The organism is Modestobacter roseus, from assembly GCF_007994135.1.
Taxonomy (GTDB): domain Bacteria; phylum Actinomycetota; class Actinomycetes; order Mycobacteriales; family Geodermatophilaceae; genus Modestobacter; species Modestobacter roseus.
On the sequence record NZ_VLKF01000001.1, the window covers coordinates 1,148,829 to 1,206,499 of the forward strand.

The window sequence follows — 57,671 nt, forward strand, 5'->3', positions numbered from 1 at the left end:
CCTCGAGCGCCCCGGTCGGCAGCGGCGTGCGGTCCCGCCGGCCGACCGCGGCGAGGAACACCAGCTGCCGCCAGCTGCAGGACTCGGCCAGCTGCAGCGCCCGGGTGGCGAGCGCCGGGTCGACGTCGGGGGAGACGGCGGTCTCGGCCAGCAGGTAGCCCAGGTGCCGCACCTGCCGCTCCTCGGGTGTGCGGCGGGCGGCCTGCACCACCGACTCCGCCAGCCGTTCGGCGGCCGACCGGGTCGCGACGGTGGCCGCGAAGAAGCCGTCCCGCCGCACGTGCCGGCCCTGCTGCCCGCGGGTGACCGAGAGCTCGGCGGCGAAGGCGAGGGCGGCGCCGGCGCGGGCCCGCTCCCAGAGCAGCGGCAGGTCGGCCGCGCCGGTGGCCGCGTCGCGCAGGCAGGCGGCCAGCCGGTCGTCCAGGCGGACGGCGCCCGGTCCGTCGCCGAACAGCAGCTCGGCCACCGTGCGGCTCATCGACCCGGCCACCAGCTCGCCGGTCTCGACCAGCGACCGTGCCGGCGGCGTCTCGCCGTCCAGGGAGTCCCTCACGCGGTGATCATGGCGGCTGGGTGCCGCCGGCGCACCTGCCGACGGCGGCCGCCTCCCCACCGCGGGGCAGCCGGGGACCTCCTGGGGGAACGGCCGCCCCGCGGCGGGTCACACGCCGGCCTGCTGCATCAGCGTGCCGCGGCGCAGGTAGACGAACCAGGTCACCGCCACGCAGGCCACGTAGAAGGCGCAGAAGGCGCCCAGCGCCGTCCCGACCCCGCCGGTCGCGCTGTAGGACTCGGAGATGATCCGCGGGATGAAGACCGCGCCCAGCGCGCCGACGGCGGAGATGATGCCGACCGCGGCGGCAGTGTCCCGCCGGGCCCGGTACATCGTCTGCGCCGGGGTCTCGCCGGTGCTGGCGGCGGCCGCCTCGGCGCGGTAGATGATCGGGATCATCCGGTAGGTGGAGCCGTTGGTCATGCCGACGATCCCGAACAGCACCAGGAAGCTGAGCAGGAACCCGGCGAAGCTGCCGGCGTTCACGAAGGCGATCGCCACCCCGATGGCCAGGGCCTGGCCGACGAAGGTCACCACGGTCACCCGCGCCCCGCCCACCCGGTCGGCGAGCAGCCCGCCCAGCGGCCGGGTGAGCGAGCCGACCAGCGGCCCGAGGAACGCGTACTGGTAGGTGTTCGCGGCGAACTCGTTGGCCAGCACCAGCGGGAAGGCGCCGGAGAAGCCGATGAACGAGCCGAAGGCGCCGATGTACAGGAAGGACATGATCCAGGTCTGCTTGCGCCGGGTGATCGCGGCCTGGGCGCCGATGTTGGCCTTGGCGCCGGAGAGGTTGTGCATGCCGAACCAGGCGCCGGCCATCGCCAGCAGGATGAACGGCACCCAGATCAGCGCCACGTTCTGCACGTAGCGGTCCGCGCCGTCCTCGGTGGTGCCGGTGACCCCGCCGACGACGGCGAGCGCCCCGGCCCCGGCGGCCAGCGGGCCCACCAGCTGGATGATCGCGACGCCGATGTTCCCGCCGGCGGCGTTCAGCCCGAGCGCGAAGCCCTTCTCCTTGTCCGGGTAGAAGAAGGAGATGTTGGCCATCGACGAGGCGAAGTTGCCGCCGCCGAACCCGCAGGTGATCGCGGTCAGCACCCAGAACCAGTAGGGCTGGTCGGTGGTCGCGGCGACGACGAGCAGCGTCACCGGCAGCAGCAGCAGCGCGGCGCTGACCACCGTCCAGTTCCGGCCGCCGAACAGCGCTGGCATGAACGTGTAGGGCACCCGCATGATCGCCCCGACCAGCCCGGCCGTGGCGACCAGCCAGAACAGCTGGTTGCTGGTGAACCCGTAGCCGATCGAGGCGAGCACGGCCGTGGAGACGCTGAACAGCTGCCAGACGCTGAACCCGATGTTCTCCGCGAACACCGACCAGACGAGGTTGCGCCGGGCGACCGGCTTGCCCTGCGGAGAGGCCCAGAAGGCGGGGTCCTCCGGGTCGTAGTGGTCGATCCAGCGGCCACCGACCCGGGCGACCGGCCCGTTGCCGGCCGGCGGGGCCGGGGTGGGTGCGACGGCGACGCCGGCGCGGTCGAGCTGGGTGTCTGTCATGGCGTCATCCCCTGGTGGAACCGGTGGGCAGCTGGCGGCCCGCGGCGGCGCTGCGGCGAGTGCGGCTGACGCTAGGAACCGGCCGTTTCCGTCCGGACGCGGTCAGGTCACCGGGGCGGAACATGTGCCGCACGCCGCCGCCTCGGTGGTCGTGAGCACCCGCCGGGGAACGCCCGGTCCTGTCACACCACCGCCCTACGGTGCGCGCATGACGGGACGAGCGGTGCTGCCGGTGTTGCTGCGCGGGTACGACGACGCCTGGGAACGGCTGGCCGCCCGGGTCGGCGGGCTGACCGACGAGGAGTACCTCTGGGAGCCGGTCCGGTCTGCCTGGAGCGTCCGTCCCGGCGACACGGGGGAGTGGCTGGCCGACGGGGCGGTCCCCGATCCGGACCCCGCGCCGGTCACGACCATCGCCTGGCGCACCTGGCACCTCGCCGCGGACTGCCTGGCCGACTACCTGAGCCGTTCCCCGGCCGGCCGGCCGCTACCCGACCGCGGCCGGGGCTGGCACGGCGCGGCCGCACCGGCGCTGGTCGAGCTGGCCGCGGCGGCGACGGCCTTCCGGACGGCGATGACCGACCTGGGGGAGGACGGGATCTGGCAGCCGTTGGGCCCGGCCTGGGGGCCGTTCGGGGAAGCGTCCTGGGCCGACCTGCTGGTGCACGCCACCGACGAGCTGGCCCACCACGGAGCCGAGATCGCGCTGCTGCGCGACCTCTTCCGCTGGCGCTGAACCCTCGGGACACACGGCGGAGGGCGGCCCACCCGGGTCGGGTGGACCGCCCTCACCAGGCGGAGCAGGGGTCAGCGGGTTCCGTCGGGGACGATCACTGCATCCCGACGGGCGTGGTGTCGGCCGGCACGGCCGCGTCCGGGGGGAGGTCGCTGGTCAGCAGCGGCTTGCGGCTGGCGCCGGTGCGGGCGTGCGTGGCGTAGAGGGTGAGCCCGACGAAGGCCAGCCCGCCCACCAGGTTGCCGACGACGGTCGGGATCTCGTTCCAGACCAGGTAGTCGCCGATCGAGAAGTCCCCGCCCAGCAGCAGCCCCGAGGGGAACAGGAACATGTTGACGATCGAGTGCTCGAAGCCCATGTAGAAGAACAGCAGGATGGGCATCCACATCGCGATCACTTTGCCGGAGACCGAGGTCGACATCATCGCGGCGACGACGCCGGTGGAGACCATCCAGTTGCACAGCACGCCGCGCAGGAACAGCGTCAGCATCCCGGCGGCGCCGTACTCGGCGTAGCCGACGGTCCGGCCCTCACCGATCGTGCCGATGGCCTGGCCGACCTCGTTCGGGGGCATCGCGAAGCCGTAGGTGAAGATCACCGCCATGATCACCGCGACGGTGAACGCGCCGGCGAAGTTGCCGGTGAAGACCAGGCCCCAGTTGCGCAGCATGCCGCGGACGGTCACCCCGGGCCGCTTGTCGAACAGGGCCAGCGGCACCAGCGTGAAGACGCCGGTGAGCAGGTCGAACCCGAGCAGGTAGAGCAGGCAGAAGCCGACCGGGAACAGCAGGGCGCCGACGATCGGCTGGCCGGTCTGCACGGTGACGGTGACCGCGAAGGCGGCGGCCAGGGCGAGGATCGCCCCGGCCATGAAGGCGCGGATCAGGGTGTCGCGGGTGGCCATGAAGACCTTGGCCTCGCCGGCGTCGATCATCTTGGTGACGAAGTCCTTGGGCGCCACGTAGGACATGCGGGTGCTCCTCGTTGGACGGGTGCGGGGAGGACGGGTGCAGCGGGCGCGCTCAGCGCGCCGGGGTCACCAGCGGTAGTCCAGGAACTTGCCGTCGAGGGTGATGACCACCCGGTCACCGTCGGGGTGGGGACGGCGCGCGACGTCGACGTTGAAGTTGATCGCGCTCATGATCCCGTCGCCGAACTCCTCGTGGATCAGCTCCTTGAGCGCCGGGCCGTAGACCGACAGCGCCTCGGTGAGCCGGTAGATCGTCGGGTCGGCCATCCGGGCGGGATCGGTGCCGCGGGAGGGCTGCAGCTGCAGGCTCTCCGCCACGGTCTCGTCCAGGCCGAGCAGCTTGGCGGCGAGCTCGGCCTGGTGCTTGCTCATCGGGTGCTGCCCCAGCAGTGCAGCGGTGGTCCACACGACCGGTGCGCCGATCTCCTCGGCGAGCTGGGCCCAGGTGAGCCCCCGGCGGATCCGCGCGGCGACGACCAGGTCGGCGGCGTCGGACTTGGACAGGATCGGGGTCATCAGGGTGATCGCGCTCCTCGCAGGACGGGCGGTCGGCAGCCGCCTCGGTCGGGATGCGAGGAACGCTAGGAACGGGGCGTTTCCGCACCGGCGCGGTCCGGTGACCGCTGCGGAACAGTCACCGCACACCGCCTGGGTGCCCGCTGTGAGGTGCCGTGCGGCCCTCCTGCAGGGGCCCGGCGCGAGCTCGCGAGCGTCGGGGGGCAGGAGGGCCCTTCGTCAGACCGCCAGGCGGTACCCGCGCTTCACCACTGTCTCGACCACCGGCGCTGCCAGCGCCGCGCGCAGCCGGGTCACCGCCATCTCCACCGCGTGCGCGTCGCCCCCACCGGACAGCTCGGCGAGCAGGTCGGGGCGGGAGACGACGACCCCGGGCCGGCGGGCCAGCGCCCGCAGCACCGCCATCGGCCCCGGGGGCAGCTCGACCAGCCGGCCGTCGAGGACGGCGGCGTGCCCCCGCACCTGGAGGGTGTGGGCCCCGGAGGTGAGCACCGGGTGCCGGGCCGGCAGCTGGGCGACGACCTCCCGGGCCAGCGCCCCGAGCCGGGCCCGGGTGGGCTGCACCGAGCGGATGCCGGCGGCCTCGAGCGGCCCGGCGGTCACCGGGCCGACGGCGACCGGCAGGACCGCGTCGGCGAACGCGGCGAGCACCCCGGCGCGGACGCCCTCGTCGGCGGAGACCTGCAGCAGGCTGGCCGCGGCCGGCGCGCTGGTGAAGGTGACGGCGTCGACCCCGCGAGCGGCGATCGCGGTGACCAGCCGGCGCAGCGGGGCGGTGTCCTCCGGCAGCACCCACCGGTAGACCGGCACCCGCACCACCTCGGCGCCGGCCCGTTCCAGGCCGGCCACGAGCTCGGGCAGCGGGTCGCCGTGCAGCTGGACGGCGATCCGGCGTCCCGGCAGCGGGCCCTCGGCGCCGGACAGCAGGTGCGAGAGCACCTCGGCGGAGCTCTCGGACTCGGGGGACCAGGCGTCGACCAGCCCGGCGCCGCGGATGGCGCCGCGGGCCTTCGGGCCGCGGGCCAGCACCCGGGCGCCCAGCAGGTGCTCGCGCAGCGGCAGGTCCCAGGCGTCGGCGGCCTCCAGCCACCCGCGGAAGCCCACCCCCGTGGTCGCCACGACGAGGTCGACCGGCCGGGCCAGCACGTCCTGGGTGGCCGAGACCAGGTCCGCGTCGTCGGACAGCGGCACGATCCGGATCGCCGGGGCGTAGACCACCCGGGCGCCTCGGCGGTCCAGCAGCGCGCCGAGCTCCTCGCTGCGCCGGGCCGCGGTCACCGCCACCGTGTAACCGGCCAGCGGGAGCAGCTCCTCCACCACGGCGTCGTCCATCGGGTGGTCGAGCGGGCTCTCGGTCACACCCCCATGGTGCGGGGTCGGTGTTCCATCCGTGTGACGCGGCACCCCACCGGTGTCGCACGGGCGCGGCGCGAGGACCTCCCGGCGGTGCAGGATGGAGCCGTGTCCGACACCCCCGAGCCCGACACCTCCGAGCCCGACACCCCCGGGCCCGACACCGCCGAGCCCGACACCTCCGGGCCCGACACCTCCGAGACCGTCGCCGCGTCCCCGCCGGTCACCGCCGTCCCCCGCCGGCTGCGGGTGGTGACCGCCCTCGCCGCGTCCGGCCTGCTCGCGGTCATGATCGTGGTCGCCGTCCTGCTCAAGGAGTCCTCGACCGGGGTCGTCGCCTTCCGCACCTCCGACCAGTTCGCCATGGTCGGGCTCGGAGTCGCACTCGCTGCCGGGGTGCTGGTGCTGGGCCGTTCCCGGGTGCAGGCCGACGCCGACGGGATCCGGGTGCGCAACATGCTCGTCGAGCACCAGCTGCCCTGGGAGGCGGTGCGGGCCGTCCGGTTCGACGAGCACTCGCCCTGGGCCAGCCTGCTGCTCAGCAACGGTGACGAGCTGGCGGTCACCGCCGTCCAGGCCACCGACGGGGTGCGGGCCGTCGCCGCCGTCCGGGGGCTGCGGGCGCTGCTCGCCGCCCACCAGGAGCGCACCGCGACACCGGCTCCCGACCTGCTGTACCCCTGGGAATGACGGCCGGGGTGGCGACGCTGTACTGTGGGCGTGCCTCCCCCCGCTACATCGAGGCGCGTGAACCACAGGTGGCCGAGATCCCGCATCCCGGCCACTGACCGAAGAGGAGCCCGCTCCCACCTGGCGCCGTCACAGGCACCCAGGTCCCCGGATCACGCAGGCCGGCCCTGTCGACCTGCGTGAACCGCACGAGCACCCCCGCCCCGGGGTGCTCCGTGTGGCGACCGGCGAGTGGGCCCCGTGAGCAGCAGCTCACGGGGCCTTTGTCGTCCGGCGCCGGGTGGGCCAGCGAACTCCTCACCGCAGCAGCAGAGGAGAGGCCATCACCGAGCCCCGCATCAACGACCGTATCCGCGTCCCCGAGGTCCGCCTGGTCGGTCCCGAGGGCGAGCAGGTCGGCGTCGTGTCGATCGGCGAGGCGCTGCGCCTCGCGCAGGACAGCGAGCTCGACCTCGTCGAGGTCGCGCCCATGGCGCGTCCGCCCGTCGTCAAGCTCATGGACTACGGCAAGTTCAAGTACGAGACCGCGCAGAAGGCCCGCGAGGCCCGGCGCAACCAGGCGCTCACCGTCATCAAGGAGATGCGGCTGCGCCTGAAGATCGACCCGCACGACTACGAGACCAAGAAGGGCCACGTCGAGCGCTTCCTCAAGGGCGGCGACAAGGTCAAGATCACCGTGATGTTCCGCGGTCGCGAGCAGTCCCGCCCGGAGATGGGCTACAAGCTGCTGCAGCGGCTGGCCGGCGACGTCGCCGACCTCGGGGTGGTGGAGTCCAACCCCAAGCAGGACGGCCGGAACATGGTCATGGTGATCGCACCGCACCGGAACCAGGCGGCGACGGACGCGGCGCGGCGGTCCGCCAAGCAGGAGAAGCAGGCGGCCAACGACGCGACCGCGGAGCAGGCGCCCCCGGCCTGATTCAGGCCCGGCACGACACCGACGCACCCGCGCCGGGCAGCAGCCGCTGCCCGGCGCCGGGCAGACACGAACAGGACGCAGAGATGCCGAAGAACAAGACGCACAAGGGCACGGCCAAGCGCATCCGCGTGACGGGCAGCGGGAAGCTGGTGGGTGAGCACACGAACAACCAGCACAAGTTCGAGGCGAAGTCCTCCTCCCGCAAGCGTCGCATCAGCGGCACCGGGGTGCTGTCCAAGGCCGACACCCCCCGGATGAAGAAGCTCCTCGGTCTCTGACCGCCCCTTTCCTGACGAGCAGAACGGAGCTCTCACGTGGCACGCGTGAAGCGGGCGGTCAACGCCCAGAAGAAGCGTCGCACGACCCTCGAGGCGGCCAGCGGCTACCGCGGCCAGCGGTCGCGGCTGTACCGCAAGGCCAAGGAGCAGATCCTCCACTCGGCCACCTACAACTACCGCGACCGCAAGGTCCGCAAGGGTGACTTCCGCAAGCTGTGGATCACCCGGATCAACGCGGCGGCGCGCCAGAACGACATGACCTACAACCGGTTCATGCAGGGCCTCAAGCTCGCCGGCATCGAGCTGGACCGCCGCGTCCTGGCCGAGCTCGCCGTCGCCGAGCCCGCGGCCTTCACGGCACTGGTGGAGTCCGCCCGGGCCGCGCTCGCCGCGAACCCCGAGGCGACCGGCGCCGCCACCGCTGCCTGATCCGCAGCAGCACGAGCACCATCCGACGCCGCCGTGCGCGGGTCCCCGGACCCGCACACGGCGGCGTCGTCGTCCGTCCGCCCTCGAGAGGACCCGCCCCGTGCCCGAACTGCTGACCGAGCGGTCCGCGCGGGTCGCGGCTGCCCGCAAGCTCACCCGCCGCAGCGGCCGGGACGACGCCGGCGCCTTCCTGGCCGAGGGGCGGCAGGCGGTCAGCGAGGCGCTGGCCGAGGCCGGTACGGACCCGGACGCCGTCCGCGTGGTGTTCGTTACCGAGGCTGCCGCGGCCGCGCACCGCGACCTGCTGGCCGCCACCCGGGTGCCGGTGCGGCTGGTCACCGACAAGGCCGCGGCGTCGCTGTCGGAGACGGTCACCCCGCAGGGGCTCGTCGCCGTCTGCCGGCTGCGCGACGTGCCCGCCGGAACGCTGGTGACCGACCCGCCGCGCCTGTCCGTGGCGCTCGCCGAGCTGAACGACCCGGGCAACGCCGGCACCGTGCTGCGCACCGCCGACGCCTGCGGCGCGGGCACCGTCGTCTTCGGTGCCGGCTCCACCGACCCCTACCACGGCAAGGTCGTGCGCAGCAGCGCCGGCAGCCTCTTCCACGTCGACGTCGTGCGGAGCGCCCCGCTGGGAGAGCTCGTCGCCGACCTGCAGGCCGCCGGGGTCACCGTGCTGGCCGCCGACGGCGGGGGAGAGGTGCCCCTGGACGCCGCCGCCGGCGAGGGCCTGCTCGCCGCCCCGGTGCTGTGGCTGTTCGGCAACGAGGCCCGCGGGCTCGACCCGGCGCTGGCGGCGCTGGCCGACGCCCGGGTGCGGGTGCCGATGCGCGGTCGGGCGGAGAGCCTCAACCTCTCCGTCGCCGCGGCCATCTGCCTGTACACCACCCAGCTCGCCCAGGGCTGAGCCGAGTGGGACGCGTCGCGGTCATCGGGGACGTCGGTGGGCACTCGGCGCAGCTGCGCGCGGCGCTGGTCGCCCTCGGTGCCGATCCCCGCAGCGGTCGGCTGCCGGCGGACCTGCAGGTCGTCCAGGTCGGCGACCTGGTGCACCGCGGTCCCGACTCCGCCGGGGTGGTCGCGCTGGTCGACCGGGCGCTCACCGACCAGCCGGACCAGTGGCACCAGCTGGTCGGCAACCACGAGGGCCAGTACGTCGACACGCCTGCCTTCGACTGGCCGGAGGTGCTGCCCGGCGACGTCCAGGACACCCTGCGGCGCTGGTGGCACACCGGCCGGATGCGCACCGCCGCCGCCATCACGGAGTCCGACGGCGGGCAGGTGCTGGTCACCCACGCCGGTCTCACGGCCGGCCTGCACCGCCGCCTCGGCCGCCCGCCGACCGGCGACGAGGCCGCGGCGGCGCTGAACGCGCTGCGGCACGACGACCCGGGCACGCTGTGGCGGGCGGGGACGATGCTCGGTGGCGGGGCGCCGGACCACTCGGCGGGCCCGGTGTGGGCGGAGGCGGGGGCAGAGCTGGCCGCGTCGTGGGTCGCGGACGAGGCGCGCGGGGCGCGGATGCCGTTCAGCCAGGTGCACGGGCACTCCAGCGTCGTCGTCTTCGACCGCGGGGAGCCGCTGCTGTGCGCGCCCGAGCTGCGGGACCGGGTCCGGCTGCAGCAGGCCGACCGGCACGTCGCGGTCAGCGCGGCGGGCGGGCTGCTGATCGGCGTCGACCCGGGGTTCGGGAAGCGCGCCCACCGGCGGTGGGCGCCGCTGGTGTTCTCCGGCGCCGCCGTCACCGCGTGACCGGTCAGCGGGTCGCGGCCTGCTGCTCCTCGTCCTCCGCCTCGAGCTGGTGGAACGGCGTCACCGTGCCGTCCTTGACCAGCTGCCCGGTGCGGCGGCCGTGCCGGACGAACAGGCCGAGCGCGAGCAGCACGTAGAGGCCGGAGAGCACCTGGATCACCAGCCGGTCGACGTCCGTGGACAGCGCGACGCTGGCGACGAACTGGACGACGAACAGCACCAGCAGGGTCGTCGCGCCGCGCCAGGTCAGCCGGAGCGTCACCAGCAGGCTCACCGCGAACAGCGACTGGGCCGCGGTCAGCAGCAGCTCGAGGCGCTGCTGGGTGTCCAGGGGCAGCCCGTGCAGGCTGGTCGAGGAGACCGCGAAGACGATCGGGATGGTGCCCACGAGCAGGGTCCACTGGTTGACCTTGCTCGACAGCAGCGTGCCCAGGGAGTCCGAGGCCTTCAGCCGCCACGCGTACAGGCAGGCGACGATCAGCTCGGGGGACTCGCTCGCCAGCGGCGCGAGCCACTGCACCAGGACGAACTCGTCGACCCCCAGCGTGCTCCCGGTCTCCACCAGCGCGGTGGCGAAGTGCTCCGCGCACAGCAGGATCACCACGCCGGCGGCGGCGAACATCGCCCCGACCCAGGCGTGCCGGGGCCGTCGGGCGTGGCCGGCGACCCACTCGGAGGTGCCGATCAGGTCGGGGTCCTCGGCCGGTGCCTGCGCCAGCCGCCAGGCGTAGACGACGAAGACGGCCACCAGCACCGCCGCGTCGACCAGGGTCAGCGACGTCCGCAGCGGCAGCGTGAGGGAGTAGAGCGTCGCGAAGCCGAGGAAGACCACCTCGGTGGACATGGTCGGCTTCAGGTCCACCCGGCCGGGGGCGGGCAGGTTCGCGGCGGGCTCGCCGGCCTGCCGGTGCCGGCGCGCCGACCACGCCGCGACCAGCACCAGCAGCGGCCAGCCGATGCCGACCAGCACCCGGTTCGCGCCGGTCATGTTGGCCAGGGCGAGCGCGCACGGGTTGCTCCCGTCCCCGCCGCCCGGTGGCACGCACTGGCCCTCGCTCGCGTAGACCTGCCCGGCCTCGAAGGTGAAGACGAAGTCCACCGCGTACTCCGGCAGCACCGCGACCAGCGCCAGCACCGCGAGCGCCAGGCCGGCGCTGACGTCGACCTGGATCGCCTCCGCCGCCCAGGACAGCAGGAAGGCAGCGCCGATGATCGCCGTCCCGAAGACGACGGCGAGCAGGTAGGGCGGCAGTCCGGTGTCGGTGCCCAGGTAGCTCAGCGCGCCCAGGACGGCGCCGGGGAGCGTCACCGCGGCAGCAGCGAGCATCGGGACCGGCGGACGGGCGGATCGGTCCTGCGGCACGAGCGCTCCTGGAGTCGGCGGGCCTGCCGGACCGGCGTCCGTGGCCCGCCAGACTGTTCACCGGCGCAACCGTCGGCAAACCCGGCGGCGCGTGTCGGCACCGGCCAGGCAGAATGGCGTCCCGTGTCTGGCGCCAACGACCCCTACGACCCCAAGCAGGTCGCCGCGCTGAGCGCGGAGGCCCTCGACGCCGCGGTGCGCGCGGCCACCGAGGCGTTCGCCGGGGCCGGTGACCTGGCGGCGCTGGCCGCCGTCCGCCCGGCCCACCTGGGCGACCGCGCGCCCGTGCTGCTGGCCCGCCGCGAGCTCGGCGCGCTGCCCCCGGCGGCGCGCTCCGACGCCGGCAAGCGGGTGAACGCCGCCCGGGTCGCCGTCACCGACGCCTACGCCGCCCGGCTGGCCGTGCTGGAGGCCGAGCGCGACGAGCGGGTGCTCGCCGAGGAGCGGGTCGACGTCACGCTGCCCTGGGACCGCACCCCCCGGGGCGCCCGGCACCCGCTGACCACGCTGACCGAGCGGATCGCCGACGTCTTCGTCGGCATGGGCTACGAGGTCGCGGAGGGCCCGGAGCTCGAGGCGGAGTGGCTGAACTTCGACGCGCTCAACACCGGACCGGACCACCCGGCCCGGTCGCTGGCGGACACCTTCTTCGTCGCGCCGGAGGACTCCGGGCTGGTGCTGCGCACCCACACCAGCCCGGTGCAGGCCCGCACCATGCTGGAGCGCACCCCGCCGATCTACGTCGTCGCCCCCGGGCGGGTCTACCGCACCGACGAGCTCGATGCGACGCACACCCCGGTCTTCCACCAGGTCGAGGGCCTGGCCGTGGACCGCGGGCTGACCATGGCGCACCTGCGCGGCACGCTGGACCACCTGGCCCGGGTGCTGTTCGGCCCTGACGCGCAGACCCGCTGGCGGCCGCACTTCTTCCCCTTCACCGAGCCCTCGGCGGAGTTCGACGTCTGGTTCCCCGAGCACCGCGACGGCCCGCGCTGGGTCGAGTGGGGCGGCTGCGGGATGGTGAACCCGCGGGTGCTGCGCGCCTGCGGCATCGACCCCGACACCTACACCGGCTTCGCCTTCGGCATGGGCATCGAGCGGGCCCTGCAGTTCCGCTCCGGCGTCGGCGACATGCACGACATCGTCGAGGGCGACGTCCGGTTCACCTCTGCGTTCGGAGTCCAGGCATGAAGGTCCCCGTCAGCTGGCTGACCGAGCACGTCGACATCCCGGCCGGCACCACGGTGCAGGAGCTGGACGACGCCTTCGTCCGGCTCGGCTTCGAGGTCGAGGACGTGCTGCGCCCGCCGGTCACCACCGGCCCGCTCGTCGTCGGCCGGGTGCTGGAGATCGAGGAGCTCACCGGGTTCAAGAAGCCGATCCGGTACTGCCAGGTCGACGTCGGGGAGGACGCCTCGCCGGGGGCTGGTGGGCGGGATGTACGGGGCATCGTGTGCGGCGCCCGGAACTTCGCCGTCGGCGACCTGGTCGTGGCGGCGCTGCCCGGTGCCGTGCTGCCCGGTGACTTCGCGATCGCCGCACGGACGACCTACGACCACGTCTCCGACGGGATGATCTGCTCGGTCCGCGAGCTGGGCATCGGCGAGGACCACGCCGGCATCCTGGTGCTCGGCCAGGACGGCTCTGCACCCGTCGGCATGGAGCCGGGCACCCCGGCGCACGCCGTGCTCGGGCTGGACGACGTCGTGTTCGACCTCGAGGTCACCCCCGACCGTGGCTACGCGATGAGCCTGCGTGGCATCGCCCGCGACCTGGCCGCCGCGCTGGGCGTCGAGTGGCGCGACCCCGCCGCGCTGACCCCGCCGGCCTGGTCCGGTGCGCCTGCCTGGCAGGTCACCGTCGCCGACGCCCACCGCTGCGACCGGTTCTCCATGGTGGCGATGGAGGGCCTGGACCCCGCGGCACCGAGCCCGTGGGCGCTGCGCCGCCGGCTGGCCCAGTGCGGCATCCGCAGCATCTCCCTCGCGGTCGACGTCACCAACTACGTGATGCTCGAGCTCGGCCAGCCGATGCACGCCTTCGACCGGGACACCGTCACCGGCCCGATCGCCGTCCGCCGGGCACGGGCGGGGGAGCGGCTGACCACCCTGGACGGCGTCGTCCGGGCGCTGACCGACGACGACCTGCTCATCGCTGACGACTCCGGCCCGATCGGGCTGGCCGGCGTGATGGGGGGTGCCTCCACCGAGATCGGCGACACCACGACCGCGGTGCTGCTGGAGGCGGCGCACTGGGAGCCCACCGGGATCTCCCGCGGCGTGCGCCGGCACAAGCTGCCCAGCGAGGCGGCCAAGCGCTTCGAGCGCGGCACCGACCCCGACGTCACCGTCGTCGCGCTGGCCCGGGCCGCCGGCCTGCTGGCCGAGCACGGCGGCGCGACCGTGGTCGGTGCGCCGGTCGACCTGGACACCCGGGCGCCGCGCCCGGTCATCCCGCTGGACGCCGCCCTGCCCGGCCGGATCGCCGGGGTGGCCTACCCGCCGTCCCAGGTGGTCGAGGTGCTGCAGGCGATCGGCGCGACGGTCGACGGCGACGGGCAGCAGCTGCAGGTCACCCCGCCGTCCTGGCGTGCCGACCTCACCGACCCGGCCGACCTGGTCGAGGAGGTGGTGCGTGCCGTCGGGTTCGACGAGATCCCCTCGGTGCTGCCCACCGCCCCGCCCGGGCGCGGCCTGACCGAAGGGCAGCGCCGCCGGCGCAGCATCGGCCGGGCACTGGCCGACGCCGGCTACGTGGAGGCGCCGTCCTACCCGTTCGTGGGCGTCTCCCAGCTCGACGCGCTCGGCCTGCCGGACGACGACGAGCGGCGGACGCTGATCACCCTGCGCAACCCGCTGTCGGAGGAGGCCCCGGCGCTGCGCACCACGCTGCTGCCCGGGCTGCTGGCCACCCTGGCCCGCAACCTCGCCCGCGGTCAGCGCGACCTGTCGGTCTTCGAGCACGGAGCCGTCTTCCCCGGCGGGCTGACCGGCGCGGCACCGGTGCCCGGTGTCGACACCCGGCCGGACGACGCGACCCTGGCGGCGCTGCTCGGCGCGGTCCCGGCGCAGCCCTTCCACGTCGGGGTCGCGCTCACCGGTCAGCGTGAACCGCGCGGCTGGTGGGGTCCGGGGCGCGCGGCCGGGTGGGCCGACGCCGTGCAGGCCGCCCGCACCGTCGCCGACGCCGCCGGGGTCGGGCTGACCGTGCGAGCGGGGCAGCGGGCCCCCTGGCACCCCGGGCGCTGCGCGGAGCTGGTGGCCGACGGCCGGGTCGTCGGCTACGCCGGGGAGCTGCACCCCCGGGTGTGCGCCGCCTTGGAGCTGCCCGCCCGCACCTCGGTGATGGAGCTGGACGTCGACGCCCTCCCCGCCGCCGGGGTGCCGGTGGGCCCGCACGTGTCCTCCTTCCCGCCGGTGCACATGGACGCCGCCCTCGTGGTGCCCGAGGAGCAGCCGGAGGCCGACGTCCGCCGGGCGCTGGCCGAGGGCGCCGGGGAGCTGCTGGAGGAGCTGCGGCTCTTCGACGTGTACGCCGGGTCGCAGGTGCCCGCGGGGCACCGCTCGCTGGCCTACGCGTTCACCTTCCGGGCACCGGACCGGACGCTGACCGGCGAGGAGGCCAAGGCGGCCTTCGACCGGGCGGTGGCCCTGGCCGGCGAGGCGGTCGGCGCGGTGCTCCGTGGCTGACGAAGGACCCCGTCCTCCTCATCGCTCGCAGGCTCGCGACGAGCCTCGGGACGGGGCCGGCGCCAACCGGACCACAGAGCTCTCCGGCACGGTCGCGCTGGTCACCGGGGCCTCGGCGGGCATCGGCCGGCACCTGGCCCAGGGGCTGGCCGCCCGGGGCGCGGCGGTCGCCGGACTGGCCCGCTCGGCGGACCGGCTGCAGACCGCGATGGACGAGGTCGCCGCGGCCACCGGTGCCCGCACGCTGGCCGTCCCGGCCGACGTGACCGACCGCGCGGCGGTCGAGTCCGCCGTCGCCCGGGTCACCGCCGAGCTCGGGCCGGTCGACCTGCTGGTCAACAACGCCGGCCTGATGGACCCCGCCGAGGTGCCGGTCTGGCAGGCCGACCCCGACGAGTGGTGGCGCGTGGTGGAGAGCCACGTGCGGGGTCCGCTGCTGCTGGTGCACGCCGTCGTCCCGGGCATGGTCGAGCGGGGCCAGGGCCGGGTGATCGACCTGGGCAGCGGGCTGAGCACCCGCGGCCGGGACCTGTACAGCGCCTACTCGGTGGGGAAGACCGGCCTGATGCGGCTGACCGAGGTGCTGCACGCCGGGCTGGCCGGCACCGGGGTGCACGCCTTCGACCTCTCGCCCGGGGTGGTCGAGACGGCGATGTCGGTGGCGATGTCGATCCACGAGGGCCGCACCGAGTGGACCGACCCGCAGGTCGTCGTCGACCTGGTCGCGGCGATCGCCGCCGGGGAGCTGGACCAGTGGTCGGGCCGGTTCGTCCGCGCCGGCGCCGACGAGCTGGACACGCTGCGCTCCGTGCAGCCCGAGGGCGACGCCCGGATGCTGCGGCTGCGCCGCTACGGGGACGACGACCCGACCGGCTGACCGGTCAGGTCGCGGCGCACCAGCCAGCGGGTGAACCCGGCACTGCGCGCCGAGGTCGTGACCGCGCGCGAGAAGCCGGTCGCCTCGAACATCGCCGTGGTGCCGACGTAGGCCAGTGAGCCGCTGATCCGGCCGCCGGTCGGGTCGACCGGATACCCCTCCACCGCTGGCGCCCCGTGCACCGCGGCGTGGTCGACGGCGCCGGCGAGCAGTGCGCGGGCGACCCCGGTGCGCCGGTGGCCCGGCGCGACCACGAAGCAGACGACGCTCCACACCGGCAGCTCGTCGACCACCGGAATCGTCCGGGACCGCCGCAACCGGCCCATCTCCTCCCGGGGACCCACCGCGCACCAGCCGACCGGCTCCCCGTCCCGGTAGGCGAGCAGTCCAGGCGGGACGGGCCCGGCGCACAGCTCACGCAGCCGGTCCGGACGTTGCGCGCCGGTGAGGGCGGTGTTCTCCGCCGACGTCGTCCAGTACGCCAGGCACCAGCAGGCCGCGGCGTCGGGACGGCGCGGCCCGAGCAGGGTGGCCACGTCCTCGAACCGGTCGGCGGTGGCGGGCTCGATGCGCAGCGCCACCGGGTGCTCGAGCTGTGGTCCGGAGGTCATGATCGCCGGCCCCTTCCTGCCGGCCCCTCGGCCGACGGGCCCACCGTGCCCGGGAGGTCCGACAGTTCCCGCCCGGGCCGGCGCGCCGCCGGTCAGCCGGCGGTCTCGGCCTCGACGACCCACACGGTGTTGCCGTCCGGGTCGCTCACGCTGAACAGCAGTGGTGCGCCGGGGGCCCGGGTGGGCGTCGGACCGACGTCCAGGTCGCCGCGGGCCGCCAGCCGGGCGTGCTCGGCGAGCACGTCGGTGCTCTCCACGCCGATCACCCCACCGCCGGGCGTGCCCTCCATCGGCGGGTTGAGGGCCAGCCGCGCGGTGGAGCCGGGAGGTGCGACCTCCAGCCAACGATGCTCACCGCGCTCGCCGAAGCGGTCGTCGCCGCGGACCTCGAAACCCAGGACGTCGGTGTAGAAGGCCAGCGCGACGTCCTGGTCGGAGACCGCGAACATCGCGGTCGCGATGGAGGTCAGGGTGGTGGTCGGAGTCTGCGTCGGTGTCATGCAGGTGGGACCGGCGCGACCCGCGCAACTCATCGCCCGGCGCTCAGCCGACCTGGGTGAACAGCGGGGAGGCCCCGGTCGCCTCGACGAGCCGGCGGACGGTGGAGGAGGGGCGGCGCAGCTCCGGGAGCCGGCCGGCGCGGCGGGCCGCCGCCGTCTCACGGACCAGCAGCCGCAGCCCCCGGCAGTCCAGGAAGGTCGTCCGGGACAGGTCCACCGCCTCAGCGCGGCGCGAGCCGGGCGCCGCCCCGGCGTCCCACGCCTCGACGACGGTGGTGTCCACCTCGCCGTGCAGTCGGAGGACCGGGACCCCGCCCTCCTCGACCAGGTCGATCCCGCCGGTCGCCGTCCACTGCTCTGCCTGGGCCGTCTGCGGCTGCGTCATCTGCGGCTGCGTCATCGTGATCGTCCTCCCCTGGCCGGCCTCGACCGCCGGACACCTCGCACTCTGCACCGGGGGTCTGACAGAACGTGCTGACCTGCCTGGCCACTTGCTGTGGATCATGTCTGGCAGGCTCACCCACCTGCCGCACATCCATGCATCAACGTGTATGTTCATGCATCGTGAGCGACGGACAGACGTGGACGGTCGGGGTCACCGGCGCCACCGGTTATGCGGGCGGTGAGGTGTGCCGGCTGCTGGCCGGGCACCCGCAGCTGCGGCTGACCGGGGTGCACGCCAATTCCAGCGCCGGCCGACGCCTGGGAGAGCTGCAGCCGCACCTCCTGCCGTACGCCGACCTGGTGGTGCAGTCCAGCGACGCATCCGCGCTGGCCGGCTACGACGTCGTCGTCCTCGCGTTGCCGCACGGGGAGTCCGCGGCGATCGCCGCCCAGCTCCCGGAGGACGTGCTGGTCATCGACTGCGGCGCCGACCACCGGCTCGACGACCCGGCCGCATGGGCGCGCTGGTACGGCGGCGAGCACGCCGGTTCCTGGCCCTACGGGCTGCCCGAGCTCCCCGGCCAGCGGGAGCAGCTGGCCGGCGCCCGGCGAGTCGCCGTCCCCGGCTGCTACCCGACCTCGGTCACCCTGGCGATGGCCCCCGCGCTGGCCGCGGGGCTGGTCGAGCCCGACGTCGTGGTGGTCGCCGCCTCCGGCACCTCCGGCGCCGGCAAGTCGGCCAAGACCCACCTGCTGGGCAGCGAGGTGATGGGCTCGGCCAGCGCGTACGGCGTCGGCGGCGTCCACCGGCACACGCCGGAGATGGTCCAGAACCTGTCACAGGCGGCAGGTAGGACCGTCGGCGTGAGCTTCACCCCGACCCTGGTGCCGATGAGCCGCGGCATCCTCGCCACCTGCTCCGCGCCGCTGGCCCCCGGTGCCGACGCCGAGGCCGCCCGCGCCGCCTACGCCAAGGCCTACGGCGACGAGCCGTTCGTGCACCTCCTGCCCGAGGGGCAGTGGCCGACCACCGCCGCCGTCCTCGGGGCCAACACCGTGCAGCTGCAGCTGGCCGTCGACCCCGACGCGGGCCGGCTGGTCGTCGTCGCCGCCGTCGACAACCTCACCAAGGGCACCGCCGGCGCCGCGCTCCAGTGCGCCAACCTCGCCCTCGGCCTGCCCGAGACCACCGGTCTCCCGCTCGTGGGGGTCGCGCCGTGAGCGTCACCGCACCCGCCGGCTTCCGGGCGGCCGGCGTCGCCGCCGGGCTGAAGTCCTCCGGCGACCCCGACGTCGCCCTGGTGGTCAACGACGGCCCGGACGACGCCGCGGCCGCCGTCTTCACCACCAACCGCTTCCCGGCCGCGCCCGTGCAGTGGAGCCGCCAGGTCCTGCAGACCGGCCGGCTCAAGGCCGTGGTGCTCAACTCCGGCGGGGCCAACGCCTGCACCGGCCCGGAGGGCTTCGGCGACACCCACGCCACCGCCGAGCACGTCGCGGCCGAGCTCGGGATCGGCGCGATCGACGTCGCGGTCGCCTCGACCGGGCTGATCGGCGTGCGGCTGCCGATGGACCGCCTGCTGCCCGGCGTCACCGCGGCCGTCGGGGAGCTCTCCGCCGACGGCGGCACCGCGGCGGCGCGGGCGATCATGACCACCGACACCGTGCCCAAGACGTCCGTGCAGGCCGGGAACGGCTGGACCGTCGGCGGGATGGCCAAGGGCGCGGGCATGCTCGCCCCCTCGCTGGCCACCATGCTCGTCGTCCTCACCACCGACGCCGTCGTCGACCCCGCCGTCCTCCAGCGGGCCCTGGCGTCGGCCACCAGCGTCAGCGTCGAGCGGGTCGACTCCGACGGGTGCCTGTCCACCAACGACACGGTCATCGCGATGGCCAACGGCGCCAGCGGCGTCACGCCGTCGGAGGCCGAGCTCACCGCGGCGCTCACGGCCGCGGCCACCGACCTGGCGATGCAGCTGCTCGCCGACGCCGAGGGCTCCACCAAGGACATCGCGATCACCGTCCGGAACGCCGCGACGGTGCGCGACGCGCTCACCGCCGGCCGGGCGTGCGCCCGCAACAACCTGCTCAAGACCGCGCTGTTCGGCAACGACCCCAACTGGGGGCGGGTGCTGGCGGCGATCGGCACCACCGACGCCGCCTTCGAGGCCGACCAGGTCGACGTCACGATCAACGGCGTCACCGTCTGCCGGGGCGGGGCGATCGGCGACCCGCGCGAGGGCGTCGACCTCACCGGCCGGGAGATCACCATCGACGTCGACCTGAAGGCCGGCACCGAGCAGGCCACGATCTGGACCAACGACCTGTCCATCGCCTACGTGCACGAGAACTCGGCCTACTCCACATGAGCAGCGACACCACGGGCCCTGCCCAGGACCCCACCCCGCCCGACCTCGCCCCCGACCAGGTCTCCCCGGCCGGGGTGGCCGGCCGGCAGGACCCGACCCCGCCGGACGTGCGCCCCGACGACGTCTCACCCGCCGGACGCCGGGCGATCGGCACCCGCCGGGTGATGCGCACCCACGACCCCGAGGGCGACGCCCGCAAGGTCGCCGTCCTCACCGGTGCGCTGCCGTGGCTGCAGGAGTTCCACGGCAACGTCGTGGTGATCAAGTACGGCGGCCACGCGATGGTCGACGAGGACTGCCGGCGGGCCTTCGCCGAGGACATGGTCTTCCTGCGGACCTGCGGCATCCTCCCGGTCGTCGTGCACGGTGGCGGGCCGCAGATCAGCGCCATGCTCAACCGGCTCGGCATCGCCAGCGAGTTCCGCGGCGGCCTGCGGGTCACCACACCGGAGACGATCGACGTCGTCCGGATGGTGCTCACCGGGCAGGTCGGCCCGGAGGTCGTCGGGCTGATCAACTCCCACGGCCCGCTCGCCGTCGGCCTCTCCGGGGAGGACGGCGGCCTGTTCACCGCCGCCCGCACCCACGCGATCGTCGACGGCGAACCGGTCGACGTCGGGCTGGTCGGTGACGTCGTCGCGGTCGACCCCGCCCCGGTCACCGCACTGCTGGAGGCCGGGCACATCCCGGTCGTGGCCACCGTCGCCCCCGACGCCGACGGCCAGGTGCACAACGTGAACGCCGACACCGCCGCCGCGGCGCTCGCCGTCGCGCTGGGCGCGGTGAAGCTCGTCGTCCTCACCGACGTCGAGGGGCTCTACGCCAACTGGCCCGACCGCGACTCCCTGGTCGAGCAGATCGACGCCACCGAGCTGGCCGAGATCCTGCCGGCCCTGGACGCCGGGATGATCCCGAAGATGGCCGCCTGCCTGCGGGCGGTCGAGGGTGGGGTGAAGCGGGCCACCGTCGTCGACGGGCGGCTCCCGCACGCCCTGCTGCTGGAGATGTTCACCACCGAGGGCACCGGGACGATGGTCGTCCCGGCCGGACCGACACCGGAGGAGGGGTCAGCATGACCGAGGGCGGGAAGGGTCTGGGTCCAAAGACAGCGGAGCTGGCCACCCGCTGGTCGACGGTGATGATGGGCAACTACAAGACCCCGCCGGTCGCGCTCGCCCGAGGCGCCGGCGCCACCGTGTGGGACGTCGACGGCCGCGAGTACACCGACCTGCTCGGCGGCATCGCGACGACGATCCTGGGCCACGCCCATCCCGCGGTGGTGCACGCGATCACCGCGCAGGCGCAGCTGCTGGGACACGTCTCCAACCTGGCCATGCACGAGCCGGGCGTGCTGCTGGCCGAGCGGCTGCTGGAGCTGTCCGGCCGGCCGGGGCGGGTGTTCTTCTGCAACTCCGGTGCCGAGGCCAACGAGGCCGCCTTCAAGATCAGCCGGCTGACCGGCCGCCCGGAGGTGGTCACCGCGCTGGGCGCGTTCCACGGCCGGACCATGGGCTCCCTCGCCCTCACCGGGCAGCCGGAGAAGTCCGCGGCCTTCGCGCCGTTGCCCGGCGGCGTCCGGCACGTGCCCTACGGCGACGTCGACGCGCTGCGGGCCACCGTCGGCGACGCGACGGCGATGGTGCTGCTCGAGCCGGTGCTGGGGGAGGGCGGCGTGCTGCCCGCCCCGGCCGGCTACCTGTCCGCCGCCGCCGCGGCGGCCACCGAGGCCGGCGCCCTGTTCGCCGTCGACGAGGTGCAGACCGGCACCGGCCGCACCGGCCACTGGTTCGCCTCCCAGGCCGACGGCCTGCAGCCCGACGTGATCACCCTGGCCAAGGCCATCGGCGGCGGGCTGCCGCTGGGCGCGGTGCTCGCCTTCGGCGCTGCCGCCGACCTGATGACGGCCGGCTCGCACGGCTCGACCTTCGGCGGCAACCCGATCGCGGCGGCGGCCGCACTGGCGGTGCTGGACACCATCCGCGACGAGGGCCTGCTGGAACGCGCCAAGGAGATCGAGCACCGGGTCACCGCCGCGGTCGAGGCGCTCGGCCACCCGGGCATCGCCGGGGTGCGGGGGCGGGGCGCGCTGCTGGGCGTCGTCCTGACCGCGCCGGTCGCCGCCGCGGTCGAGGCCCGGCTCCGGGCCGCGGGCTTCCTCACCAACGCGGTCGCACCCGACGCCGTCCGGCTCGCGCCCCCGCTGGTCGTCACCGACGCCCAGCTCGACGCGTTCGTCGCCGCCCTGCCGGCGGCCCTCGACGCCGCACTCCAGGAGAGCGACCAGTGACCCGGCACTTCACCAAGGACGACGACCTCACCCCGGCCGAGCAGGCCGAGGTGCTGGCCATCGCCGCCCAGCTCAAGGCCGGCCGGCACACCGCCGAGGCACCCACCCCGCTGCGCGCGCCCAACGGTGCGCCGAAGCCGGTGGCGGTGCTGTTCGACAAGCCGTCCACCCGCACCCGGATCAGCTTCTCCGTCGGCGTCACCGAGCTCGGTGGGTTCCCGCTGGTCGTGGACGCCGGCAGCAGCCAGCTCGGCCGCGGCGAGTCGGTCGAGGACACCACCCGGGTGCTCGACCGCCAGGTCGCGGCCATCGTCTGGCGGACCTTCGGCCAGGACCGGCTGGAGGCCATGGCCGCCATCAGCCGGGTGCCGGTGGTCAACGCGCTCACCGACGCCTACCACCCGTGCCAGATCCTGGCCGACCTGCAGACCGTCGCCGAACGCAAGGGCCGGCTGTCCGGCCTGACCTTCAGCTACCTCGGCGACGGCGCGAACAACATGGCGCACTCGTACCTGCTCGGCGGTGCGCTGGCCGGGATGCACGTGCGGATCGGCTCCCCGGAGACGTTCCAGCCCGAGCCCGCGGTGCTGGAGCGCGCCGCGCGGATCGCCGCGGAGACCGGTGGTTCGGTGCAGTGGACCGCCGATGCGGCCGCGGCCGCCGACGGTGCCGACGTGCTGGTCACCGACACCTGGGTGTCGATGGGCCAGGAGGACGAGTACGCGGCCCGGATCGCGCCCTTCGAGCCCTACGCCGTCGACGAGGCCGCGCTCGGCCGGGCCGCCGCCGACGCCGTCGTCCTGCACTGCCTGCCCGCCTACCGCGGCAAGGAGATCTCCGCCGACGTCATCGACGGCCCGCAGAGCGCGGTGTGGGACGAGGCGGAGAACCGGCTGCACGCGCAGAAGGCGTTGCTGATGTGGCTGCTGGAGAAGAGCGCGTGACGCCGGCCAGCGCCACGCGCGCCGGGTGCAGCTCGCCGCGCTCGCGCCTCCTGGAGAAGCGCGCATGAGGCGACGGCGATGACGAGTGCGCTCAACCGGTCGGCGCGGCACGCCCGCATCGCCGAGCTGATCAGCACCGGGCCGGTCACCTCCCAGACGCACCTGGCCAAGCTGCTGGCCGAGTCCGGCGTCGAGGTCACCCAGGCGACGCTGTCCCGGGACCTGGAGGAGCTCGGCGCGGTGAAGCTCCGCGGCTCCGACGGCGCCCCGGCGTCGTACGTGCTGCCCCCGGAGAACGCGCCGCTGCGCCCGGCCCAGGCCGCGCCCGCCCGGCTCACCCGGCTGCTGGCCGACCTGCTCACCAGCGCGGAGGGCAGCGCCAACCTGGCGGTCCTGCGCACCCCGCCGGGGGCCGCCCAGTTCCTCGCCTCCGGCCTGGACAAGGTGGGCCTGCCCGACGTGCTGGGCACCATCGCCGGCGACGACACCCTGCTGGTCGTCTCCCGGCACCCCGACGGCGGGGCGGCGCTGGCCGAGCGCCTGCGCGCGCTGGCCGGAGGCACCCCCGCTGCACCCCCGGACCCGGAGTCCGACAGCATCGACGACGTGGAAGAGAGCGTGCAGTGACCGACCCGGCAACGACCGCGGCCAGCCAGACCCGGCTGTGGGGTGGCCGCTTCGGCGGCGGCCCGTCCCCGGCGATGGCCGCGCTGTCGAAGTCCACCCACTTCGACTGGCAGCTCGCCCCCTTCGACCTCGCCGGCTCCCGGGCCCACGCGCGGGTCCTGCACCGGGCGGGCCTGCTCACCGACGACGAGCTGCCCCGCATGATCGGCGCCCTCACCGAGTTGTCGGCCGAGGTGGCCGACGGCACGTTCACCGCGATCGAGGCCGACGAGGACGTGCACGAGGCGCTGGAACGGGGGCTCACCGAGAAGCTCGGCGCGCTCGGCGGCAAGCTGCGGGCCGGGCGCAGCCGCAACGACCAGATCGCCACCGACCTGCGGCTGTACCTCCGCCACCACGTCCGGGCGCTGGTCGCTGAGCTGTCCTCGCTGGAGTACGCCCTGGTCGGGCTGGCCGACCGCTACCGCGACGTCGCGGCGCCGGGCATGACCCACCTCCAGCACGCCCAGCCGGTGCTCTTCGCCCACCAGCTGCTGGCCCACGCGCACGCCTTCACCCGCGACGTCGACCGGCTGCGCGACTGGGACCGGCGCACCGCCGTGAGCCCGTACGGCTCCGGTGCGCTGGCCGGCTCCTCGCTGCCGCTCGACCCGGACGCCGTCGCCGCCGAGCTGGGCTTCGACCGCGCGTCGGACAACTCGATCGACGGGGTGAGCGACCGCGACTTCGCCGCGGAGTTCGCGTTCGCCGCCGCGCTGATCGGCGTGCACCTGTCCCGGCTGGGGGAGGAGGTCGTGCTCTGGACCTCCACCGAGTTCGGCTGGGCCCGCCTGGACGACGCCTGGGCCACCGGGTCGTCGATCATGCCGCAGAAGAAGAACCCCGACATCGCCGAGCTGGCCCGCGGCAAGTCCGGGCGGTTCGTGGGCAACCTGACCGGTCTGCTCACCATGCTCAAGGGCCTCCCGCTGGCCTACGACCGCGACCTGCAGGAGGACAAGGAGCCGGTCTTCGACTCCATGGAGCAGCTGCTCCTGCTGCTGCCCGCGGTCACCGGCATGATCGCCACCCTCACGCTGCGGCCCGAGGTGCTCGAGGCAGCGGCTCCCCAGGGTTTCGCGCTGGCCACCGACGTCGCCGAGTGGCTGGTCCGCCAGGGTGTGCCGTTCCGGTCCGCGCACGAGATCAGCGGTGCGATGGTCGCCTTCTGCGAGGACGCCGGCCTGGAGCTGGACCAGCTGGACGACGACCAGCTCGCCGGCATCGACGAGCGGCTCACCCCCGACGTCCGCTCGGTGCTCTCCGTCCCCGGTGCGCTCGCCGCCCGGAAGGCCCGCGGAGGCACCGCACCCGAGCGGGTGGCCGAGCAGCTCACCTCCCTGGCCGAGCAGGCCCGGCAGCACGCCGACTGGGCGACGTCCTCACCGGTGGCGGGGGCGCTCTGAGCGGTCCGCCGACCCCCGAGCCCGGTCCGCCGACCTCCGAGCCCGGGCCGCTGCTCACCGACGAGGAGCTGCTCGGGCCGGTCGAGGACGTCGCCCGGGCCCTGCTCGGGTGCTGGGTGGTCACCGACCGGCCCGAGGGCACTGTCGCGCTCCGGCTCACCGAGGTCGAGGCCTACTCCGGGCAGGGCGAGGACCCGGCGTCACACGCGCACCGGGGGCCCACCCCGCGGGCGGAGATCATGTTCGGCCCGCCCGGTCGGCTCTACGTCTACTTCAGCTACGGGGTGCACTGGTGCGCGAACGTCGTCGTCGGCCCGGAGGGGCGAGGCTCGGCGGTGCTGATGCGCGCGGGTGAGGTCGTGGTGGGGAAGTCGCTGGCCCGCAGCCGCCGCCCCGCCGCGAAGGTCGACCGCGACCTGGCCCGCGGCCCCGCACGGCTCACCCAGTCGCTGTCCATCGGCCCGGACGACCGGGGCGCCGACCTGCTCGACCCGGCGTCCACCGTGCGCCTGCACCACGGGAGCGCACCGACCGCCGTCTCGGTCGGGTCGCGGGTGGGCATCAGCGTGGCGACCGAGCTGCCCTGGCGGTTCTGGGAGACCGATGCGCCCTCGGTGAGCGTTTTCCGGGCGGGTGGGAAGCCGCGGCGGAGGGGCGCCAGGCAGGATGGGCCACCGTGACCTCCGCGCCTTCCGTGATCGACGAGTTGCACCGCCGCGGGCTGATCGCCCAGAGCACCGACGAGGACGCCCTCCGCGCCCATCTGGCCGAAGGCCCGGTCACCTACTACTGCGGCTTCGACCCGACCGCGGCGAGCCTGCACGTCGGTCACCTGATCCAGTTCATGGTGCTGCGCGCCCTGCAGCGGGCCGGGCACCAGCCGATCGTGCTGGTCGGCGGGGCGACCGGGCTGATCGGTGACCCCCGGCCGTCGGCCGAGCGGCAGCTCAACGACCCGGCGCAGGTGGCCAGCTGGGTGGACGGGATCCGCCGCCGGGTGGCGCCCTTCCTGGACCTGCCCGCTGCCGAGCACGGGCTGCGGCAGCCGATCTACGTCGACAACCTGGACTGGACGTCGCCGCTGTCGGCGATCGACTTCCTCCGTGACCTCGGCAAGCACTTCCGGGTCAACCGGATGCTGGCCAAGGAGGCCGTCTCCGCCCGGCTGAACTCCGACGCCGGGATCAGCTACACCGAGTTCAGCTACCAGATCCTGCAGGCCAACGACTTCCGGGAGCTGTTCCGGCGGCACGGCTGCACGCTGCAGAGCGGTGGATCCGACCAGTGGGGGAACATCACCGCCGGCACGGACCTGGTGCGGCGCACCGAGGGTGCCTCGGCGCACGCCCTGGCCACCCCGCTGATCACCACCTCGGACGGGAAGAAGATCGGCAAGACCGAGGGCGCCACGATCTGGCTGGACCCTGAGCTCACCAGCCCCTACGCCTTCTTCCAGTACTGGCTCAACCTCGACGACGTCGACGCCCGCGCCTGGCTGCCGCTGTTCTCCGAGCGACCCGTCGAGGAGGTCGCCGCGCTGCTCGCCGAGTCGGAGGAGCGGCCGGCGTCGCGGGCCCCGCAACGGGCTCTCGCCGAGGAGCTCACCCGGCTGGTGCACGGGCCGCGGGAGCTGGCGCAGGCCGAGGCCGCCGGCCGGGCACTGTTCGGGCGGGCGGAGCTGACGGAGCTGGACCCGCAGACCCTGGCCGCCGCGCTGACCGAGGCCGGCGCGGTCGAGATCGACGACCCGGCGGTGTCGGTGGGCACGTTGCTGCAGCAGACAGGCCTGGCGTCCTCGCTGTCCGATGCGCGCCGCACGGTCAAGGAGGGTGGTGCGTACGTGAACAACGTCCGGGTCACCGACGCCGACGCCGTCCCCGCGGCGGGGGACTGGCTCCCCGGTGGCTGGCTGGTGCTGCGCAAGGGCAAGCGCTCGATCGCCGGCGTGCACTGCCCGGCGGCCGGGTGACCTGCCGCTCGGCTGACCGGTGTGAACGCCAGGTGACGCCCGCGTTCCGGGCAGGTGGCGGGCGTCACCACCCCCGGGTTTGACACCCGCCGCGGGGGCCGCGTAACTTTCTCTCTGCGCCGGGAACGAGCCGCGAGGCCGGGAACGAGCGCCGAGAGCAAGACAACAAGCCGAAGACGACGGCCGAGAGGCCCGGTTCTCCGCGCGTCCGCTCCTTGAGAACTCAACAGCGTGCCGAAAGTCAGTGCCATATAGTTAAACCCCCATTCGGCTGGGTCGCCTTCGGGTGGTCTGGTTGGGGATTCCTTTGGTTGATTGACATCGAGAGTGCTAGCTCTCGGTTCTCAGCCGTGGGTTGAATTCATCTACGGAGAGTTTGATCCTGGCTCAGGACGAACGCTGGCGGCGTGCTTAACACATGCAAGTCGAGCGAGGCCCTCCTTCGGGGGGTGCCCTAGCGGCGAACGGGTGAGTAACACGTGGGCAACCTGCCCTCAGCTCTGGGATAACTCCAAGAAATTGGTGCTAATACCGGATGTGACCGCTGACCGCATGGTCTGGTGGTGGAAAGATTTATCGGCTGAGGATGGGCCCGCGGCCTATCAGCTTGTTGGTGGGGTAGTGGCCTACCAAGGCGACGACGGGTAGCCGGCCTGAGAGGGTGACCGGCCACACTGGGACTGAGACACGGCCCAGACTCCTACGGGAGGCAGCAGTGGGGAATATTGCGCAATGGGCGAAAGCCTGACGCAGCGACGCCGCGTGAGGGATGACGGCCTTCGGGTTGTAAACCTCTTTCAGTAGGGACGAAGCGCAAGTGACGGTACCTACAGAAGAAGCACCGGCCAACTACGTGCCAGCAGCCGCGGTAATACGTAGGGTGCAAGCGTTGTCCGGAATTATTGGGCGTAAAGAGCTCGTAGGCGGTCTGTCGCGTCGGCTGTGAAAACCCGAGGCTCAACCTCGGGCCTGCAGTCGATACGGGCAGACTGGAGTACTGCAGGGGAGACTGGAATTCCTGGTGTAGCGGTGAAATGCGCAGATATCAGGAGGAACACCGGTGGCGAAGGCGGGTCTCTGGGCAGTTACTGACGCTGAGGAGCGAAAGCGTGGGGAGCGAACAGGATTAGATACCCTGGTAGTCCACGCCGTAAACGTTGGGCGCTAGGTGTGGGGGCCATTCCACGGTCTCCGTGCCGCAGCTAACGCATTAAGCGCCCCGCCTGGGGAGTACGGCCGCAAGGCTAAAACTCAAAGGAATTGACGGGGGCCCGCACAAGCGGCGGAGCATGTTGCTTAATTCGATGCAACGCGAAGAACCTTACCTAGGCTTGACATGCACGGAAATCTCGTAGAGATACGGGGTGCCTTTGGCGTCGTGCACAGGTGGTGCATGGTTGTCGTCAGCTCGTGTCGTGAGATGTTGGGTTAAGTCCCGCAACGAGCGCAACCCTCGTTCTATGTTGCCAGCACGTGATGGTGGGGACTCATAGGAGACTGCCGGGGTCAACTCGGAGGAAGGTGGGGATGACGTCAAATCATCATGCCCCTTATGTCTAGGGCTGCAAACATGCTACAATGGCCGGTACAAAGGGCTGCGATACCGCGAGGTGGAGCGAATCCCAAAAAGCCGGTCTCAGTTCGGATTGGGGTCTGCAACTCGACCCCATGAAGTTGGAGTCGCTAGTAATCGCAGATCAGCAACGCTGCGGTGAATACGTTCCCGGGCCTTGTACACACCGCCCGTCACGTCACGAAAGTCGGTAACGCCCGAAGCCGGTGGCCCAACCCTTGTGGAGGGAGCCGTCGAAGGCGGGATCGGCGATTGGGACGAAGTCGTAACAAGGTAGCCGTACCGGAAGGTGCGGCTGGATCACCTCCTTTCTAAGGAGCACTGGCCGCCACATGCTGTGTGGTGGTCCAGAGCCGTGCACGGACCGTGAAGTGTCCTCAATCTCGAGGGTGCTCGGGTGTTCGTGGCGGAGCTCGAGGGTGGAACACTGACCAGTTCGGCTGGTGGCTTGGTGCTGCCCCTAGTACGGCCTTCTACTCGTTCGCGGGTGGGGGTGTGGAGCGGGGTGGTGGTGGGTGGCTGGTCGTAGGCACGCTGTTGGGTCCTGAGGGAACGGGCCGGCGTGGTCATGCCTGTGGGTGTGGCTGGGTTGGGTTGTTGCTTCTGGTGGCAGGGCTTCGTGCTCGTCATACCGCTGATCGTCTGCTGGTCCCTGTGTGGGGTTGGTGGGTGGTGGGGTCTGGTGGTGGGTGGTAGCGGGGTGACTGTTCGTCGTTTGAGAACTGCACAGTGGACGCGAGCATCTTTTGTAGGTATCTGGATATCCGCACTGGTCCATCACTTGTGTCACCGCTGGCGGCTTCGGTCGCTGGGCTGGGTCTTCGGGTCTGGTGGGTGGGGTTGGTGGTGGGTGGGTGTGGGTGTTGTTGTGTGGTCAAGTTGTTAAGGGCACACGGTGGATGCCTGGGCACCAGGAGCCGATGAAGGACGTAGGAGGCTGCGATAAGCCTCGGGGAGCTGCCAACCGAGCGTTGATCCGAGGATTTCCGAATGGGGGAACCCCGCACCAGTCATGTGGTGTGACCCGCGCCTGAACACATAGGGCGTGTGGAGGGAACGTGGGGAAGTGAAACATCTCAGTACCCACAGGAAGAGAAAACAACCGTGATTCCGTGAGTAGTGGCGAGCGAAAGCGGATGAGGCTAAACCGATTGCATGCCAAGCCGGCAGGCGTTGTGTGGTCGGGGTCGTGGGACGATTCAGCATCTTCTGCCGAGGGTGCAGGGAGTCAGAAAGTCTTGTGTTAGTGGAAGGCCTCTGGAAGGGGTCGCCGTAGAGGGTGAGAGCCCCGTACACGAAAACGCATGGCCTCCCGAGTTGTATCCCAAGTAGCACCGAGCCCGTGAAATTCGGTGTGAATCTGGCGGGACCACCCGCTAAGCCTAAATACTCCCTGGTGACCGATAGCGGACAAGTACCGTGAGGGAAAGGTGAAAAGTACCCCGGGAGGGGAGTGAAATAGTACCTGAAACCGTGTGCCTACAAGCCGTGAGAGCCTTATCCACTTCGGTGGAGGGGTGATTGCGTGCCTTTTGAAGAATGAGCCTGCGAGTTAGCGGTACGTGGCGAGGTTAACCCGTGTGGGGTAGCCGTAGCGAAAGCGAGTCCGAACAGGGCGTCTCAGTCGCGTGCTCTAGACCCGAAGCCGAGTGATCTACCCATGGCCAGGTTGAAGCGCGGGTAAGACCGCGTGGAGGACCGAACCCACTTCGGTTGAAAACGGAGGGGATGAGCTGTGGGTAGGGGTGAAAGGCCAATCAAACTCGGTGATAGCTGGTTCTCCCCGAAATGCATTTAGGTGCAGCGTCACGTGTTTCTTGCCGGAGGTAGAGCACTGGATGGCCTAGGGGGCCCACAAGCTTACTGAAGTCAACCAAACTCCGAATGCCGGTAAGTGAGAGCGTGGCAGTGAGACTGCGGGCGATAAGGTTCGTAGTCGAGAGGGAAACAGCCCAGATCATCGGCTAAGGCCCCTAAGCGTGTGCTAAGTGGAAAAGGATGTGGGATCGCAGTGACAACCAGGAGGTTGGCTTAGAAGCAGCCACCCTTGAAAGAGTGCGTAATAGCTCACTGGTCAAGTGGTTCCGCGCCGACAATGTAGCGGGGCTCAAGCACACCGCCGAAGCTGTGGCATTCACATGAACCCGTCCAGGATTTCGGTTCAGGGCCAGGTGTGTGGATGGGTAGGGGAGCGTCGTGTGGCGGTGGAAGCGGCGGAGTGATCCAGCCGTGGACGCCACACGAGTGAGAATGCAGGCATGAGTAGCGAAAGGGGAGTGAGAAACTCCCCCGCCGGATGACCAAGGGTTCCTGGGCCAGGCTAATCCGCCCAGGGTGAGTCGGGACCTAAGGCGAGGCCGACAGGCGTAGTCGATGGACAACGGGTTGATATTCCCGTACCCGCGAAAGAACGCCCATGCTGAACCCAGCGATGCTAACCATCCGAAGCCGGTGACTGACCTTCGGGTCTGATCTGGTGGAGCGTGGGACCCGGACTGGTAGTAGGCAAGCGATGGGGTGACGCAGGAAGGTAGTCCTACCGGTGAGTGGTAGTACCGGTGCAAGGGTGTGGCCCGTGCCATAGGTAAATCCGTGGCACATGCAGGGTGAGGCCCGACGCATAGCCGAATGAGGCGAATTGGATGATCCTATGCTGCCGAGAAAAGCCTCTAGCGAGTTCTTAGCGGCCCGTACCCCAAACCAACTCAGGTGGTCAGGTAGAGAATACCAAGGCGATCGAGCGAACTGTGGTTAAGGAACTCGGCAAAATGCCCCCGTAACTTCGGGAGAAGGGGGGCCATCTGCTGTGAACCGCCTTGCGCGGGGCAGCGGTGGGTGGCCGCAGAGACCAGTGAGAAGCGACTGTTTACTAAAAACACAGGTCCGTGCGAAGTCGAAAGACGATGTATACGGACTGACGCCTGCCCGGTGCTGGAACGTTAAGGGGACGGGTTAGCTCTTCGGGGCGAAGCTCAGAACTCAAGCGCCAGTAAACGGCGGTGGTAACTATAACCATCCTAAGGTAGCGAAATTCCTTGTCGGGTAAGTTCCGACCTGCACGAATGGCGTAACGACTTCTCAGCTGTCTCAACCACAGGCTCGGCGAAATTGCACTACGAGTAAAGATGCTCGTTACGCGCGGCAGGACGGAAAGACCCCGGGACCTTCACTATAGCTTGATATTGGTGTTCGGTTCGGCTTGTGTAGGATAGGTGGGAGACTGTGAAGCGGGCACGCCAGTGTTCGTGGAGTCATCGTTGAAATACCACTCTGGTCGAATTGGATGTCTAACCTCGGTCCGTGATCCGGATCAGGGACAGTGTCAGGTGGGTAGTTTAACTGGGGCGGTTGCCTCCCAAAATGTAACGGAGGCGCCCAAAGGTTCCCTCAGCCTGGTTGGCAATCAGGTGTCGAGTGCAAGTGCACAAGGGAGCTTGACTGCGAGACTGACGGGTCGAGCAGGAGCGAAAGCTGGGACTAGTGACCCGGCACCGGCATGTGGAAGCGGTGTCGCTCAACGGATAAAAGGTACCCCGGGGATAACAGGCTGATCTTCCCCAAGAGTCCATATCGACGGGATGGTTTGGCACCTCGATGTCGGCTCGTCGCATCCTGGGGCTGGAGTAGGTCCCAAGGGTTGGGCTGTTCGCCCATTAAAGCGGTACGCGAGCTGGGTTTAGAACGTCGTGAGACAGTTCGGTCCCTATCCGCCGTGCGCGTAAGAGACTTGAGAAGAGCTGTCCCTAGTACGAGAGGACCGGGACGGACGAACCTCTGGTGTGCCAGTTGTTCCGCCAGGAGCACTGCTGGTTGGCTACGTTCGGCAGGGATAACCGCTGAAAGCATCTAAGCGGGAAGCTCGCTTCAAGATGAGGTCTCTCACCGGGTTAACCGGGTAAGGCCCCCGCCCAGACCAGCGGGTTGATAGGCCGGAAGTGGAAGCGGCGTGAGTCGTGGAGCTGACCGGTACTAATAGGCCGAGGGCTTGATCACACACACCATCCAGCCTTTTCTTGCAAAATGTTGTGTCGCGTCCACTGTGCAGCTCTGAAACGACGAGCCCCCCGTAACAAGGGGTGGCCGATAGTTTCACAGTGTTACGGCGGTCATGGCGAAAGGGAAACGCCCGGTCTCATTCCGAACCCGGAAGCTAAGCCTTTCAGCGCCGATGGTACTGCCCGGGGGACCGGGTGGGAGAGTAGGACGCCGCCGGACAATCTTTCAACGAACGGGGGTCGGAGCATTTGCTCCGGCCCCCGTTTCGTGCGTTCAGGGCCTCCTCTGCGCGTGCGGGCCAGGACCCCGAGGTGGTCTGGTGGCCGCGATCCGTTCCGGTCGCGCTCAGGCGTGCGCCGATTCCCAGTGAGGTACGTACAGACCATGACTTCTCCGCGACGCGGGCCCGCAGGTTCCGACCGAGGTAGAGGCGGCTCTTCCGGGGGCGGCGGCCGAGCAGCCGGCGCCGGCGGCCGATCCGGCGGGCCGCGGCAGGGGAGTTCAGGTGACCGCGGTCGCCCCGCGGGCCACCGCGGCTCCAGCAGCGGCACTGCACGGTCGGCGGGTCAGGGTGGCCGCCCCCAGCGCGGCAGCGGTGATGACCGTCCCCAGCGTGGGGGTGGGGACCGTCCGTCGTGGCAGGACCGCCGCCCCGCTGGTGACCGGCCGCAGCGTGGGGGCGGGGACCGTCCGTCGTGGCAGGACCGCCGGCCCGCTGGTGACCGGCCGCAGCGTGGGGGCGGGGACCGTCCGTCGTGGCAGGACCGCCGTCCCGCCGGTGACCGTCCGCAGCGTGGGGGCGGGGACCGGCCCTCGTGGCAGGACCGCCGTCCCGCCGGTGACCGTCCTACCCGTGGCGGGGCCGACCGTCCCGCTGGTGACCGTCCGCAGCGCGGGGGCGGCGACCGTCCCTCATGGCAGGACCGCCGTCCGGCTGGTGAGCGTCCGCAGCGTGGGGGCGGGGACCGTCCGTCGTGGCAGGACCGCCGTCCCGCTGGTGACCGTCCTACCCGTGGCGGGGCTGACCGTCCCGCCGGTGACCGTCCGCAGCGCGGGGGCGGCGACCGTCCCTCATGGCAGGACCGCCGTCCGGCTGGTGAGCGTCCGCAGCGTGGGGGCGGGGACCGTCCCTCATGGCAGGACCGCCGCCCGGCTGGTGATCGCCCCACCCGTGGCGGGGCCGACCGTCCCGCCGGTGATCGTCCGCAGCGCGGGGGCGACGACCGTCCCTCATGGCAGGACCGCCGCCCGGACCGCGCGGCCGGACGGCCGGCCGGAGGGAACGACTGGCAGGATCGCCGCCCGGCCCGCACCGGTTCCGCCGACCGCCCGTCGTGGGAGGACCGCCGCCCGGGTGACGCCGACAGCGCACCGGACGACGCCGTCCGACGCCCCGCCGGGCCGGAGCTGCCCGACTGGGCGGACGCCCGGGAACTTGATCCGGCCGTCCGGACCGCGCTCCGCGGGCTGGACTCCCGCAACTCCGACGTCGTCGGGCAGCACCTCGTGGCCGCTGGCGGCTTGCTGGAGGACGACCCGGAGCTCGCCCTGCAGCACGCACGCGCCGCGCGCGACCGGGCGTCCCGACTGGCGGTCGTGCGGGAGGCGGTCGGCGTCGCTGCCTACCACGCCGGTGACTTCGCGGAGGCAGCTCGTGAGCTCCGTGCCTACGCGCGGATGACCGGTGACCAGAGCTACCGGGCCGTCCTCGCCGACTGCGAACGGGCGCTCGGGCGTCCGGAGACCGCCCTGCGGTTGGTCCAGGAGGCGCTGGAGACCTCGCCCGAGGGCGAGGAGCTGGTCGAGCTGCGGCTGGTGGAGGCCGGTGCACGGCAGGACCTGGGCGAGCAGCGTGCCGCCGTCCTCGTGCTGGAGAACGCACTCGGTGGCCGGCCCACGCCCGCCGCGCTCGGCGCCGCGGACCTCGGCCGGCTGCGCCTGGCCACGGCCTACGCCGACCTGCTGCTCGACCGGGGCGACGACGAGCAGGCCCAGCAGTGGTACGCGGCCATCGCCGCCGCCGACCCCGACGATCTGACCGGCATCAGCGCGCACTTCGCTGAGGAGGTCGAGGACGAGGAGACCGCGGACTCGGAGGCCGACGTCGTCGAGGCGGAAGCCGAAGAGGTCGAGGCTGAAGAGGCCGAGGCCGTCGACACGGAAGCCGACGAGGCCGACGAGGCCGACGAGCAGCTCTTCCAGCCCGCGTCCGCGGAGGTGGACGAGCCGTTCGACGAGGAGATGCTCGCTGCGGTGACCGGACCGGTGACCGATGCCGACATCGAGGCCGAGGTCGCCGAGCTGCTGGGGGAGACCCCGCCGCCGGTCGAGCGCGACCACAACCGGCTCTTCCAGGCACCTCCCGGCCCTGAGGACGAGCACGACCGTCTGACGGACTGAGCACCGTCGTCCACACCGGCCAGGGCTGTCCACAACTCGCGGGCGACCCTGGCCGGTCGGTGCACCCTCCGGCGACGCTTGCCGGCATGAGCTTGGCCGTGATCGACCGGAACGACGTCGTGCTGCGTGGGCGGCTGTCCGCCCCACCGGAACTGCGCCCACTGCCCAGCGGCGACACCCTGCTGCTGTTCAAGTTGGTGGTGCGGCGGGAGAACCCGCGTCCGCGGGCGCCCAGGTCCGACATCCTGACCTGCGTGAGCACCGTGCCCACGCTGCTGCGCTACGCCTCCGCCTGGCGTACCGACGACGTCGTGGAGGTGGAGGGTTCGCTGCAGCGCCGCTTCTGGCGCACCCCCACCGGTACCGCCGTAGCCTACGAGGTCAGCTGCCGCCGGGGGCGGAAACTGCAGCGCACCGGGCGCCGGGCCGCGCGTGAGCCGGCGTGAACCCGTCAGTCCTCGTGCGGTCGCAGCACCAGCCCGGTCCGGGGTTTCGGCACGAAGAGGGTCGACTTGCGAGGCATCCGGGCGCCGCTGCGGGCGACCGCCGCCACGTCCGCCGGCGCGGGGGAGCGGAGCAGCAGGGCGACGCCCGAACGTTCACCGGCCAGCCGGAGTGCCTGGTCGACGTCGTGCGCGACCAGCACCGACGTGGGGTCGTCGGCCCGGTGCCACAGGTGGCTGAGCAGACCGTGGTGGGCCAGGACGACGTCCAGCTCCCGCCAGGCCGTGGGGGCCTCGGTCGGTACGGTCGCTCGCAGGGCGGCCGTCGGGATCGACAGCTCCACCACCCGGGTGCCGTCGGTCACCAGGAACACCGGGCCACGCCCCGTCTCGGCAGTGCCGTCGGCGCCTCTGGCCCAGCGGCGGCAGACCTCGGCGAGTTCCCCGTCGGCCGGGGTGACGTCCCGCGCGGTCAACCCGGTGGCAGCGGCCTCGACGGCGGCCGGCAGCGACAGGTCGGGCACGACGCGGTGGATCGCCTGCACCCGCAGTCCGCCCGGGCCCGTCGGCGTGAGGAAAGCCAGCACGGCGCAGCGCGTGGAGCCACCGGTGGTCTGGTGCGCCCGGGCAGCGGCGAACCGGTGGTGCCCGTCGGCGATCACCGCCTGGGTCCTGCCCAGCGCGGTGGTCAGCTGCTGGAGCACGGCCCGGTCGGTCACCCGCCACAGCCGGTGCGTCACACCGTCGGGGTCGGTGACCTCCAGGGTGGGCGCGCCCTGCCCGGAGTGGCGCGTGAGTTCGGCGACCTCCGGCTCCGGGTCGTGGGCCAGCACAATGGGCTCGAGGTCGGTGCGCGTCTCGTCGAGCAGGGCGCGGCGGCCCTCGACGGCCGGGGCGAACGTGTCCTCGTGCGGCAGCACGGCGGGGGACCCTGCCGGCGGGACGCGGACCGCCCCCAGCCACCCGGTGGTCGCCGGGAGCCCGGGGGCGGCCATCTCGTAGCGCCAGAGCGCCGCCACGTCCTCCCGGACGAGCACCCGGTCGGCCAGCCACTGTCGCAGGTTGGCCGCCGCCGCCCGGGCCGAGCTGCGGTCGCTGGCTGCGCGGCCTCCCGGCACGGGGTCGACGTGCGGCAGGATCAAGCGGACGATGTTGTGCGGGTCGGCCTCGGCCAGGCGGTCGCGGCCGCCGACGGTGACCAGGTCATAGGCCGGGGAGCTGACCCGGGCCAGCCGCGCGGGATCGTGCTCCCGGTAGACCAGAGCGCGAAACGGCCGGACGTCGAGACCCGTCGCGGCGGAGGGCGGGGCGTCCGCGGTCGGGGTGGGCACCGTCCGATGGTAGGAGCGGGGTCCCTGCCCGACGGCGGCGGCCGGACGGCGGCGCGGCAGGGCCGGGGCGACGGGGGAGGGACGGCGGTGCAGTCAGGGCAACCGGACGGCGGCGTGTACGAGTGGTACCAGCGCGGTCTGCAGCTGCTCAGCGCCGGCCACCCCGATGCCGCGGCCACCCTGCTGGAGCGGGCGGCCGGCGCCGAACCGGGCTCCCGCAGCGTGCTGGAGGCGCTGGCTCGGGCCCAGTACGACGCGGGGCGCTACCGGGCCGCGATCGACAGCTTCGCCCGGATCATCGACGCCAACCCGACCGACGACTACGCCCAGTTCGGTCTCGGGCTGGCCGCCAGCCGGGCCGGCGATCTCGAACTCGCCGCCGAGCACCTGGCCCTGGCGGTCGCCATGCGACCCGACCTCACCCACTACGCCCAGGCGTTGCGCGGCGTGCGCGCCCGCCGAGATCTCGCACAGGAGCTGCCATGACCCACCCGACGCCCGCCCCCGTGCCCCAGCACCCCGCGACGGCTGCGGCGTGAGCGCCCCCGGGACACCGCCCCTCGTCGCCGGCAGCAACCGGCCGCCGGCAGGCGAGTACGACGTGGCGCTGCTCGACCTCGACGGGGTGGTCTACGTCGGCCCGGCAGCGGTGCCCGGGGTGCCGGAGGCCCTCGCCGCCGCGCGTGACCGGGGCATGCAGCTGGGCTTCGTCACCAACAACGCCGCGCGCACCCCGGCGCAGGTCGCCGCCCACCTCACCGAGCTGGGCGTGGCCGCCGCGGAGACCGACGTCATCACCAGCTCGCAGGCCGCCGCGACGGTGGTCCGGGACCTGGTCGGGGCCGGCGCACCCGTCCTGGCGGTGGGCGGTCCGGGTGTGGCCGCGGCCCTCGCGGCCGCCGGGCTCCGGGTCGTCCAGCGTGCCGAGGACGGACCAGCGGCCGTGGTCCAGGGCTACGGGCCCGGAGTCGGCTGGGCGGAGCTCGCCGAGGCCGTGGTGGCCGTGCGCAACGGCGCCCGGCACGTGGCCACCAACACCGACGCCACCATCCCCTCGCCGCGCGGGGTGCTGCCGGGCAACGGCGCGCTCGTGGGCGTGGTCAGCGCCGTCACCGGCCAGTCCCCGGTGGTCACCGGCAAGCCCGATCCGGCCATGCACGCCGAGTGCGTGCGACGCACCGGCGCCACCCGGCCGCTCGTCGTCGGTGATCGGCTGGACACCGACATCGAGGGCGCCCGGCGCGCGGGGGCGGCCAGCCTGCTCGTCCTCACCGGGGTCGCCACGCCGGCGGACCTGCTCGCCGCCGCCCCCGACCAGCGCCCGGACCTGCTGGCCGCCGACGTCGCGGGCCTGCTGACCCCGCACCCGGCCGTGCAGCCGGTCGACGGCGGGTGGCGGTGTGGCAGCTGGCTGGCGTCCTCGGCCGGGGACCGCCTGGTGCTCCGTTCGGCCGGCGACGGTCCGGACGTCGGGGACGGGCTGGACGGCCTGCGTGCCCTCGCGGTGGCGCACTGGTCAGCGGACGAGCGACCCACCGGCGGGGACGGCCCGCGGCCGACGATCAGCGCGGCCGACGCCCACTCGGCCGCCGCGCTGACCCGGTGGGAGCTCGACGGCGGGTGACCGGGCGGCGGATGGTCCCGCGGCGAGTGTGCGGGCGTCCGGTGCGGGCCGGCAGGTCAGAGCATCGAGCGCAGCCGGAGCATGTCGCGCAGCCCTGCCTCCAGCTTCACCCGCCCACTGGCCCAGGCCGGCGTGAAGTCGAGGTCGCCGGCGGTCAGCGCCAGCAGGTCGTCGCTGGTCATCGTCAGCCGGATGTCGGCCTTGGGCACCGCCGGCCCCTCGGGCACCGCCGTCATGTCGTGGACGGCGCCCCGGGCCAACCGGCCGTGCACCACCTGCCCGAGGTCGGTCAGCCGGCAGGAGACGGTCCGGTCGAGGTCGCGGGCCGCGTCCTTGGCGGCCAGCCGGCCGACGAACCCGGTGAGAGCGGTCATGCACTGGTCCAGCGTCGCCACGGAAGGGGTGCCTCCTCCAGCCGATGGCCGGGCGGTTCCCGGCCGGGGCAGTCCGGGGCGGGACGCTACCGGCGGCCACCGTCACCCGTGCTGCCGGTCGGGGGCCCGGACCTGCCGCCAGGACCCGGGCCTGCCGGCCTGCGCCGTGAGGCCGTCGGGGTCCGGCCGCGCCGCGGGCCGTCGGCACCGGCCGGTAGCCTCCGACGTGGTCCCGCCGCCGCCACCCCGGCCGGCGGACCGGCCCGGGGCCGGGACCACCCGGCCCCGATCTCGATGACCCGATCTCGATGACCCGTCCGACCACCCGGGCGGCCCGCCTGCCCCGGCGGCGACACCCGACCACCGAGACCCGCGGAGGAGGACCACCGTGAGCCAGCCCGACCGACCGCGCCCGGTGCCCGGCCCCCCACGCGGGGCTCCCAGCGGGTCGTCGGTCGCTCCCACGCCCGGTGGCCGTGACGGCGGCACGGGGGAGTCCCCGGCCCGGCACGACCCGGCCCCGACCACCCCGGCGGCCGGACCACCGTTCGCCGGCCTGGCCGAGCGGCCGGTGGCCGAGCACGTCGGGGTGTACGAGGCCGAGCACGAGCGGTTGCAGCGCGAACTGTCGACCATCGACCAGCTCTGATGGCACGTCGCAGCCGGCTCGACGCCGAGCTCGTCCGTCGCGGCCTGGCCCGCTCGAGGGAGCATGCCGTCGCTCTCATCGCCGAGGGCCGGGTCACCGTCGCCGGCGCCGCCGCGACCAAGCCGGCCACCGGCGTGGAGGCCGCCACCCCCGTCGTCGTCCGCACCGACCCGGACCAGCCCAGCTGGGTCTCCCGGGGCGCGCACAAGCTGCTCGGCGCGCTGTCGGCGTTCGACGTCGACGTGAGCGGCCGGCGGGCCCTGGACGCCGGTGCCTCCACGGGCGGGTTCACCGAGGTGTTGCTCAGCCGCGGCGCGCGGGAGGTGGTCGCGGTCGACGTCGGGTACGGCGAGCTGGCCTGGTCGCTGCGCACCGACGACCGGGTCGCGGTGCACGAGCGCACCAACGTCCGCGAGCTGACCCCCGAGACGATCGGGGGGCCGGTGCAGCTGGTGGTGGCCGACCTCTCCTTCATCTCGCTGCGGCTCGTGCTCCCCGCCCTGACCAGCTGCGCCACCCCCGACGCCGACCTGCTGCCGATGGTGAAGCCGCAGTTCGAGGTGGGGCGGGAGAGGCTGGGCAGCGGGGGAGTCGTCCGCGACCAGGGGCACCGGGCCGACGCGGTGCTCACCGTGGCCCGGGCCGCCGCCGACCTCGGCTGGGGCACCGCGGGCGTGGTGGCCAGCCCGCTGCCCGGCCCCGCGGGCAACGTGGAGTTCTTCCTCCGGCTGCGCCGCGACGCCCCACCACCGCAGCCGGACGACGTCGACCGAGCAGTTCAGGAGGGACCACAGTGACCGAGTGCGCGCCACCGCGGGAGGGGGGCGGTACCCGGCGGGTGCTGCTGGCCGTCCACACCGGGCGAGCCGACATCGTGGCGCTGGCCCGCGCCGCGGCCGCCCGGCTGGCCCGGGCCGGCTTCGTCGTCCGGGTGCTCGACGACGAGGCCGACGACCTGGACATCCCCGGAGCCGAGGTCTGCACGTTCGGTCCGCAGGCCGCTGAGGGCACCGAGATCGTCCTGGTCTTCGGTGGTGACGGCACGTTCCTGCGCGCCGCCGAGCTGGCCCGCTCCACCGATGCGGCGATCACCGGCGTCAACCTGGGCCGCGTCGGGTTCCTCGCCGAGACCGAGCCCGAGGCGGTCGAGGAGATGCTCGCCGCCGTCGAACGCTGCCAGTACGAGGTGGAGGAACGCCTGACGCTGGAGGCCACGGTCTTCGACGACGAGGGGCGGTCCGTCGGCGGCACCTGGGGGCTCAACGAGGTCTCGGTGGAGAAGGTGGAGCGCGCCCGGGTGCTCGACGTGGTCCTCGAGGTCGACGGGCACCCGCTCACCAGCTTCGGCTGCGACGGCGTGCTCTGCGCGACCCCGACGGGCTCCACCGCCTACGCGTTCTCCGCCGGGGGGCCGGTGGTGTGGCCCGACGTCGAGGCCCTGTTGCTGGTGCCGGCGAACGCGCACGCGCTGTTCTCCCGGCCCCTGGTCACCTCCCCGTCGTCCGTGCTGACCGTCGCCGTGCCGCACGACGGCGCCCGTGCCCGGGTCTCCGCCGACGGGCGGCGCCTGGTCGAGGTCCCCGACGGCGGCCGGGTCGAGGTGCGGCGCTCGGACCGGCCGGTGCGGATCGCCCGGGTCAACCCCACCTCCTTCGGCGACCGGCTGGTCGCCAAGTTCGGCCTCCCGGTCCGCGGCTTCCGCGACGCCCGCTCGCACGGACCCGGGCACGAGGCGCCGACCTCGCACCGCAACGTGCTGAGCCGGGAGATCAACACCGCCGACGGCCTCACCCGACGACCCGAGGGGGTGCGGAGTGGCGACGCGGACGGCGCGGCGTGAGCAGGCCGCTGCGGCCGCTCCCCGCAACAGCGCCCTGACCGAGCTGCACATCCGTGGCCTGGGCTCGATCGACGACGTCACCCTGGACCTGGGGCCCGGGCTGACCGTGGTCACCGGGGAGACCGGCGCCGGCAAGACCATGGTCGTGACCGGCCTGACCCTGCTGTTCGGCGGCCGCGCGGACCCCGGCCGGGTGCGCGCCAACGGCCGGGCCAGCGTCGAGGGCCGGATCACCCTGCCGCCGGGCTCGCCGGTCTGGGACCGGGCCGCCGACGCCGGCGCCGAGCCCGACGAGGACGGCAGCCTGATCCTCGCCCGGACGATCAGCGCCGAGGGGCGGTCACGGGCCCACCTGGGCGGGCGCACCGTGCCGGTCGGTCTGGTCGCCGAGCTGTCGGAGGACCTGCTGGCCGTGCACGGGCAGACCGACCAGCTGCGGCTGACCCGTCCGGCCGAGCAGCGGCGCGCCCTGGACCGCTACGCCGGCGCGGCACACTTGACCCTCATCGAGGAGCACCGGGCCGCGTACGCGCGGTGGCGCGAGCTGGCCGACGACCTGGACCGGCGGCGCAGCCAGGCACGGGAGCTGGCGCAGACCGCCGACGTGCTGCGGCACGGGCTGGAGGAGATCGCCGCCGTCAGCCCCGAGCCGGGTGAGGACGAGGCGCTCGACGCCCAGGCCAAGCGGCTCGGCGACGCCGATGCGTTGCGCGTGGTCGCCGACGAGGCGCGGATCGCGCTGGTCGGTGACGTCACCGGCGAGCTGGGCGGCGACGGCGGCTTCCCGGCCGACGCCACGGCGGCCCTGGCCACCGCCGAACGGGCGCTGGCCGCCTCCGACGACCCGTCGCTGGTGCTGCTGGCCCGCGACCTGGCCGACGCCGTCGCCGTGGTGTCCGACGTCGCCGTCCAGCTGGCCGGCTACGTCGCCGACCTGGACGCCGACCCGGCCCACCTGGCCGAGGTGCTGGACCGGCGGGCCGCGATCACCGCCCTGGTGCGCAAGTACGCCGAGCCGGGTGCCGGGCTGGCCGGGGTGCTGGCCTGGGCGGCCGACGCGCAGGAGCGGCTGGACCGGCTCGACGTCTCCGACGAGGCGCTCGAGCGGCTGGAGGCCGAGCGGGACGCCGCCCGTGCCGAGCTGGCCGCGCTGTCCACCCGGGTCACCGAGGGGCGCCGGGCCGCGGCCGACGGCTTCGCCGCCGAGGTGGGCACGGAGCTGGCCGGGCTGGCGATGAAGAGCGCGCAGGTGTCCTTCCGCATCGAGACCGACCCGGACCACCCCGGCGCCGACGGCGCGGACGAGGTGGTGCTGCTGCTGTCCGCGCACCCGGGCGCGCCCGCCAGGCCGGTGCACAAGGGGGCCTCCGGCGGTGAGCTGTCCCGGGTGATGCTGGCCATCGAGGTGGTGTTCGCGGGCGCCGACCCGGTGCCGGTGATGGTGTTCGACGAGGTCGACGCCGGCGTGGGCGGGCAGGCGGCCGGTGAGATCGGCGCCCGGCTGGCGCGGCTGGCCCGCGAGCACCAGGTCGTCGTCGTCACCCACCTGGCGCAGGTCGCCGCCTTCGCCGACACCCACGTCGTGGTGGACAAGGCGCCGGACTCCGGGGCGGGCATCACCGCCACCGACATCCACACCGTCGCCGACGAGGAGCGGGTGCGGGAGCTGGCCCGGATGCTGTCCGGGCTGGCCGACAGTGAGACCGGGCAGGCGCACGCCCGGGAGCTGCTGGCCGTGGCGGCCCAGCGGAACTGAGTCCCGCGGCCACCGGCCGCGCCGGGCGGGGCGCGCGGCGCTACCGGCGCTCGGCGTACCCGGCGAGGCCGGTCTGCAGCAGCGCCAGGCCCGCGCGGCCGCGGGCGCGGAGCTCGGCGACCAGCTCGGGGCCGGCGGCCCCCGCCAGCACCCGGTCGCGGGCCAGCTCCAGCAGGCCCGCGTACAGGCCCAGCACCGCGTGTGCGGCCAGCCACGGCTCGAGCCGGCCCGGCTCCGTCCCGGTCTCGACGGCGAACTCCGCGGCCAGGGCGTCGGTCAGCGCACCGAGGATCTCCCGTTCCCGCACCTGCAGGGTCCGCGAGCCGCGGATCACCCGGGCCATCTCGCCGACGCCGTCGGCGGCCTCCGCCGAGCCGAGCTGGCTGATCGCCGCCACGATGAACCCGCCGGCGGCCGCGGGGGCCGACAGGCCGGGGCGGCGCTGCCGGACGGCGTCCAGGAGCGCGCCGCGCATCGGCGGGTCGGCCTCGAAGACCAGCCCCTCCTTGACCGGGAAGTGGTTGAAGACGGTCTTCTCCACCACACCCGCGCGCTGGGCGATCTCCTGCACGCTCACGGCGTCGAAGCCACGCTCGGCGAACAGCCCGGCCGCGGCGTCGACGATCTCCTCGCGGGTCTGCTGGCGGCGCAGCTCCCGCTTGTTCGGCCCGCCGCGCCCGCGCCGCCGGGAGGGCCGGCGACCGGGCTCCGTGACGACGTCGGCCGGTGGCGCGGGGGCGGGCGGCGCGGCGGGGACGGCGCGGGGCTCGCCGGCGCCGGCGGGGCGAACGCCACCACCCGTGCACCGGGACCGGCGTCCTCCGCACCGGGGTCGGCGGCCTGAGCCGTGCCGACCCGGTCGAGAGCGGTGTCGTGCAGGACGGTCGCTGTACCCCGGCTCGCGGAGGCCCCTCCAGTCACAGCAGCCACGCTAGTGACGGGCCGGTCCCGTCCCCGGACAACGACACCCGGCGTGATCGTGGGCGTGTCGCGCCGTCCGCCGTGGCGTTCACCATGTGTGACCGGTCAGTGACGATCGCGCGTCGGTCATCGGTGAACAGCACGCCATGGGAGCATGAAGCGCATGCGCATCGGCACCCTGCGGCGCGGACGGGCGTCCTCGACCGGACCCGGCGTGGCCGGCACCGTCCGGCTCGATCACCGGACCAAGAACCTCACCAAGCGGCTGCGGCCCGGTGAGATCGCCGTCATCGACCACGCCGACGTCGACCGGGTGAGCGCCGACTCGCTGGTCGCCGCGAAGGTCGCCGCAGTGGTCAACGCCGCCCCGAGCACCACCGGCCGCTACCCGAACCTGGGCCCCGGGATCCTCGTCGAGGCCGGCATCCCGCTGATCGACGGGGTGGGCAAGGAGGTCTTCGACACCCTCCAGGAGGGCACGCACGCCCGCGTCGACGGCAACCGGCTGCTCGTCGGGGAGACCGTGGTCGCCGAGGGGGTCGAGCAGACCCAGGAGACCGTCGACGCGGCGATGGCCGAGGCCCGGGCCGGGCTCTCCACCCAGCTCGAGGCGTTCGCCGCCAACACCATGGAGTACATGAAGCGCGAGCGTGCGCTGCTCCTCGACGGCGTCGGCGTGCCCGACGTCCGGACCCGGATCGAGGGCCGGCACGCGCTGGTCGTCGTCCGCGGGTACGACTACAAGGAGGACCTGGCGGCGCTGCGGTCCTACATCCGCGACTACCGGCCGGTGCTCATCGGGGTCGACGGCGGGGCCGACGCGATCCGCGAGGCCGGCTACCAGCCGGACATGATCATCGGCGACATGGACTCGGTCAGTGACGACGTCCTGCGCTGCGGCGCCGAGGTCGTGGTGCACGCCTACGCCGACGGGCGGGCCCCCGGGCTCCAGCGGGTGCTCGACCTCGGGGTCGAGGCCATCACCTTCCCGGCCTCGGCGACCAGTGAGGACATCGCCATGCTGCTGGCCGACGAGAAGGGCGCCTCGCTCATCGTCGCCGTCGGCACGCACGCCACGCTGGTCGAGTTCCTGGACAAGGGCCGCGGCGGCATGGCCTCCACCTTCCTCACCCGGCTGCGACTGGGCGGCAAGCTCGTCGACGCCAAGGGGGTGAGCCGGCTCTACCGCAGCCGGATCTCCACCCTCGCACTCACCCTGCTGGTCCTCGCCGCGCTGGCCTCGATCGTGGCGGCCATGGCCGTCTCGACCGCCGGCCGGGTGTACCTGGACCTGCTCATCGACCAATGGGACAGCTTCGTGTTCTGGCTGGAGAACCTCTTCTCGTGATCGACTTCCGCTACCACCTGGTCTCGCTGATCGCGGTGTTCCTCGCCGTCGCGCTGGGCATCGTGATCGGCACGACCCAGCTCAACGGGCCGGTGCTGACCAACCTGCAGAACCAGGTGAGCCAGCTGCAGGAGGACAAGCGGGCCCTGGAGGACCAGACCCAGGGGCTGCAGGCCCAGCTCGACGACGACGGCGGTTTCGACGAGGCGGTCGGGCCGGTGCTGGTGGCCGACCGGCTGGCCGGGAGCAGCGTGCTGCTGGTCATCGCCGGCGGCGACGTCGACCCCGAGGTGGTCGAGGGCGTGACCGCACTGCTGGGCAGCGCCGGCGCCACCGTCACCGGCACGGTCCGGCTGACCGACACCTACGCCGACCCCGCCACCACGTCCGGTCTGGAGAGCTACGTGACCGGACCGGGGCTGCCGGCCGGGGTCGTGCCCGCGGAGACCGGCGACGCCGGCGAGCTCCTCGCATCCGTGCTGGCCCAGGTGCTGATGGTGCCCGGCGAGGGCGACGACGGCGCCGGCGTCCCGCCGGACACGACCGCCACCGCCCAGGTGCTCGCCGGCCTCGAGGAGCTCGGGGTGCTCAGCCGGGACACCAGCTCGGTCAGCCCGGCCGAGTACGCGGTGGTCCTGACCAGCGGCGCGGTCGAGGGCGAGGACGCCGACGTGCGGACGACAGCGCTGGTCGAGCTGGCCACCGCGCTGGACGCCGCCGGGGCCGGGGCCGTCGTCGCCGGTGACCCCGTCGCGGCCGAGGACGGTGGGCTGATCGCCGCGATCCGGGCCGACGCCGGGGCCAGCGACAACGTCTCCACCGTCGACAACGTCACCGCGGCCGCAGGCCGGATCGCGACGGTCCTCGCGCTGGTGGCCGAGGGTGCGGGCACGTCGGGGCAGTACGGGGCGGGCGAGGACGCCCAGCCGGTGCCGGCACCGGTCTCGTGAGCCCCCGGGGACAGCTCACCCGGGCGGCGGCCGGGGCGCTCGCGGCCCGTGCCGGCCTGGCCGGCGCCGCGGCGCTCACCGCCCGGCCGGCCGGTGCCCGCTGGCGGCGCACCAACTACGCCGGGCGGCCGGTGACGCTGCTCGGTGGTCCGGTGCTGGCCGCCGCGGCGACCGGCACCGCCGTGGCCGGCGCGCCCGCCGGGCAGCGGGCGGCCGCGTTCGTCGTCGGTACGGCCGCGGGCCTCGTCGGCGGGTACGACGACCTCGCCGGCGCCCGGCCGGAGCAGGCCCGGGACAAGGGGCTGGCCGGTCACCTGGCGGCGCTGCGCGCCGGCCGGGTGTCCGCCGGCGCGGTGAAGGTCGCCGGGATCGGCGCGGCGGCGGCGGTCGCCGCGGCGCTGACCCGCCGGGGCACGGGAGCCGGTGCGCTCGTCGACGGCGTGCTCACCACCGGGCTGGTCGCGGGGACGGCGAACCTGGTCAACCTGCTCGACCTGCGCCCCGGCCGCGCCGGCAAGGCCGCCGTGCTGCTGGGCTCGGCCACAATCGGCGGGCCCGCCGGCGGGCTCGTCGCCGGCCCGCTGGGCGCCACCCTCGGCGTGCTGCCGGCCGACCTCGGCGAGCGGGTCATGCTCGGTGACTGCGGCGCCAACGCGGTCGGGGCGCTGCTGGGGCTCCGCCTGGCCGCGCTGCCCGGGCGACCGCTGCGGGCCGGCCTGCTCACCGGCGTCGCCGCCCTCACCCTGGCCAGCGAGAAGGTCAGCTTCACCCGTGTCATCGAGGCCACCCCGGGGCTGCGCGAGCTGGACCGGCTCGGCCGACGACGGGCGTGAGCGCCCGCCGGGTCGCACAGGGGGTGGCAGGGGCGGCGCTGCTGATCTCGGCGCTGACCCTGCTGGCGCGGGTGGCCGGCTTCGGCCGGACGGTGGTGTTCACCAACGCGGTAGGCGCGGACTCCACCGGTGACACGTACCTGGCCGCCAACAACGTCCCGAACATCGTCTTCGAGGTGGTCGCCGGCGGTGCGCTGGCCAGCCTCGTGGTGCCCATGCTGGCCGGTGGCATCGCGGCGGGCGACCGCGAGCAGGTGCGCCGCACGGCCTCGGCGCTGCTCGGCTGGACCCTGCTGCTGCTGGTCCCGCTGGCGGTGCTGCTCGCGGTCCTGGCGCACCCGATCGCGACGCTGCTGCTCGGCGGTGACGCCGGGGACCCGGCGAAGGTCGACCTCGCCGCCCGCTTCCTGGTCGTCTTCGCGCCCCAGGTGGTCCTGTACGGCATCGGGATCGTGCTCACCGGCGTGCTGCAGGCGCACCGGCGGTTCGCCGGCCCGGCGATCGCGCCACTGCTCAGCTCCGTCGTCGTGGCCACGGCCTACCTCCTCTTCGCCGCCCTGGGCGGCAGCCGGGACGTCGACACCCTCTCCACGCCCGCCGAGCTGGTGCTCGGGGTCGGCACGACGCTCGGCGTGGTGGCGCTGGCCCTGTCGCTGCTCGTACCGATGCGTGGGCTGGGGCTACGGCTGCGCCCGTCGCTGCGGTTCCCGGTCGGTGCGGCCCCGCGGGTGCGCCGGCTGGCGCTGGCCGGGGTGCTGACCCTGGCCGGGCAGCAGCTGGTCGCGGTGGTGGCGATCCGGCTGGCCAACACCGACGCCCCGGACGGCACCCAGGTCGTCTACTTCGCCGGGCTGACGCTGTTCCTGCTGCCGTGGGCGGCGGTCGCCGTCCCCCTGGCCACCTCGGTCTACCCGGGCCTCAGCGAGGCCGCCGAGCGGGGTGACGAGCCGGCGTACCGCCGGTCCCTGGCGCCGGCCGCCGTGCTGGTCCTCGTCGGGTCGGCGGTCGCCGCGGCCGGGCTGGTCGCCGTCTCCGGCCCGATGGCCCGGGTCTTCCTCGCCTCCGGCGACGACGGCGGGAGCGCGATCGCCCTGCAACCGGCGATCGCGGCCTTCGCCCCGGGGCTGCTCGGCTACGGCCTGGTCGCGCTGCTGTCCCGGGCGCTCTACGCCCGCGGGCTCTGGCGCGCGCCGACCGCCTGCGTGGCCGGCGGGTGGCTGGTCGCGGTCGCGGCCGACCTCGTCCTCTCCGCCGCGCTGCCCTCGGGTGACCGTGCGTTCGCGCTGGCCGCCGGGCACACGGTGGGGGTGACCGTGGCCGGACTGGCGCTGCTGGTGGTCACCGCCCGGGTGGCCGGCCCCGGCGTCCTCGACGGCCTGCCGCGGACCGGGGGACCGGCCGTCGTCGCCGCCGTCGTGGCCGGCGCCGCGGGACTGCTCACCGCCCGGGCACTGGGCGCCGACCCGGTGCCCGGCGGCCTGGCCGCCGCGCTCGGCGCCGGCGTCGCCGCGGGTGCCGTGGTGCTGGTGGTCGCCGGTGCGATCATCATGGGCACCGCCCGGGGGCCGCTGCTCGCGGCCGTGGCCGGGCTGCGCGGACCGGTGCGGCAGGAGGCGACCCATGGCTGAGACGCAGGCACCCCCACTGGCCGACCGGCGGATCGCCGAGGTCCTCGCCACCAGCACCGGCGGCGTCGGCACCCACCTGCGCTCCCTGCTGGCCCCGCTCGGGCAGGCCGGTGCCTCCGTGCGCGTGTGCGGGCCGCAGGCCACCGAGGAGCTGTTCGACTTCACCGGTACCGGTGCCGACTTCCGCCCGGTCGGCATCTCCGCCGGCCTGGACCCCGCCGCCGACCTGCGCGCCGTGCTGGCGCTGGGCCGCGCGACCGCCGGCGCCGACCTGGTGCACGCCCACGGCCTGCGGGCTGGGCTGGTCGCCGCGGCGGCCCGCCGGCTGACCGGGCAGCGCCGCCGCCCGCTCGTGCTGACCCTGCACAACGCGCTCCCCGAGGGCGGCGGGCTGCGCCGCCGGGTGCTGCAGGTGGCGGAGCGGGCGACCATCCGCGGCGCCGACGTCGTGCTGGCCGCCTCCGGTGACCTCGCCGACAACGCCCGCCGGCTCGGTGCCCGCGACGTCCGGGTCGCCCCGGTGGCCGCGCCCCCGCTGCCGGCGCCGCAGCGCCCCGGCCGGAGGTGCGCCGGGAGGTGGGCCTGGAGGACGACAGCCGCCCGCTGGTGGTCGCCATCGGCCGCCTGCACCCGCAGAAGGGCTACGACGTGCTGCTCGACGCCGTGGCCCGCTGGGTCGCCGACCCGCGGCTGCAGCCGGCGCCGCTGGTGGCGATCGCCGGCGACGGCCCGCTGCACGAGGAGCTCGCCGCCCGGATCCGGGCCGAGCAGCTGCCGGTCACCCTGCTGGGCCGCCGCACCGACGTCGCCGACCTGCTCGGCGCCGCCGACGTCTGCGTGCTGCCCTCGGTGTGGGAGGCCCGGTCGCTCACCGCCCAGGAGGCGCTGCGGGCCGGCACGCCGCTGGTCGCCTCCCGGGTGGGCGGCATCCCGGAGCTGGTGGGCGACGCCGCCGAACTCGTGCCGGTCGGGGACGCCGAGGCGCTCGCCGAGGCCGTCACGCGGGTGCTCACCGAACCGGCCCGGACCGCCCGGCTGGGCGCCGACGGGCCGCGCCAGGCCGCGACCTGGCCCGACGAGGCGGCCACCGCGGCCCAGCTGGTGACGCTGTACCGGGAGCTGCTCGCCGACCCGCCGGGGCGGCGCGGGTGACCCGCGGGGCCCGGACGGCCACCGTCCTGGCGCTGCTGCTGGCGCTGCTGGCCGGGCTGCTGGCCGGCCCGGCAGCCGCCGCCGACGGCGATCCGAGCGACGACCAGGTCGCGGACCAGTGGCGGGCCGACCGGGTGCTGGTGGTGGGGGTGGCCGGTCTGCTGTGGTCGGACCTGGACCCCGAGACCACCCCGCAGCTGTGGTCGCTGGCCGAGGACTCCGGGATCTCGGCGGTCTCGGTCCGCGCGGCCCGGTCCACCACCTGCCTGCTCGACGGCTGGGCGACGCTGGGCGCGGGTAACCGGGCCCGGTACCCCGGCCCGTTCGAGCCCATCCCGCCGGTGCCGCTGCCCAGCGCCCCGGTGCCCGAGGAGCAGGAGGACGGCGCCGAGCCGGGCGACCCGGCGGCCGAGCCGGTGGACACCTCCCTGTCCTTCTGCGGCCTGGAGGAACAGGTCGCCCAGGTCGGCCTCGCCGAACCGGAACGCACCGTGGAGCGGGTGACCGCCGACACGGCGACCACCCGCTTCGGCGCCCAGGCCGGTGCGCTGGGCGACGCCGTCGAGTGCAGCACCGCCGTCGGGCGCGCCGCCTCCCTGGCGGTCGCCGGCCCCGAGAGCCGGTTCACCGTCACCGACCGGCTCCCCGACGACCCGGCCGAGCTCGCGGCGCTGCTCGCCCGGTGCCCGCTCACCCTGGTCTCCCTCGACACCCTCACCGATGCCGGCAGCTCCAGCCAGACCGAGACCGAGACCGGCACCCGCGCCGACGCCCGGCCGTGGGCGGTGCGGCAGGTCGACGCCGCCGTCGGCGCCCTGCGCGAGGCGGTCGCCGGGCTGCCGGGGGAGACCCTGCTCGTGCTGCAGGGCGTCTCCGAGGTCAACGACGGCCGCCCGCAGCTGCACGTGGGGATCGTCTCCGGGCCCGGCTTCGAGCCCAGCTGGCTCAGCTCGGCGAGCACCGGTCGGGCACCGTTCACCCAGCTCATCGACGTCGCCCCCACCGTGCTGCGGGCACTGGGGGTGGAGCGCCCGCCGTCGATGAACGGGCAACCGATGCGGGTGGCCGGGGAACGCCCACCGCTGGCCGAGGCGATCGAGGTCCTGGAGCGGGCGAACACCCGCGCGGTCGTGCACTACCGCAGCACCAGCACCTTCTTCTGGACGCTCGTGGCGCTGGACGGGACGCTGCTCGCGGCCGCGCTGCTGCTCCTGGGGCTGCGCCGTCCCCGCGCCGCCCTCGCCGGCCGGGCGCGGAGCGGGCTGCGGCTGGCCGCGCTGGTCGTCGCGTCGGTGCCGGTGGCCACCTACCTGGCCGGCGTCGTGCCCTGGGAGCGCACGGGGAGCCCCCGGGTGACCCTCGCGCTCAGCGTGGCCGTCGCCGCGGTGGCCGTCGGGGTGCTCGCCGCGGCCGGGCCGTGGCGACACCGCCGGCTGGGGCCACCGGCCGCGGTGCTGGTGGTCACCCTGGTCACGGTGGTCGGTGACGTGCTGGCCGGCTCGCCGCTGGAGCTCAACGGCCTGCTCGGCTACGACGCGATCGTCGCCGGCCGGTTCACCGGGTACGGCAACCTGACGTTCGGGCTGCTCGCGGTCAGCTCGCTGCTGCTGACCGCCTGCGCCGCCGCCTGGTGGGCCGGTCGCGTGCCCGAGCCCTCGCGCACCCGCTGGGCGCTGCCGGTGCTGGCCGCCGGGGTGGTGTCCGTCGCGCTGATCGGCGCGCCGGGGCTGGGTCGGGACTTCGGTGGGGTGCTGGCCGCCGTCCCCGGGTTCGTGGTGCTGGGGATGCTGCTGGCCCGGGTGCGGGTGACCGTCGTCCGGCTGGTCCTGGTGCTCGCCGCGGCCGTCGTCGTCGTCGGCTCGGTGGCGGTGCTGGACTGGACCCGCGCGGCCGACGAGCGCACGCACCTGGGGCGGTTCGTCGGGCAACTGCTCGACGGCGAGGCGTGGACGGTGGTCAGCCGCAAGGCCACCGCCAACCTGGCGATCCTCACCGGCAGCCCGCTGTCCTGGACCCTGCTGGTCGCCGCGGCGGCGGCGGTGTGGCTGCTGCGCCCCGGCGGGCTGCTGCGCAGCGGCCCCGGCCGGCGGCCCGGTGGGCTCGGCGGCGCCCGGCTGCGGGTGCTGCGAGCCGGGCTCACCGCGGTGGCGCTGAGCCTCACCGTCGGCGCCCTGGTCAACGACAGCGGCGTCGCCCTGCCGGCCACCGCCGCCACCGTGCTGGTGCCGCTGCTGGTCTGGCTGGCCGCCGGCACCCCGGCAGCGCAGGAGGCCGGTGCGACCCCGGCGGGGAGCGCCCCGGGAGGGGCGCCGGAGGGCGGTGACCCGCGTGTTAACGTGGGCGTCCGTGGGTCGACTGGCTGAGAACAGCAACCGCGGATCCCTTCTCCCCAACTCGCAGCCGACGAAGTTCGTCTTCGTCACCGGCGGCGTGGTCTCCTCGCTGGGCAAGGGCCTCACGGCCAGCTCACTGGGTGCACTGCTGTCCGCCCGGGGGCTGCGGGTGACGATGCAGAAGCTGGACCCCTACCTCAACGTGGACCCGGGGACGATGAACCCCTTCCAGCACGGGGAGGTGTTCGTCACCGAGGACGGCGCCGAGACCGATCTGGACATCGGGCACTACGAGCGCTTCCTGGACACCGACCTGACCGGCCGGGCCAACGTGACCACCGGGCAGGTCTACTCCGACGTCATCGCCAAGGAGCGGCGCGGGGAGTACCTGGGTGACACCGTGCAGGTGATCCCGCACATCACCAACGAGATCAAGTCGCGGATCATGGCCGTGGCGGAGGGCCCCGAGCGCGTCGACGTCGTCATCACCGAGGTCGGCGGCACGGTCGGCGACATCGAGTCGCTGCCCTTCCTGGAGGCCGCCCGGCAGGTGCGGCACGAGATCGGCCGGGACAACTGCTTCTTCCTGCACATCTCGCTGATCCCCTACATCGCCCCCTCCGGTGAGCTGAAGACCAAGCCCACCCAGCACTCGGTGGCGGCGCTGCGCAGCATCGGCATCCAGCCCGACGCGCTGGTCTGCCGGTCGGACCGGGAGATCACCGAGGGCATCAAGCGCAAGATCGGCCTGATGTGCGACGTGGAGGCCGAGGGGGTCACCTCCTGCCCCGACGCGCCGTCGATCTACGACATCCCCAAGGTGCTGCACCGCGAGGGCCTGGACGCCTACGTCGTCCGCCGGCTCGGCCTGCCGTTCCGGGACGTCGACTGGACGGTGTGGGGGGACCTGCTCGACCGCGTGCACCAGCCGAAGCAGACGGTGACGATCGCCCTCGTCGGCAAGTACATCGACCTGCCCGACGCCTACCTGTCGGTCACCGAGGCGCTGCGGGCCGGCGGGTTCGCGCACCGGTCCCGGGTGGAGGTGCGCTGGGTGCCCTCCGACGACTGCGAGACCGAGGAGGGTGCTGCGGCAGCGCTGGCCGGGGTCGACGGGGTCTGCGTCCCCGGGGGCTTCGGCGTGCGCGGCATCGAGGGCAAGCTCGGGGCCATCCGGCACGCGCGGGTCAACGGCATCCCCACCCTGGGGCTGTGCCTGGGCCTGCAGTGCATGGTCATCGAGACCGCCCGCAACCTGGCCGGCATCACCGGCGCCAACTCCACCGAGTTCGACCCGGGCACCCCCGACCCGGTCATCTCCACGATGGCCACCCAGCTGGACGTCGTCGCCGGGCGCGGGGACATGGGCGGCACGATGCGGCTGGGCAGCTACCCGGCCGCGCTGGCCAAGGGCTCGGTGGTGGCCGCGGCCTACGGGTCGACCGAGATCACCGAGCGGCACCGGCACCGGTACGAGGTGGCCAACGCCTACCGCGACCGGCTCACCGAGGCCGGCCTCGTGTTCTCCGGCACCTCCCCGGACGGGACGCTGGTGGAGTTCGCCGAGCTCCCCGCCGACGTGCACCCGTTCTTCGTCGGCACCCAGGCCCACCCGGAGCTGAAGAGCCGGCCCACCCGGCCGCACCCGTTGTTCGCCGCCTTCGTGCAGGCCGCGGCCACCTACCAGGACGCGGCCCGGCTGCCGGTGCCCGAGGACGAGCACGTGGGCATCTGATGAGCCACTCCTACGAGGTCCTCGCGTCGGAGGAGGTCTACGCCGGGCGGGTCATCTCGCTGCGCCGGGACACCGTGGCCATGCCGGGTGGGGCGGAGAGCGTGCGCGAGGTCGTCCACCACCCGGGCGCCGTCGGCGTCGTGGCGATCGACGACCAGGACCGGGTGGTGCTGCTGCGCCAGTACCGGCACCCTCTCGGCGAGCACCTGTGGGAGCTGCCGGCCGGGCTGCGGGACGTCGACGGCGAGCCGCCGGTCGAGGGCGCCCGCCGGGAGCTGGCCGAGGAGGTGCAGCTGGCCGCCGAACACTGGTCGCTGCTGGCCACCGCGTACTCCACGCCCGGCTTCTGCGACGAGAAGGTGCTGGTCTACCTGGCCGAGGGCCTCTCCCCGGTCGACCGGCCCGAGGGCTTCACCGTGGAGCACGAGGAGCTGGACATGACCGTCGAGCGGGTGCCGCTCGCCGACGCCGTCCAGCAGGTGTTCGACGGGACGATCCGCAACGCGCTGGCCGTCATCGGCATCCTCGCCGCCGCACAGGCCCGGGCCACCCGCCCCCGGCTGCGCCCGGTCGACGCCGACTGACACCCGTGCCCCCGCCCGGCGGGGGCACGGGTTGCCCGGCAGGCGCAGCGGGGGACAGGGTGGTGGGGTGCTGACCCTGGACCAGGCCCTGGAGCTGATCGCCGCCGCCCGCGCGGAGGCGGAGGGGATCGGCGTGCCGATGTCCTTCGCGGTGACCGACCCCGGCGGTCACGTGCTCGCCGTGGCCCGGATGGACGGCGCCCCGTGGATCACCCCCGAGGTGGCGCAGGGCAAGGCCTGGACGTCGGTCGCCTTCCGGGTGCCGACCGACGTGCAGAAGACCCGGATGGAGTCGATGCCGAACTTCGTCTCGGCGCTGACCACCATGACCGGCGGCCGCTACACCCCGCAGACCGGCGCCGTGCCGGTGCACGCCGACGGCGCCCTCGTCGGCGCGATCGGCGCGGCCGGGGGCAGCGGCGCCCAGGACGAGGCGGCCTGCGCGGCCGCCGTCACCGCCTGCGGCTACTCGGTGGACTGACCCGCCCGGATGGGGTCCAGATCCAGGTCCAGGTCCAGGTCCAGGTCCGGGCCCGGGTCCAGGCCCAGCCGGCGCAGCTCCAGCCCGGCCAGGGCCCGGACCGCCGCCGGGTCGCCGCTGCGCCACCGCGCTCCGGTGCCGACGGGCAGGCGGGCCAGCTCGGGCAGCGGGGCGGTGGCCATCGCCCGGGCGGCGAGCAGCTCCAGGTCGGCCGGCTCGACCGCGCCGGTGCCCAGCAGCCGGTCCGCGGCGCCGGCCTCCCGCACCCAGTGCAGCCGGGCCGGCAGCCGGCGGGCCAGCAGCCAGCCCACCGGGAGCACCACGAGCGTCACCGCCAGCAGCGCGGCCAGGGTGTGCACGGCCTCGGAGGAGGCGTGCCCGGCGCCGGTCACCGAACCACCGGCCCGCCCGATCGCCGCGAAGGGCCCGGACAGCTCGTCACCGACGACCGGGACGTCCTCGGCCGCGCCGGCGGCGGAGTCCATCGCCCCGGACAGCGAGCGGCCCAGCCCGGCCACCGCCCGCCCCGGCTCGGCCAGGACCAGCACCGCGCCGTGCACCGTCCGGGCGACCAGCACCCAGAGCACCACCCACAGCAGCAGGGCGAGGTCGCCGGCCATCTGACGGGCCCGGCGGGTGGGGCGGTCGGCGTACAGGCGCACGGGGCAGCTCCAGGGGGTCGGGCGGGAGGTCCAGCGAGGGGGTCCCCGGGATCCTGCGGCACCGGGGCAGGAACGGCGATCCGAGCAAGAACGGTCGGGCGCGGGCACCCGGCGGGTCGGGAGACTGCTCCCATGACCGAGGAGGTGCCGGCCGGACGCGACCGGCTGCGCGAGCTGCTGGACGCGGTGCTGGACGAGGACAACCGCACCCTCGCCGAGATGGCCGGGGACGCCTTCGCCTCGCCCTGGCACTTCAGCCGGCAGGTGGCCCGGGGTGCGGGGGAGTCGCCGGTGGCGCTGCGCCGGCGGGTGGAGCTGGAGCGGGCGGCCTGGCAGCTGCAGCAGGGCGCCCGGGTCACCGACGTCGCGTTCGCCGCCGGGTACGAGTCGGTGGAGGGCTTCAGCCGGGCGTTCACCCGCGCCTTCGGTCACGCCCCGGGCCGTCGCGTGCCGCCGGCGGCACGCGACGGGCACTGGCTGCCGGCACCGAACGGCATCCACTTCCACCCGCCCACCTCGTTGTGGGTGACCGGCGGCGAGGGCGCCCGGGGCGGCGACGAGGTCACCGCCCTGCTGGTGCAGCACGCCCTGGACGACACCCGGGCGCTGCTGGAGACGGCGGCCGGGCTCGCCGCGGAGGAGTACCGGCGACCGCGCGCCGCGGGGCTGGAGGTGCTGCCCTGGGACGGTCCCGAGGAGTCGCTCGCCGCGGTGCTGGAGCACCTGGTGTGGACGACGGAGGTGTGGCTGGCCTCGGTCGAGGGCGCCGACCACCCCGCCCGCGGTGCCGACGACCCGGCCGCGCTGCTCGCCCGGCACGACGACGCCGCGCCCCGCTGGCTGGCCTTCGTCCGCGACGTCTCCCGCCGCGGCGCCTGGGGCGACCGGCTGGTCGACGCGCTCTGCGACCCGCCGGAGACCTTCGTGCTGGGCAGCGTCGTGGCGCACGTGCTGACCTTCGGCGCGCACCGGCGGCTGCTGGCGCGGCACTGGCTCCGCGCGGCCGGCGTGCCGGTCGACAGCGGCGACCCGATCGAGTGGCTGAGCAGGAGGACGACGACATGACCCGGACCGTCTACTACACCGCCACCTCGTTGGACGGCTTCATCGCGACCGCCGACCACTCGCTGGACTGGCTGCTGAGCCGGGAGAACGACGCGGACGGGCCGATGGGCTACACCGGCTTCCTCGCCGGGGTCGGCGCGCTGGCCATGGGCGCCACCACCTACCTGTGGGTGCGGGAGCACGACCCGGACTGGCTGCCCGAGCGGCCGGCGTGGGTGTTCACGCACCGGGAGCTGACCGCACCCCCGGGCGCGGACCTGCGGTTCACCGCCGACGACCCGGCCCAGGTGCACGCCGCGATGGTCGCCGCCGCCGGCGGCCGGGACGTCTGGCTGGTCGGCGGCGGCGACCTGGTCGGCCAGTTCGCCGAGCGCGGGTTGCTCGACGAGGTGGTGGTGTCCATCGCGCCGGTGACCCTCGGCGGTGGAGCGCCGCTGTTGCCGCGCCGGGTGGAGCTGGAGGTGCTCGAGTGCGCCCGCAACGGCGAGTTCGTCGTCGTCCGCTACGCCGTCGCCCCGGCCCCTGCCCCGGCGTGAGCGCTCAGCGGCCGATCGCGTCGAGCTCGGCGACGTCGTCGGCGGCGAGCTGGAGCCCCGCGCCGGCGACGTTCTCCCGCAGGTGCGCGACCGACGAGGTGCCGGGGATCAGCAGCACGTTCGGGGAGCGCTGGAGCAGCCATGCCAGGGCCACCGACATCGGCGTGGCCCCCGTCCGGTCGGCGACCGCGGACAGCGCCGCGGACTGCAGCGGGCTGAAGCCGCCGAGCGGGAAGAACGGCACGTAGGCGATGCCGTCGGCGGCCAGGGCGTCGACCAGCTCGTCGTCGGCGCGGTGGGCCAGGTTGTACATGTTCTGCACGCACACGATCGGGGCGATGGCGCGGGCCTCGGCCACCTGCTCGGCCGTCGCGTTGCTCACCCCGAGGTGGCGGACGAGGCCCTGCTCCTGCAGCTCGACGAGCGTCTCGAACGGCGCGGCGAGCGAGCCGGCGACGGGTCCCTCGGCGTCGCCGAGCCGCAGGTACACCAGGTCGAGCGAGTCGACGCCGAGGTCGTCGAGGTTCTCCTGCACCTGACGCCGGATGTCCGCCGGCCGCCGGGCCGGTGGCCAGCCGCCCTGGGCGTCCCGGTCGGCGCCGACCTTGGTCGCGACGAGCAGGGCGTCCGGGTAGGGGTGCA

At 73.9% G+C, this 57,671-nt stretch carries 51 protein-coding genes, 3 rRNA genes and 2 pseudogenes (2 of these 56 cut by a window edge); 42 read left to right on the top strand and 14 right to left on the bottom strand.

The features are described 5' to 3' along the window. Positions 1-553 carry the 5' portion of a hypothetical protein gene (locus tag JD78_RS05525; RefSeq protein ID WP_166521017.1) on the bottom strand. Its footprint begins 242 nt before the window's first position, so only the first 553 of its 795 coding nucleotides appear in the window; it begins with the start codon at positions 551-553; its stop codon lies off the left edge, out of view. A gap of 108 nt (positions 554-661) precedes the next feature. Next, the gene (locus tag JD78_RS05530) at positions 662-2,107 is read right to left on the bottom strand and encodes an MFS transporter (RefSeq protein ID WP_166521018.1); all 1,446 of its coding nucleotides are present in this window, start codon (positions 2,105-2,107) and stop codon (positions 662-664) included. Between the two features lie 208 nt (positions 2,108-2,315). On the opposite strand from JD78_RS05530, the gene JD78_RS05535 reads away from it, so the two are divergent. Continuing rightward, the gene (locus JD78_RS05535) at positions 2,316-2,843 is read left to right on the top strand and encodes a DinB family protein (RefSeq protein ID WP_166521019.1); all 528 of its coding nucleotides are present in this window, start codon (positions 2,316-2,318) and stop codon (positions 2,841-2,843) included. Positions 2,844-2,937: 94 nt separating this feature from the next. Here the strand turns inward: JD78_RS05535 and JD78_RS05540 are convergent, their stop codons facing one another. The 3 genes from JD78_RS05540 to JD78_RS05550 form a co-directional block, all read right to left on the bottom strand. Then, positions 2,938-3,813, bottom strand: coding sequence for a formate/nitrite transporter family protein (locus JD78_RS05540; RefSeq protein WP_166521020.1), 876 nt, complete (start codon positions 3,811-3,813; stop codon positions 2,938-2,940). A 66-nt stretch (positions 3,814-3,879) separates the two neighbouring features. After that, positions 3,880-4,329 (bottom strand): cyanase, encoded by a 450-nt coding sequence (gene cynS / locus JD78_RS05545; protein WP_153362134.1) that lies wholly within the window; start codon positions 4,327-4,329, stop codon positions 3,880-3,882. 219 nt (positions 4,330-4,548) lie between these two features. Then, positions 4,549-5,688 carry a uroporphyrinogen-III synthase gene (locus tag JD78_RS05550; protein ID WP_228395395.1) on the bottom strand — a complete coding sequence of 380 codons (1,140 nt, stop codon included), beginning with the start codon at positions 5,686-5,688 and terminating at the stop codon, positions 4,549-4,551. A 102-nt stretch (positions 5,689-5,790) separates the two neighbouring features. Between JD78_RS05550 and JD78_RS05555 the strand changes: the two genes are divergently transcribed. The 6 genes from JD78_RS05555 (at position 5,791) to JD78_RS05580 (ending at position 9,750) form a co-directional block, all read left to right on the top strand. Beyond that, positions 5,791-6,372, top strand: coding sequence for a PH domain-containing protein (locus tag JD78_RS05555; protein ID WP_228395394.1), 582 nt, complete (start codon positions 5,791-5,793; stop codon positions 6,370-6,372). 280 nt (positions 6,373-6,652) lie between these two features. After that, positions 6,653-7,291 carry a translation initiation factor IF-3 gene (infC, locus tag JD78_RS05560; RefSeq protein WP_153362133.1) on the top strand — a complete coding sequence of 213 codons (639 nt, stop codon included), beginning with the start codon at positions 6,653-6,655 and terminating at the stop codon, positions 7,289-7,291. An 83-nt stretch (positions 7,292-7,374) separates the two neighbouring features. Beyond that, positions 7,375-7,569, top strand: a complete 195-nt coding sequence (rpmI, locus tag JD78_RS05565; RefSeq protein WP_153362132.1) for a 50S ribosomal protein L35 — start codon at positions 7,375-7,377, stop codon at positions 7,567-7,569. Positions 7,570-7,605: 36 nt separating this feature from the next. Beyond that, positions 7,606-7,998 (top strand): 50S ribosomal protein L20, encoded by a 393-nt coding sequence (rplT, locus tag JD78_RS05570; protein WP_153362131.1) that lies wholly within the window; start codon positions 7,606-7,608, stop codon positions 7,996-7,998. A 100-nt stretch (positions 7,999-8,098) separates the two neighbouring features. Beyond that, complete coding sequence (locus tag JD78_RS05575; protein ID WP_153362130.1) at positions 8,099-8,905, top strand: TrmH family RNA methyltransferase; 807 nt, start codon at positions 8,099-8,101, stop codon at positions 8,903-8,905. Positions 8,906-8,910: 5 nt separating this feature from the next. Continuing rightward, a complete protein-coding gene (locus JD78_RS05580; protein WP_166521021.1) occupies positions 8,911-9,750 on the top strand; it encodes a metallophosphoesterase in 840 nt (279 codons plus the stop codon). Positions 9,751-9,754: 4 nt separating this feature from the next. Here JD78_RS05580 and JD78_RS05585 read toward each other — a convergent pair whose 3' ends face one another. Continuing rightward, complete coding sequence (locus JD78_RS05585; protein ID WP_208103992.1) at positions 9,755-11,113, bottom strand: sodium/calcium exchanger protein; 1,359 nt, start codon at positions 11,111-11,113, stop codon at positions 9,755-9,757. Between the two features lie 123 nt (positions 11,114-11,236). Here JD78_RS05585 and pheS point away from each other — a divergent pair, with 123 nt between their 5' ends. The 3 genes from pheS to JD78_RS05600 are packed head-to-tail and all read left to right on the top strand — an operon-like array spanning position 11,237 to position 15,679. Next, complete coding sequence (gene pheS / locus JD78_RS05590) at positions 11,237-12,304, top strand: phenylalanine--tRNA ligase subunit alpha (protein WP_153362128.1); 1,068 nt, start codon at positions 11,237-11,239, stop codon at positions 12,302-12,304. After that, entirely contained in the window at positions 12,301-14,802 is a 2,502-nt protein-coding gene (gene pheT, locus JD78_RS05595) for a phenylalanine--tRNA ligase subunit beta (RefSeq protein WP_153362127.1), read from the top strand. The genes pheS and pheT overlap by 4 nt, the downstream gene beginning before the upstream one ends. Next, a complete protein-coding gene (locus tag JD78_RS05600) occupies positions 14,795-15,679 on the top strand; it encodes an SDR family oxidoreductase (RefSeq protein WP_153362126.1) in 885 nt (294 codons plus the stop codon). The genes pheT and JD78_RS05600 overlap by 8 nt, the downstream gene beginning before the upstream one ends. Here the strand turns inward: JD78_RS05600 and JD78_RS05605 are convergent. The 3 genes from JD78_RS05605 to JD78_RS05615 form a co-directional block, all read right to left on the bottom strand. After that, positions 15,652-16,290, bottom strand: coding sequence for a GNAT family N-acetyltransferase (locus tag JD78_RS05605; protein WP_228395391.1), 639 nt, complete (start codon positions 16,288-16,290; stop codon positions 15,652-15,654). The two genes, JD78_RS05600 and JD78_RS05605, sit on opposite strands and share 28 nt — an antisense overlap. 92 nt (positions 16,291-16,382) lie before the next feature. Next, positions 16,383-16,790, bottom strand: coding sequence for a VOC family protein (locus tag JD78_RS05610; protein WP_153362125.1), 408 nt, complete (start codon positions 16,788-16,790; stop codon positions 16,383-16,385). A gap of 43 nt (positions 16,791-16,833) precedes the next feature. Further along, the gene (locus JD78_RS05615; protein ID WP_166521022.1) at positions 16,834-17,190 is read right to left on the bottom strand and encodes an STAS domain-containing protein; all 357 of its coding nucleotides are present in this window, start codon (positions 17,188-17,190) and stop codon (positions 16,834-16,836) included. Positions 17,191-17,354: 164 nt separating this feature from the next. Here JD78_RS05615 and argC point away from each other — a divergent pair, with 164 nt between their 5' ends. The 14 genes and pseudogenes from argC to JD78_RS05685 all read left to right on the top strand — a co-directional run bounded on the left by argC (position 17,355) and on the right by JD78_RS05685 (position 35,230). Continuing rightward, positions 17,355-18,395 (top strand): N-acetyl-gamma-glutamyl-phosphate reductase, encoded by a 1,041-nt coding sequence (argC, locus tag JD78_RS05620; RefSeq protein WP_228395390.1) that lies wholly within the window; start codon positions 17,355-17,357, stop codon positions 18,393-18,395. Then, positions 18,392-19,543 carry a bifunctional glutamate N-acetyltransferase/amino-acid acetyltransferase ArgJ gene (gene argJ / locus JD78_RS05625; protein WP_153362122.1) on the top strand — a complete coding sequence of 384 codons (1,152 nt, stop codon included), beginning with the start codon at positions 18,392-18,394 and terminating at the stop codon, positions 19,541-19,543. Before argC ends, argJ begins: the two co-directional genes overlap by 4 nt. Continuing rightward, complete coding sequence (gene argB / locus JD78_RS05630) at positions 19,540-20,619, top strand: acetylglutamate kinase (RefSeq protein ID WP_228395389.1); 1,080 nt, start codon at positions 19,540-19,542, stop codon at positions 20,617-20,619. The genes argJ and argB overlap by 4 nt, the downstream gene beginning before the upstream one ends. Further along, positions 20,616-21,830, top strand: coding sequence for an acetylornithine transaminase (locus JD78_RS05635; RefSeq protein WP_153362121.1), 1,215 nt, complete (start codon positions 20,616-20,618; stop codon positions 21,828-21,830). Before argB ends, JD78_RS05635 begins: the two co-directional genes overlap by 4 nt. After that, the gene (gene argF / locus JD78_RS05640) at positions 21,827-22,774 is read left to right on the top strand and encodes an ornithine carbamoyltransferase (RefSeq protein ID WP_153362120.1); all 948 of its coding nucleotides are present in this window, start codon (positions 21,827-21,829) and stop codon (positions 22,772-22,774) included. Before JD78_RS05635 ends, argF begins: the two co-directional genes overlap by 4 nt. Before the next feature lie 75 nt (positions 22,775-22,849). Further along, a pseudogene (locus JD78_RS05645) lies at positions 22,850-23,401 on the top strand (arginine repressor); the annotation flags it as partial. Beyond that, positions 23,398-24,846, top strand: a complete 1,449-nt coding sequence (gene argH / locus JD78_RS05650; RefSeq protein ID WP_153362118.1) for an argininosuccinate lyase — start codon at positions 23,398-23,400, stop codon at positions 24,844-24,846. The pseudogene JD78_RS05645 and the gene argH, both read left to right, overlap by 4 nt. Before the next feature lie 68 nt (positions 24,847-24,914). Next, positions 24,915-25,526, top strand: coding sequence for a DNA-3-methyladenine glycosylase (locus JD78_RS05655; protein ID WP_279526872.1), 612 nt, complete (start codon positions 24,915-24,917; stop codon positions 25,524-25,526). Further along, positions 25,523-26,815 (top strand): tyrosine--tRNA ligase, encoded by a 1,293-nt coding sequence (tyrS, locus tag JD78_RS05660; protein ID WP_228395388.1) that lies wholly within the window; start codon positions 25,523-25,525, stop codon positions 26,813-26,815. The genes JD78_RS05655 and tyrS overlap by 4 nt, the downstream gene beginning before the upstream one ends. A 364-nt stretch (positions 26,816-27,179) precedes the next feature. Beyond that, positions 27,180-28,699, top strand: a 16S ribosomal RNA gene (locus tag JD78_RS05665). 561 nt (positions 28,700-29,260) lie between these two features. Continuing rightward, positions 29,261-32,381 (top strand): 23S ribosomal RNA (locus tag JD78_RS05670). A 105-nt stretch (positions 32,382-32,486) separates the two neighbouring features. Then, positions 32,487-32,603: ribosomal RNA gene (gene rrf, locus JD78_RS05675) — 5S ribosomal RNA — on the top strand. Together the 16S, 23S and 5S rRNA genes form the textbook arrangement of a ribosomal RNA operon. Positions 32,604-33,890: 1,287 nt before the next feature. Beyond that, positions 33,891-34,784: a tetratricopeptide repeat protein gene (locus JD78_RS05680; protein WP_153361584.1), complete on the top strand. Its 894-nt coding sequence runs from the start codon at positions 33,891-33,893 to the stop codon at positions 34,782-34,784. A gap of 86 nt (positions 34,785-34,870) precedes the next feature. Continuing rightward, on the top strand, positions 34,871-35,230 hold the full coding sequence (locus JD78_RS05685; RefSeq protein ID WP_153361585.1) for a single-stranded DNA-binding protein: 360 nt from the start codon (positions 34,871-34,873) through the stop codon (positions 35,228-35,230). Between the two features lie 5 nt (positions 35,231-35,235). On the opposite strand, the gene JD78_RS05690 is transcribed toward JD78_RS05685, so the two are convergent. Beyond that, positions 35,236-36,558 (bottom strand): DUF1015 family protein, encoded by a 1,323-nt coding sequence (locus tag JD78_RS05690; protein ID WP_166521023.1) that lies wholly within the window; start codon positions 36,556-36,558, stop codon positions 35,236-35,238. Positions 36,559-36,645: 87 nt separating this feature from the next. On the opposite strand from JD78_RS05690, the gene JD78_RS05695 reads away from it, so the two are divergent. Both JD78_RS05695 and JD78_RS05700 read left to right on the top strand, forming a co-directional pair. Further along, the gene (locus JD78_RS05695) at positions 36,646-37,044 is read left to right on the top strand and encodes a tetratricopeptide repeat protein (protein WP_228395305.1); all 399 of its coding nucleotides are present in this window, start codon (positions 36,646-36,648) and stop codon (positions 37,042-37,044) included. Between the two features lie 49 nt (positions 37,045-37,093). Next, a complete protein-coding gene (locus JD78_RS05700) occupies positions 37,094-38,182 on the top strand; it encodes an HAD-IIA family hydrolase (protein ID WP_153361588.1) in 1,089 nt (362 codons plus the stop codon). A gap of 56 nt (positions 38,183-38,238) precedes the next feature. Here JD78_RS05700 and JD78_RS05705 read toward each other — a convergent pair whose 3' ends face one another. Continuing rightward, positions 38,239-38,556 carry an alkyl sulfatase C-terminal domain-containing protein gene (locus tag JD78_RS05705; protein ID WP_228395306.1) on the bottom strand — a complete coding sequence of 106 codons (318 nt, stop codon included), beginning with the start codon at positions 38,554-38,556 and terminating at the stop codon, positions 38,239-38,241. Between the two features lie 388 nt (positions 38,557-38,944). Here JD78_RS05705 and JD78_RS05710 point away from each other — a divergent pair, with 388 nt between their 5' ends. From JD78_RS05710 to recN, 4 genes are read left to right on the top strand one after another with little or no spacing between them, the layout of a single operon-like run. Continuing rightward, positions 38,945-39,205, top strand: coding sequence for a hypothetical protein (locus JD78_RS05710; RefSeq protein WP_153361590.1), 261 nt, complete (start codon positions 38,945-38,947; stop codon positions 39,203-39,205). Continuing rightward, positions 39,205-40,002: a TlyA family RNA methyltransferase gene (locus JD78_RS05715; RefSeq protein ID WP_153361591.1), complete on the top strand. Its 798-nt coding sequence runs from the start codon at positions 39,205-39,207 to the stop codon at positions 40,000-40,002. Before JD78_RS05710 ends, JD78_RS05715 begins: the two co-directional genes overlap by 1 nt. After that, positions 39,999-41,045 (top strand): NAD kinase, encoded by a 1,047-nt coding sequence (locus tag JD78_RS05720; RefSeq protein WP_208103993.1) that lies wholly within the window; start codon positions 39,999-40,001, stop codon positions 41,043-41,045. The genes JD78_RS05715 and JD78_RS05720 overlap by 4 nt, the downstream gene beginning before the upstream one ends. After that, the gene (gene recN, locus JD78_RS05725; protein ID WP_153361592.1) at positions 41,020-42,801 is read left to right on the top strand and encodes a DNA repair protein RecN; all 1,782 of its coding nucleotides are present in this window, start codon (positions 41,020-41,022) and stop codon (positions 42,799-42,801) included. Before JD78_RS05720 ends, recN begins: the two co-directional genes overlap by 26 nt. A 40-nt stretch (positions 42,802-42,841) precedes the next feature. Here the strand turns inward: recN and JD78_RS05730 are convergent, their stop codons facing one another. Continuing rightward, positions 42,842-43,378, bottom strand: a complete 537-nt coding sequence (locus JD78_RS05730; RefSeq protein WP_243730984.1) for a TetR/AcrR family transcriptional regulator — start codon at positions 43,376-43,378, stop codon at positions 42,842-42,844. A gap of 507 nt (positions 43,379-43,885) precedes the next feature. On the opposite strand from JD78_RS05730, the gene steA reads away from it, so the two are divergent. The 10 genes and pseudogenes from steA (at position 43,886) to JD78_RS05775 (ending at position 54,766) form a co-directional block, all read left to right on the top strand. Then, the gene (gene steA / locus JD78_RS05735) at positions 43,886-45,070 is read left to right on the top strand and encodes a putative cytokinetic ring protein SteA (protein ID WP_153361594.1); all 1,185 of its coding nucleotides are present in this window, start codon (positions 43,886-43,888) and stop codon (positions 45,068-45,070) included. Then, positions 45,067-46,020 carry a copper transporter gene (locus JD78_RS05740; protein WP_153361595.1) on the top strand — a complete coding sequence of 318 codons (954 nt, stop codon included), beginning with the start codon at positions 45,067-45,069 and terminating at the stop codon, positions 46,018-46,020. The genes steA and JD78_RS05740 overlap by 4 nt, the downstream gene beginning before the upstream one ends. Beyond that, on the top strand, positions 46,017-46,853 hold the full coding sequence (locus JD78_RS05745) for a hypothetical protein (protein WP_153361596.1): 837 nt from the start codon (positions 46,017-46,019) through the stop codon (positions 46,851-46,853). The genes JD78_RS05740 and JD78_RS05745 overlap by 4 nt, the downstream gene beginning before the upstream one ends. Beyond that, positions 46,850-48,481 (top strand): murein biosynthesis integral membrane protein MurJ, encoded by a 1,632-nt coding sequence (murJ, locus tag JD78_RS05750; protein WP_153361597.1) that lies wholly within the window; start codon positions 46,850-46,852, stop codon positions 48,479-48,481. Before JD78_RS05745 ends, murJ begins: the two co-directional genes overlap by 4 nt. Continuing rightward, positions 48,474-48,944: pseudogene (locus JD78_RS22020) on the top strand (glycosyltransferase); the annotation flags it as partial. The gene murJ and the pseudogene JD78_RS22020, both read left to right, overlap by 8 nt. A 113-nt stretch (positions 48,945-49,057) precedes the next feature. After that, complete coding sequence (locus JD78_RS22025; protein ID WP_243730985.1) at positions 49,058-49,633, top strand: glycosyltransferase family 4 protein; 576 nt, start codon at positions 49,058-49,060, stop codon at positions 49,631-49,633. Next, complete coding sequence (locus JD78_RS05760; protein WP_153361599.1) at positions 49,630-51,996, top strand: hypothetical protein; 2,367 nt, start codon at positions 49,630-49,632, stop codon at positions 51,994-51,996. The genes JD78_RS22025 and JD78_RS05760 overlap by 4 nt, the downstream gene beginning before the upstream one ends. Next, complete coding sequence (locus JD78_RS05765) at positions 51,980-53,701, top strand: CTP synthase (protein ID WP_243730986.1); 1,722 nt, start codon at positions 51,980-51,982, stop codon at positions 53,699-53,701. The genes JD78_RS05760 and JD78_RS05765 overlap by 17 nt, the downstream gene beginning before the upstream one ends. Then, the gene (locus JD78_RS05770) at positions 53,701-54,285 is read left to right on the top strand and encodes an NUDIX domain-containing protein (RefSeq protein WP_153361600.1); all 585 of its coding nucleotides are present in this window, start codon (positions 53,701-53,703) and stop codon (positions 54,283-54,285) included. Before JD78_RS05765 ends, JD78_RS05770 begins: the two co-directional genes overlap by 1 nt. A 67-nt stretch (positions 54,286-54,352) precedes the next feature. After that, positions 54,353-54,766 carry a GlcG/HbpS family heme-binding protein gene (locus tag JD78_RS05775; protein WP_153361601.1) on the top strand — a complete coding sequence of 138 codons (414 nt, stop codon included), beginning with the start codon at positions 54,353-54,355 and terminating at the stop codon, positions 54,764-54,766. Here JD78_RS05775 and JD78_RS05780 read toward each other — a convergent pair. Continuing rightward, positions 54,751-55,428 (bottom strand): hypothetical protein, encoded by a 678-nt coding sequence (locus tag JD78_RS05780; RefSeq protein WP_153361602.1) that lies wholly within the window; start codon positions 55,426-55,428, stop codon positions 54,751-54,753. The genes JD78_RS05775 and JD78_RS05780 overlap by 16 nt on opposite strands. A gap of 132 nt (positions 55,429-55,560) precedes the next feature. Between JD78_RS05780 and JD78_RS05785 the strand changes: the two genes are divergently transcribed. Next, entirely contained in the window at positions 55,561-56,493 is a 933-nt protein-coding gene (locus tag JD78_RS05785; protein WP_153361603.1) for a helix-turn-helix domain-containing protein, read from the top strand. Beyond that, positions 56,490-57,029 carry a dihydrofolate reductase family protein gene (locus tag JD78_RS05790; RefSeq protein ID WP_153361604.1) on the top strand — a complete coding sequence of 180 codons (540 nt, stop codon included), beginning with the start codon at positions 56,490-56,492 and terminating at the stop codon, positions 57,027-57,029. The genes JD78_RS05785 and JD78_RS05790 overlap by 4 nt, the downstream gene beginning before the upstream one ends. A gap of 4 nt (positions 57,030-57,033) precedes the next feature. Here the strand turns inward: JD78_RS05790 and JD78_RS05795 are convergent, their stop codons facing one another. Continuing rightward, positions 57,034-57,671: the 3' portion of an aldo/keto reductase family oxidoreductase gene (locus JD78_RS05795; protein ID WP_166521024.1), read on the bottom strand. The gene runs 235 nt beyond the window's last position; the window shows 638 of its 873 coding nt (coding positions 236-873); its start codon lies off the right edge, out of view; the stop codon is at positions 57,034-57,036.

Bases quoted from the DNA above. Each gene is read 5' to 3' on its own strand.
- JD78_RS05530 (WP_166521018.1), bottom strand. From the start codon at position 2,107: ATGACAGACACCCAGCTCGACCGCGCCGGCGTCGCCGTCGCACCCACC.
- JD78_RS05535 (WP_166521019.1), top strand. From the start codon at position 2,316: ATGACGGGACGAGCGGTGCTGCCGGTGTTGCTGCGCGGGTACGACGAC.
- JD78_RS05540 (WP_166521020.1), bottom strand. From the start codon at position 3,813: ATGTCCTACGTGGCGCCCAAGGACTTCGTCACCAAGATGATCGACGCC.
- cynS (WP_153362134.1), bottom strand. From the start codon at position 4,329: ATGACCCCGATCCTGTCCAAGTCCGACGCCGCCGACCTGGTCGTCGCC.
- rpmI (WP_153362132.1), top strand. From the start codon at position 7,375: ATGCCGAAGAACAAGACGCACAAGGGCACGGCCAAGCGCATCCGCGTG.
- pheT (WP_153362127.1), top strand. From the start codon at position 12,301: ATGAAGGTCCCCGTCAGCTGGCTGACCGAGCACGTCGACATCCCGGCC.
- JD78_RS05605 (WP_228395391.1), bottom strand. From the start codon at position 16,290: ATGACCTCCGGACCACAGCTCGAGCACCCGGTGGCGCTGCGCATCGAG.
- JD78_RS05610 (WP_153362125.1), bottom strand. From the start codon at position 16,790: ATGACACCGACGCAGACTCCGACCACCACCCTGACCTCCATCGCGACC.
- JD78_RS05615 (WP_166521022.1), bottom strand. From the start codon at position 17,190: ATGACGCAGCCGCAGATGACGCAGCCGCAGACGGCCCAGGCAGAGCAG.
- argB (WP_228395389.1), top strand. From the start codon at position 19,540: ATGAGCAGCGACACCACGGGCCCTGCCCAGGACCCCACCCCGCCCGAC.
- JD78_RS05635 (WP_153362121.1), top strand. From the start codon at position 20,616: ATGACCGAGGGCGGGAAGGGTCTGGGTCCAAAGACAGCGGAGCTGGCC.
- JD78_RS05685 (WP_153361585.1), top strand. From the start codon at position 34,871: ATGAGCTTGGCCGTGATCGACCGGAACGACGTCGTGCTGCGTGGGCGG.
- JD78_RS05705 (WP_228395306.1), bottom strand. From the start codon at position 38,556: ATGACCGCTCTCACCGGGTTCGTCGGCCGGCTGGCCGCCAAGGACGCG.
- JD78_RS05715 (WP_153361591.1), top strand. From the start codon at position 39,205: ATGGCACGTCGCAGCCGGCTCGACGCCGAGCTCGTCCGTCGCGGCCTG.
- steA (WP_153361594.1), top strand. From the start codon at position 43,886: ATGCGCATCGGCACCCTGCGGCGCGGACGGGCGTCCTCGACCGGACCC.
- JD78_RS05770 (WP_153361600.1), top strand. From the start codon at position 53,701: ATGAGCCACTCCTACGAGGTCCTCGCGTCGGAGGAGGTCTACGCCGGG.
- JD78_RS05785 (WP_153361603.1), top strand. From the start codon at position 55,561: ATGACCGAGGAGGTGCCGGCCGGACGCGACCGGCTGCGCGAGCTGCTG.
- JD78_RS05790 (WP_153361604.1), top strand. From the start codon at position 56,490: ATGACCCGGACCGTCTACTACACCGCCACCTCGTTGGACGGCTTCATC.